The sequence below is a fragment of the Sphingomonas sp. SORGH_AS_0789 genome, from assembly GCF_031453055.1.
Taxonomy (GTDB): domain Bacteria; phylum Pseudomonadota; class Alphaproteobacteria; order Sphingomonadales; family Sphingomonadaceae; genus Sphingomonas.
This window is the reverse complement of sequence record NZ_JAVIYV010000001.1, coordinates 1,497,501-1,555,171: the sequence shown is the minus strand read 5'-3', so window position 1 is coordinate 1,555,171 and position 57,671 is coordinate 1,497,501. Positions and strand designations below refer to the sequence as shown.

Annotated in this window: 42 protein-coding genes, 1 tRNA gene, 2 rRNA genes and 1 pseudogene (2 of these 46 cut by a window edge); 18 read left to right on the top strand and 28 right to left on the bottom strand. The window is 67.9% G+C overall.

All coding sequences use genetic code 11. The annotated features are described in order from the left end of the window. Positions 1–300, top strand: the 3' end of a protein-coding gene (locus tag QE360_RS07240; RefSeq protein WP_309700408.1) for an N-formylglutamate amidohydrolase. 558 nt of this gene lie to the left of the window's left edge; the window shows 300 of its 858 coding nt (coding positions 559–858); the start codon falls outside the window, past its left edge; its stop codon occupies positions 298–300. A gap of 303 nt (positions 301–603) precedes the next feature. Here QE360_RS07240 and QE360_RS07235 read toward each other — a convergent pair whose 3' ends face one another. The 3 genes from QE360_RS07235 to QE360_RS07225 all read right to left on the bottom strand — a co-directional run bounded on the left by QE360_RS07235 (position 604) and on the right by QE360_RS07225 (position 3,420). Next, on the bottom strand, positions 604–1,143 hold the full coding sequence (locus tag QE360_RS07235) for a cytochrome b (RefSeq protein WP_309700406.1): 540 nt from the start codon (positions 1,141–1,143) through the stop codon (positions 604–606). A 3-nt stretch (positions 1,144–1,146) separates the two neighbouring features. Then, positions 1,147–1,920 (bottom strand): SapC family protein, encoded by a 774-nt coding sequence (locus tag QE360_RS07230; protein WP_307101322.1) that lies wholly within the window; start codon positions 1,918–1,920, stop codon positions 1,147–1,149. Between the two features lie 75 nt (positions 1,921–1,995). Beyond that, positions 1,996–3,420 carry an FAD-binding oxidoreductase gene (locus QE360_RS07225; RefSeq protein ID WP_309700404.1) on the bottom strand — a complete coding sequence of 475 codons (1,425 nt, stop codon included), beginning with the start codon at positions 3,418–3,420 and terminating at the stop codon, positions 1,996–1,998. A 66-nt stretch (positions 3,421–3,486) separates the two neighbouring features. Between QE360_RS07225 and QE360_RS07220 the strand changes: the two genes are divergently transcribed. The 3 genes from QE360_RS07220 (at position 3,487) to QE360_RS07210 (ending at position 5,722) form a co-directional block, all read left to right on the top strand. Next, positions 3,487–3,936, top strand: coding sequence for a hypothetical protein (locus tag QE360_RS07220; protein ID WP_309700402.1), 450 nt, complete (start codon positions 3,487–3,489; stop codon positions 3,934–3,936). A 144-nt stretch (positions 3,937–4,080) separates the two neighbouring features. Beyond that, entirely contained in the window at positions 4,081–5,496 is a 1,416-nt protein-coding gene (locus QE360_RS07215; protein ID WP_309700400.1) for a DEAD/DEAH box helicase, read from the top strand. 4 nt (positions 5,497–5,500) lie between these two features. Further along, positions 5,501–5,722, top strand: a complete 222-nt coding sequence (locus QE360_RS07210) for a DUF1289 domain-containing protein (RefSeq protein WP_309690770.1) — start codon at positions 5,501–5,503, stop codon at positions 5,720–5,722. A gap of 158 nt (positions 5,723–5,880) precedes the next feature. Here the strand turns inward: QE360_RS07210 and QE360_RS07205 are convergent, their stop codons facing one another. Further along, on the bottom strand, positions 5,881–6,648 hold the full coding sequence (locus QE360_RS07205; protein WP_309700398.1) for an enoyl-CoA hydratase/isomerase family protein: 768 nt from the start codon (positions 6,646–6,648) through the stop codon (positions 5,881–5,883). A gap of 574 nt (positions 6,649–7,222) precedes the next feature. On the opposite strand from QE360_RS07205, the gene QE360_RS07200 reads away from it, so the two are divergent. Both QE360_RS07200 and QE360_RS07195 read left to right on the top strand, forming a co-directional pair. After that, the gene (locus QE360_RS07200) at positions 7,223–8,650 is read left to right on the top strand and encodes a glucoamylase family protein (RefSeq protein ID WP_309700395.1); all 1,428 of its coding nucleotides are present in this window, start codon (positions 7,223–7,225) and stop codon (positions 8,648–8,650) included. Between the two features lie 28 nt (positions 8,651–8,678). Then, on the top strand, positions 8,679–9,458 hold the full coding sequence (locus tag QE360_RS07195; RefSeq protein ID WP_309700393.1) for an SDR family oxidoreductase: 780 nt from the start codon (positions 8,679–8,681) through the stop codon (positions 9,456–9,458). Positions 9,459–9,464: 6 nt separating this feature from the next. Here QE360_RS07195 and rarD read toward each other — a convergent pair whose 3' ends face one another. From rarD to QE360_RS07165, 6 genes are all read right to left on the bottom strand, one after another. Then, positions 9,465–10,358 carry an EamA family transporter RarD gene (gene rarD, locus QE360_RS07190; protein ID WP_309700390.1) on the bottom strand — a complete coding sequence of 298 codons (894 nt, stop codon included), beginning with the start codon at positions 10,356–10,358 and terminating at the stop codon, positions 9,465–9,467. A 215-nt stretch (positions 10,359–10,573) separates the two neighbouring features. After that, a complete protein-coding gene (locus QE360_RS07185; RefSeq protein ID WP_309700389.1) occupies positions 10,574–11,872 on the bottom strand; it encodes a dihydrolipoamide acetyltransferase family protein in 1,299 nt (432 codons plus the stop codon). A gap of 1 nt (position 11,873) precedes the next feature. Continuing rightward, positions 11,874–12,881 carry an alpha-ketoacid dehydrogenase subunit beta gene (locus QE360_RS07180; protein WP_309704097.1) on the bottom strand — a complete coding sequence of 336 codons (1,008 nt, stop codon included), beginning with the start codon at positions 12,879–12,881 and terminating at the stop codon, positions 11,874–11,876. A gap of 190 nt (positions 12,882–13,071) precedes the next feature. Then, positions 13,072–14,367, bottom strand: coding sequence for a 3-methyl-2-oxobutanoate dehydrogenase (2-methylpropanoyl-transferring) subunit alpha (locus QE360_RS07175; protein WP_309690782.1), 1,296 nt, complete (start codon positions 14,365–14,367; stop codon positions 13,072–13,074). A 223-nt stretch (positions 14,368–14,590) separates the two neighbouring features. Further along, complete coding sequence (locus tag QE360_RS07170) at positions 14,591–16,570, bottom strand: sialate O-acetylesterase (protein WP_309700387.1); 1,980 nt, start codon at positions 16,568–16,570, stop codon at positions 14,591–14,593. 93 nt (positions 16,571–16,663) lie between these two features. Further along, entirely contained in the window at positions 16,664–17,521 is an 858-nt protein-coding gene (locus tag QE360_RS07165; RefSeq protein WP_309700385.1) for an endonuclease/exonuclease/phosphatase family protein, read from the bottom strand. A 187-nt stretch (positions 17,522–17,708) separates the two neighbouring features. Between QE360_RS07165 and QE360_RS07160 the strand changes: the two genes are divergently transcribed. Then, complete coding sequence (locus QE360_RS07160) at positions 17,709–19,823, top strand: TonB-dependent siderophore receptor (RefSeq protein WP_309700383.1); 2,115 nt, start codon at positions 17,709–17,711, stop codon at positions 19,821–19,823. 36 nt (positions 19,824–19,859) lie between these two features. Here the strand turns inward: QE360_RS07160 and QE360_RS07155 are convergent, their stop codons facing one another. Together QE360_RS07155 and QE360_RS07150 are read right to left on the bottom strand one after the other, a co-directional pair. Next, on the bottom strand, positions 19,860–20,543 hold the full coding sequence (locus tag QE360_RS07155) for a Fe2+-dependent dioxygenase (protein ID WP_309700381.1): 684 nt from the start codon (positions 20,541–20,543) through the stop codon (positions 19,860–19,862). A 19-nt stretch (positions 20,544–20,562) separates the two neighbouring features. Further along, entirely contained in the window at positions 20,563–22,950 is a 2,388-nt protein-coding gene (locus QE360_RS07150) for a TonB-dependent siderophore receptor (RefSeq protein ID WP_309700379.1), read from the bottom strand. Positions 22,951–23,160: 210 nt separating this feature from the next. Between QE360_RS07150 and QE360_RS07145 the strand changes: the two genes are divergently transcribed. The 4 genes from QE360_RS07145 to QE360_RS07130 all read left to right on the top strand — a co-directional run bounded on the left by QE360_RS07145 (position 23,161) and on the right by QE360_RS07130 (position 27,036). Next, on the top strand, positions 23,161–24,456 hold the full coding sequence (locus tag QE360_RS07145; RefSeq protein ID WP_309700378.1) for an HD-GYP domain-containing protein: 1,296 nt from the start codon (positions 23,161–23,163) through the stop codon (positions 24,454–24,456). 68 nt (positions 24,457–24,524) lie between these two features. Next, on the top strand, positions 24,525–24,986 hold the full coding sequence (locus QE360_RS07140) for a GNAT family N-acetyltransferase (protein WP_309700376.1): 462 nt from the start codon (positions 24,525–24,527) through the stop codon (positions 24,984–24,986). A 56-nt stretch (positions 24,987–25,042) separates the two neighbouring features. Further along, complete coding sequence (locus QE360_RS07135) at positions 25,043–26,656, top strand: NAD(P)/FAD-dependent oxidoreductase (RefSeq protein ID WP_309700373.1); 1,614 nt, start codon at positions 25,043–25,045, stop codon at positions 26,654–26,656. Beyond that, positions 26,653–27,036, top strand: a complete 384-nt coding sequence (locus tag QE360_RS07130; protein ID WP_309700371.1) for a reverse transcriptase-like protein — start codon at positions 26,653–26,655, stop codon at positions 27,034–27,036. Before QE360_RS07135 ends, QE360_RS07130 begins: the two co-directional genes overlap by 4 nt. Positions 27,037–27,056: 20 nt before the next feature. Here the strand turns inward: QE360_RS07130 and QE360_RS07125 are convergent, their stop codons facing one another. Beyond that, positions 27,057–28,649, bottom strand: a complete 1,593-nt coding sequence (locus QE360_RS07125) for a glycoside hydrolase family 43 protein (RefSeq protein WP_309700369.1) — start codon at positions 28,647–28,649, stop codon at positions 27,057–27,059. Next, on the bottom strand, positions 28,646–29,887 hold the full coding sequence (locus tag QE360_RS07120) for an MFS transporter (protein ID WP_309700367.1): 1,242 nt from the start codon (positions 29,885–29,887) through the stop codon (positions 28,646–28,648). The genes QE360_RS07125 and QE360_RS07120 overlap by 4 nt, the downstream gene beginning before the upstream one ends. Before the next feature lie 134 nt (positions 29,888–30,021). Here QE360_RS07120 and QE360_RS07115 point away from each other — a divergent pair, with 134 nt between their 5' ends. After that, positions 30,022–31,056 carry a LacI family DNA-binding transcriptional regulator gene (locus QE360_RS07115; RefSeq protein ID WP_309700364.1) on the top strand — a complete coding sequence of 345 codons (1,035 nt, stop codon included), beginning with the start codon at positions 30,022–30,024 and terminating at the stop codon, positions 31,054–31,056. 185 nt (positions 31,057–31,241) lie between these two features. Here the strand turns inward: QE360_RS07115 and QE360_RS07110 are convergent, their stop codons facing one another. Both QE360_RS07110 and QE360_RS07105 read right to left on the bottom strand, forming a co-directional pair. After that, positions 31,242–32,243, bottom strand: coding sequence for a glycoside hydrolase family 43 protein (locus tag QE360_RS07110; RefSeq protein WP_309700362.1), 1,002 nt, complete (start codon positions 32,241–32,243; stop codon positions 31,242–31,244). Positions 32,244–32,255: 12 nt separating this feature from the next. Beyond that, complete coding sequence (locus tag QE360_RS07105; protein WP_309700360.1) at positions 32,256–35,249, bottom strand: TonB-dependent receptor domain-containing protein; 2,994 nt, start codon at positions 35,247–35,249, stop codon at positions 32,256–32,258. 149 nt (positions 35,250–35,398) lie between these two features. Here QE360_RS07105 and QE360_RS07100 point away from each other — a divergent pair. Further along, positions 35,399–37,218, top strand: a pseudogene (locus QE360_RS07100) (alpha-L-fucosidase). Positions 37,219–37,352: 134 nt separating this feature from the next. Here QE360_RS07100 and QE360_RS07095 read toward each other — a convergent pair. From QE360_RS07095 to QE360_RS07085, 3 genes are all read right to left on the bottom strand, one after another. Then, positions 37,353–37,514 (bottom strand): hypothetical protein, encoded by a 162-nt coding sequence (locus QE360_RS07095; protein ID WP_307101372.1) that lies wholly within the window; start codon positions 37,512–37,514, stop codon positions 37,353–37,355. Positions 37,515–37,604: 90 nt separating this feature from the next. After that, positions 37,605–38,882: an MFS transporter gene (locus QE360_RS07090; RefSeq protein WP_309700357.1), complete on the bottom strand. Its 1,278-nt coding sequence runs from the start codon at positions 38,880–38,882 to the stop codon at positions 37,605–37,607. 4 nt (positions 38,883–38,886) lie between these two features. Continuing rightward, the gene (locus QE360_RS07085; RefSeq protein WP_309700355.1) at positions 38,887–41,178 is read right to left on the bottom strand and encodes a beta-glucosidase; all 2,292 of its coding nucleotides are present in this window, start codon (positions 41,176–41,178) and stop codon (positions 38,887–38,889) included. Between the two features lie 274 nt (positions 41,179–41,452). On the opposite strand from QE360_RS07085, the gene QE360_RS07080 reads away from it, so the two are divergent. The 3 genes from QE360_RS07080 to QE360_RS07070 all read left to right on the top strand — a co-directional run bounded on the left by QE360_RS07080 (position 41,453) and on the right by QE360_RS07070 (position 47,726). Next, positions 41,453–43,738 carry a TonB-dependent receptor domain-containing protein gene (locus QE360_RS07080; RefSeq protein WP_309700353.1) on the top strand — a complete coding sequence of 762 codons (2,286 nt, stop codon included), beginning with the start codon at positions 41,453–41,455 and terminating at the stop codon, positions 43,736–43,738. Positions 43,739–43,916: 178 nt separating this feature from the next. After that, positions 43,917–46,295 (top strand): TonB-dependent receptor plug domain-containing protein, encoded by a 2,379-nt coding sequence (locus tag QE360_RS07075; protein WP_405052673.1) that lies wholly within the window; start codon positions 43,917–43,919, stop codon positions 46,293–46,295. Between the two features lie 120 nt (positions 46,296–46,415). Continuing rightward, positions 46,416–47,726 carry a chloride channel protein gene (locus QE360_RS07070; protein ID WP_309700351.1) on the top strand — a complete coding sequence of 437 codons (1,311 nt, stop codon included), beginning with the start codon at positions 46,416–46,418 and terminating at the stop codon, positions 47,724–47,726. Positions 47,727–48,003: 277 nt separating this feature from the next. Here the strand turns inward: QE360_RS07070 and QE360_RS07065 are convergent, their stop codons facing one another. From QE360_RS07065 to QE360_RS07055, 3 genes are all read right to left on the bottom strand, one after another. After that, positions 48,004–49,749, bottom strand: a complete 1,746-nt coding sequence (locus QE360_RS07065) for a methyl-accepting chemotaxis protein (protein WP_309700349.1) — start codon at positions 49,747–49,749, stop codon at positions 48,004–48,006. A 262-nt stretch (positions 49,750–50,011) separates the two neighbouring features. Then, the gene (locus QE360_RS07060) at positions 50,012–51,028 is read right to left on the bottom strand and encodes a DUF2332 family protein (protein WP_309700347.1); all 1,017 of its coding nucleotides are present in this window, start codon (positions 51,026–51,028) and stop codon (positions 50,012–50,014) included. 156 nt (positions 51,029–51,184) lie between these two features. Next, entirely contained in the window at positions 51,185–53,677 is a 2,493-nt protein-coding gene (locus tag QE360_RS07055) for a TonB-dependent receptor domain-containing protein (RefSeq protein ID WP_309700345.1), read from the bottom strand. A 166-nt stretch (positions 53,678–53,843) separates the two neighbouring features. Between QE360_RS07055 and QE360_RS07050 the strand changes: the two genes are divergently transcribed. Beyond that, positions 53,844–54,422, top strand: coding sequence for a class I SAM-dependent methyltransferase (locus QE360_RS07050; protein WP_309700343.1), 579 nt, complete (start codon positions 53,844–53,846; stop codon positions 54,420–54,422). Between the two features lie 10 nt (positions 54,423–54,432). Here the strand turns inward: QE360_RS07050 and QE360_RS07045 are convergent, their stop codons facing one another. The 3 genes from QE360_RS07045 to QE360_RS07035 form a co-directional block, all read right to left on the bottom strand. After that, positions 54,433–55,110, bottom strand: coding sequence for a hypothetical protein (locus tag QE360_RS07045; protein ID WP_309700341.1), 678 nt, complete (start codon positions 55,108–55,110; stop codon positions 54,433–54,435). A gap of 100 nt (positions 55,111–55,210) precedes the next feature. Next, positions 55,211–55,522, bottom strand: coding sequence for a hypothetical protein (locus QE360_RS07040; RefSeq protein WP_309700339.1), 312 nt, complete (start codon positions 55,520–55,522; stop codon positions 55,211–55,213). 163 nt (positions 55,523–55,685) lie between these two features. Further along, positions 55,686–56,225, bottom strand: a complete 540-nt coding sequence (locus QE360_RS07035) for a hypothetical protein (protein ID WP_309700337.1) — start codon at positions 56,223–56,225, stop codon at positions 55,686–55,688. Here QE360_RS07035 and QE360_RS07030 point away from each other — a divergent pair. Then, entirely contained in the window at positions 56,224–56,346 is a 123-nt protein-coding gene (locus QE360_RS07030; protein WP_309700335.1) for a hypothetical protein, read from the top strand. The two genes, QE360_RS07035 and QE360_RS07030, sit on opposite strands and share 2 nt — an antisense overlap. 172 nt (positions 56,347–56,518) lie before the next feature. On the opposite strand, the gene QE360_RS07025 is transcribed toward QE360_RS07030, so the two are convergent. The 3 genes from QE360_RS07025 to QE360_RS07015 all read right to left on the bottom strand — a co-directional run. After that, positions 56,519–56,595 (bottom strand) — tRNA-Met (locus QE360_RS07025). A 116-nt stretch (positions 56,596–56,711) separates the two neighbouring features. Next, a 5S ribosomal RNA gene (rrf, locus tag QE360_RS07020) occupies positions 56,712–56,826 on the bottom strand. Between the two features lie 128 nt (positions 56,827–56,954). After that, positions 56,955–57,671: ribosomal RNA gene (locus QE360_RS07015) — 23S ribosomal RNA — on the bottom strand (it continues 2,105 nt past the right edge of the window).

Genomic DNA, 57,671 nt, shown 5'->3' with positions numbered 1-57,671 from the left:
CGGCACGGCACGACCGCCGAGCCCCGCTTCGTCCGCCGGATCGAGGCCGCCGTGCGCGGGCTGGGCGTCGCCGTCACCCGCAACGCGCCCTATGCGGGCGGCCATATCGTCGAGCGACACGGCGATCCCCGCCGCGGCATCCATGCGATCCAGCTGGAGCTGGACCGTTCGCTCTATCTCGATGCCGCGCTGGAATCGCCGGGCGAAGGCTTCGACACCACCGTCGCGCTGGTCCGGGGGGTGATCGCCGCGCTTGGCGCCGAGGCGCTGGGGCAGGTCCTGCCGCTCGCCGCCGAATAAAAAACCACCTCGCGCAAGGGGGAGAGCGCGAGGTGGCCAAGGTTCAGGGAGGAGACACGCTGAAAGCGTGTCATACGACACCGCGAAAGGGGGGACACGATGCCGTACAGGGTATAAATAAGAAGGGGCCTATTTGGTTCAACCCCGCCCCCCGCAATTCGTCATTTTTTCGTAACGGGTCGTGGGATGCGCCGGCCTGACGGAGGGGTGTCCCGTTCTGCGAGGGCGCCGACCGATCTCAGGCGGCCACACCCCTCCACCATGCTTGGCATGGTCTCCCTTCCCTTGCAGGGGAGGAAAAGCTCAGCGCGTGCGGAAGCTCATGCGCGCGAGCAGGCCGTCGCGCAGCAGATAGTGATGGCGCAGCGCCGCCGCGACATGGATCGCCACCAGCGCCAGCATCGCCCACCCCAGAATCTCATGCGCCTCATGCCCCAGCCCGGCGGCAGCCTTGCCGATGGGCAAGGGCGGCACGTTGAACAGCCCGAACCAGCTGACGGGACGCGGGACGTCGCGGCCCGATCCCATCGCCCAGCCGCTCACCGGCATGACGATCATCAGGGCATAGAGGGTCATGTGCAGCGCATGGGCGCTGCCGCGCGCCCAGGCCGGGACCTCGGCGGGCAGCGGCGGCGGGCGATGGCCCAGCCGCCAGAGGATCCGGCCGACGGTCAGCGCCAGCACGGTCAACCCGATCGCCTTGTGCAGCGGGATGGTCCCCGGCAACAGGCTTTCGTGGAGCAGGCCGATCGCCAGATTGGCGACCACCAGGACCGCGATCGCCCAGTGAAAGGCGATCGCGACATGGCTGTACCGCGCCGTCGCGGCGACCGGCCCGCCCATGGCTTAGCCGATCGGCTGAAGCTGCGGCTGGGGCATCTTGCCCAGCTGCATCTGGCGCGAGAAGATGTCGCGCATCAGCGAGAGCGAGAAGAGGTGCGCATAGAGCAGCGGGAGCATCCCCGACTGGCTCATCTTGCGCAGCTGGTCGCCGCGCAGGTCGACCAGCTTCTCTTCATTGACCATCTGGAAACCGCGATAGACGAAGGGCTGCTCCGCGCCGTCGGGCTGGATCGAGACTTCGCCGTCCATCAGCAGGCCCATCTCGACCAGTTCGGCCATGAAATTCTGCGTGCGGGCACCGGCCTGTTCGAACGATTCGTTGAACGCCAGGATGTTCTTGGTCAGCTCGCTGGGCTGGCCGTTGTCGAACAGCGCGTCGCCGTCGTCGAACGCCCCGATGGTCGGCGAGGTCGGGTCGAAGCAGAGCGACAGCTCTTCGGCCTCGGGACGCAGGCGCGCCAGCATGTACGGATAGCGGCGGACATAGGCGGGGACGTAGAAATTCGTCTCGGTCAGACGGCCCTCGTCGCTGACGAAGACGTTGACGCCTTCGTTCAGGCCCATCAGCGCGAGCGGGATCGGCGCCTCGCCAACCGAAAAGACGATCGGCATGAAACGCTGGACCAGCGGGAATTCGTCGACGGTGACGGGGATGGCATGCTGGCCGGCGAGGAAGGGCGCCGTTTCCTGCGGACGGACCTTGTAATTGGCGTGAGCCTCGCTCGAAAGCGGCTCCAGGCCGTTATAGAAAAGCGGAAGGGACGGCGCGCTGGCCATGATAATCTCCAAAAAACGCGTTCACGCGAGCCCCCCGGCCGCGTGTCGTGGCCTCGTGTCTATGGGGCCGGGGCCTTATGCGCAAGCGACGAGCTTGCCCGGATTGAACAGGCCGTGCGGATCGAGCGCCGTCTTGATGGCGCGGATCGCCGCGACCCGTTCGGGCGAGAGGCGGGCGAGTTCGTCGCGCTTCATCTGGCCGATGCCGTGTTCGGCCGAGATGGTGCCGCCCGCCGCCGTCACCAGGTCGTGGACGAAGCGGGTGATGGTCGCGGCCTGTTCGGCATAGAAACGGTCGCGGTCGGTGCCGGGCGCGGCGCGGACATGGAAATGGATATTGCCGTCGCCCAGATGCCCGAAGCCCGAGGCATGGGTGCCGGGGAAGCGCGCGTCGCACGCCGCCGCCGCCTCGACCATGAAGCGCGGCATCGCCTCGACCGGGACCGCGATGTCGTGCTGCACCGCCGGGCCCAGCGCGCGCTCGGCATCGGACAGCGAGTGGCGGAGCAGCCAGAACGCCTCGCCCTGCGCGTCCGATGCGGCGATCACCGCATCGGCGACCACCCCGTCCTCCAGCGCGGCGGCCAGTTGCGCCTCCAGCATCGCGGCCGGATCGGCGGCGGGGTCGCCCGTCACCGCCTCGATCAGCACGTGCCAGGGATGCGGCCCGGCCAGCGGCGCGCGCGCGCCGGGGAGATGCGCGACGGCGGCGGCCAGGCTTTCGGCGGGCAGTATCTCGAAACTCTCGATCATGTCGGTCGCGGCCTGCAACCGGCGCAGCAGCGACAGGCCCGCCGCCGGATCGGACAGCCCGACCCAGGCGGTCGCATGACCCGCGATCGCCGGGGCCAGCCGCAGCGCGGCGGCGGTGACGATGCCCAGCGTCCCCTCCGCGCCGATCAGCAGCTGTCCCAGGTCATAGCCGCGATTGTCCTTCTTCAGCGCGGACAGCCCGTCATAGAGCGACCCGTCGGGCAGCACCGCCTCCACCCCCAGCGTCAGCCCGCGCATCGTCCCGAAGCGCAAGACCTGCGTGCCGCCCGCATTGGTCGAGACGAGCCCCCCCACCGTCGCATTGCCCTTTGCCCCCAGGGTCAGCGGAAAGCGCCATCCTTGCGCCTCGGCGGCGTCGTGCAGCTCGGCCAGGATCACCCCCGCCTCGGCGATCGCCATGCCCGCCTGCGCATCGATGCGGCGGATGCGGTTCATCCGGCGGGTCGACAGAATCAGCGCCGAGCCGTCCCCAGGCGGGGTCGCGCCGCCGACCATCGAGCTGTTACCCCCCTGCGGCACCAGCGGCACCCGGTGTTCGGCCGCGGCGCGCAGCACCGCCTGGACCTGCGCGGTATCGGCGGGGGCCAGGATCGCGGGCGCATGGCCGGAGAATCGCCGCCGCCAGTCGATCTCCCAGGGGGCGATCCGTTCGGGATCGGTGACGATCCCCTTGTCGCCCAGCAGGGGGCGAAGTGCGGCGATCATGGCGGTCTGGCTGGAATTCATGCCCCATCCGCTAAAACAGGTTCAGGAAGTGTTCAACGACCGCTGCTATGAGCGGGTCCCGCTGACATGCTGCGCCGCCCTTGGACACTTGCCGCCGCCACTCTGGCGACGCTGGTAACGCCCGCCTTGCTGGGGGCGGCCGATCCGTCATTTCCGCAAAGGCACTTCGCCCAGGTCATGATCCGCGAGCGGGTCATCGTCCGGGTGCCGCGCACTCCGATGCGGGTGATGACGCCGACCCGGTGGAAGGAGCGCAAGGGCCCCCGCTGCATCCCCGCGCAACAACTGGCGGGCGCGCTGCCCGGCGAGGAGGGGACGGTCGACATCGTCCTGGCGGGCGGCAACCGGGTGCGCGCCCATCTGTCGCGCGCCTGTCGGCAGATCGACTATTACGCCACCTTCTATATCCGCCCCGGTGCCGACGGCCAGATTTGCGCGCGACGCGATCCGATCCGGACGCGGGCGGGCGGCACCTGCGATATCCAGCGCTTCCGCGCCCTGACGCCGGCGCGCTGACCATCGCCGCCCTGTCCGGCAAGCGGGTGATTCACGACCCGAACGCGGCAAAAACTTGACTTTTGCCGTCAAATCCGCAAGCGCCTACCCTTGCTGGGCGAGCGCGGGGCGATTCCCACTCCACGCCATATTCCGGAAAACTGCATGAGCTTTGCCGATCTCGGCCTCTCCGACGAACTCCTGAAGACGGTCCACGATGCCGGCTATACCGAGCCGACACCGATTCAGGCGTCCGCCATCCCCTCCGTCCTGATGATGCGCGACATCATCGGCATCGCACAGACGGGGACGGGCAAGACCGCTTCCTTCGTCCTGCCGATGATCGACATCCTGGCGCATGGGCGCAGCCGCGCGCGCATGCCGCGCAGCCTGATCCTGGAGCCGACGCGCGAACTCGCCGCGCAGGTGGCCGAGAATTTCGAGAAATACGGCGCCAACCACAAGCTCTCCATGGCGCTGCTGATCGGCGGCGTGTCGATGGGCGACCAGATCAAGGCGCTGGAAAAGGGCGTCGACGTGCTGATCGCGACGCCGGGCCGGTTGATGGACCTGTTCCAGCGCGGCAACATCCTGCTGACCGGCTGTTCGATGCTGGTCATCGACGAGGCGGACCGGATGCTCGACATGGGGTTCATCCCCGATATCGAGGAAATCTGCACCAAGCTGCCCAAGCAGCGCCAGACCCTGCTCTTCTCCGCGACGATGCCGCCGCCGATCAAGAAGCTGGCCGACAAGTTCCTGGAAAGCCCCAAGACGATCGAGGTCGCGCGTCCCGCCTCGACCAATATCAACATCGCGCAGTTCGTGGTGCCGGTCGCGCCCCAGTCGTTCGAGAAGCGCAAGCGGCTGCGCCAGCTGCTGGGCCAGGAGGAGGTTCGCACCGCGATCATCTTCTGCAACCGCAAGACGACGGTGCGCGAGCTGAACAAGTCGCTCAAGCAGCACGGCTTCCGCTCGGGCGAGATCCACGGCGACATGGAACAGCCGCAGCGGCTGGCCGAGTTGGAGCTGTTCAAGCGGGGCGAGATCAATATCCTCGTCGCCTCCGACGTCGCGGCGCGCGGGCTGGACATCAAGGGCGTCAGCCATGTGTTCAACTTCGACGCGCCCTGGCATCCGGACGATTATGTCCACCGCATCGGCCGTACGGGTCGCGGCGGCGCGACCGGCACCGCCTATACCTTCGTCGCGCCCGACGATGCCGAGAATCTCGAGAATATCGAGAAGCTGACCGGCCAGACCATCGACCGGCTGGAACTGCCCGCCCCCGCCGAGGAGGAGCGCCCCGGTCGCCGTCCGCGTCGCGAGCGCGGCCAGCGCGCCGCCGAGACGCCGGTCGAGGCCGCCCCCGCCCCCGAGCCGGTCGAAGAGGCGCCGCGCGCCCGCGCGACCCGCGAGCCGGAGCCCCGGCAGGAGCAGCCCCGGTTCCAGGAGGCGCGCCCGCCGCGCGGCGACGAGCGGCGTCGCGACCGCCGCCGCTCCAACGCCGACGAGGCGCCCGATGACGGTGGCTGGAACGGCCCGATCCCGGACTTCCTGAAGGTTTCGTTCGGGATCTGATCCCATGTCGCTCGACATCATCAGCTTCGTCGAACCGGAACCCGCGAGCATCGCCAGCCCCTGCGTGCTGGTCTGCACGATGGACAAGGCGACGGGCTGGTGCCTGGGCTGCGCGCGGACGATCCGCGAAATCTCGAACTGGAGCGCCAAGCCGCCCGAGGAACGCCGCGCGATCCTGGCCGCCCTGCCTGCGCGCAAGGCGGAACTGGCGGCGAAGCAGGGCTGAGGGGCGGCGGGCCGTGCGCCGCGCCCCCTACCCCACCGCCCGTTCAGCCTGAGCGAAGTCGAAGGCCACGCTAAACCGCCGCCCCGCGCTTCTGGCGGCGTGATTCCCTTGGCCTTCGACTTCGCTCAGGCTGAACGGCGGGTCGGAATTGCCGCCCCCTATCGCCCCACGAACCGCCCCGGCCTGCGTTCGCTGACCGCGCGTACCCCTTCGGCGAAATCCTCGGTTCGCATCAGCCTGGCCTGCTCGGCGAGTTCATGGTCGGTCGCCGCCTCGACCAGTGCACGCAGGTCGCCGCGCAGCGTCCGGCGGGTCGATGCCACCGCCAGCGGTGCGCCCGCCGCGATCTCCCGGGCCAGCGCCAGGGCCGTCTCGTCCAGCCGGTCGGGCGGCACCAGCTGGTCGACCAGCCCCCAGCGTTCGGCCTCGTCCCCCCGGATGCGCCGCCCGGTGAGCAGCATCATCGCCGCGCGCTGCCGCCCGATCACGCGCTCCAGCACCGCCGAGATGCCGAAGCCGGGATGCAGCCCCAATGCGACGAAATTGGCCACGAACCGCGCCTCGGGAGTGGCCACCCGGAAATCGGCGACCAGCGCCAGCCCCAGGCCTGCGCCCACCGCCGCCCCCTGCACCGCCGCCACGACCGGCGTGGCGACCCCGAACAGACGCGCCGCCGCGACATAGAAGGGACTGCGCGCGCCCGGCGGCAAAGGCTCCGCCACCGGGTTGGCATTCACCAGGTCGGCCCCGGCGCAGAAGACCCGACCTTCGGATCGAAGAAGGATCGCCCGGATATCGGGATCGCGATCCGCCAAATCGAACGCATCGCCTAATTCGGAAATGGTTCCCAGCCCCAGATGATTATATGGCGGATTCCGTAGCGTCAGGACCGCCACCGCCGCGTCACGCCGAAATTCAACTGTCATGCCGTCCTCTTAGCGCGGTTTCCACGCGAACCGCCAGCACCATACCCGTTGCTCGAAAGACACAGGATCACCGCTTTAACCCAAGGTCCATCGACAAGGGCTTGAGCGGGCGGCCAAGACAGGATTAAGAGCCGTTCATGTCAGAATGACCGGCCGAAAACAGGTCGGCATCAGGCATCGGAAGCTGCAAGGCTTCGTGCCGGGAGAGGATGCCGGGCGGCTCGGTGGCGAGCCGCCCTTTCCCCTTTTTGCGATCATCCCATCGCCGATGCGCCCGCCCGGATCGGGCAGGGCCCGCCCCGTACCGATTCGGCGTCTCGGCCGTCCGGCAAAGTAACCGGTTACATTTTTTTATTCGCATGGCTGGACGGGCATGCCCGCATCGGGCCGCCCGGCCGCCCCCATCATACTGTATCGCCGACATATTTCGCTCGGCACGGCGTCCGGGACGCCGGGGTCGGCCATGCCCCCTCCTGCTCTTCCCCGTGAAGGGTCGTTCCGGCTAGGTTGCGGGCCATAACGACCGGGCCGGGTCCAGAACGGCACGGCACCAGAAAAGAAGCAAGGAGAGACCATGTACGACCGCCGCGGCGTCCTGAATCTGGGCGGGCTGAGCCTCGTCGCCCTGATAACGGGATGTGCCGGGCCGCAGAGCCGGGTGAGCGCGCCGCGCATCATTCCGCAGGTTCAACCCGACCTGATCCGCGATCTGCAGGAACGCACCTTCCGCTTCTTCTGGGAAACGACCGATGCCGAGACCGGCCTCGCCCCCGATCGCTGGCCGACGCCGTCCTTCGCCTCGATCGCGGCGGTGGGCTTTGCGCTGACCGCCTATCCGGTCGGCGTCGTCAATGGCTGGATCACCCGCGAAGAGGCCCGGCTTCGCACGCTGACCACGCTGCAATTCTTCGCCGATGCGCCGCAGGGGCCGGGCGAGACCGGGTTCAGCGGCTATAAGGGCTTCTTCTACCATTTCCTGGGCGTCACCAAGGGACAGCGCTTCGCCCGGTGCGAGCTGTCGACGGTCGACACCGCGCTGCTGATGGGCGGCGTGCTGTTCGCGCAAAGCTGGTTCGACGGCGATCATCCCGACGAGGTCCGCATCCGCGCGCTCGCCGACCGGATCTACGGCGCGGCCGACTGGACCTGGATCACCCCGCGTGCGCCCTTGCTGTCGATGGGCTGGCACCCGGAGACGGGGTTCATCAAGTCCGACTGGGACGCCTATAATGAGGGGATGCTGCTCTATCTGCTGGCGCTGGGCTCCCCCACCCATCCGCTGCCGGAGGGGACGTGGCAGGCCTGGTCCAGCCGGTTCGAGCCGAGCTGGTCGGATCGCTGGGGCCAGCCGCATCTCCATTTCGCGCCGCTGTTCGGCCACCAGTACAGCCATGTCTGGGTCGACTTCAAAGGCATCCGCGACGGCTATATGGCGGGCAAGGGCATCGACTATTTCGAGAACAGCCGCCGGGCCGCCTATGCCCAGCAACGCTATGCCATCGAGAATCCGGGCCGTTGGCGCGGCTATGGCGCGGACATCTGGGGGCTGACCGCGTGCGACGGGCCGGGCGACTTCATCCAGACGATCGACGGCCTGCCGCGCGAATTCTACAGCTATTCGGCGCGCGGGCCGGGCGAGCGCGACGACGGCACGCTGGCGCCCACGGCCGCCGCCGCGTCCATCCCCTTCGCCCCCGACATCGCGATTCCGGCGGTGCAGGCGATGCACGACCGCTATGGCCAGGGCATCTACGGCAAATACGGCTTTCTCGATGCGTTCAACCCGACGCTGACCAACCCGCCCGAGCCGTTGAAACATGGCGAGATCGTCCCCGGCATCGGCTGGGTCGACAAGGATTATCTGGGCATCGACCAGGGCCCGATCGTCGCGATGATCGAGAATCACCGCACCGGCCTGATCTGGAAGACGATGCGACGGAACCCGCACCTGCGGCGCGGATTGCAAAGGGCGGGATTCACCGGCGGCTGGCTGAACGGATAGGGACGGCCGCGCGATTTGGGAGGCGGCCATGACCGACACCATCCTGATTACCGGCGCATCGGCCGGGCTGGGCGCGGATTTTGCGCGCGCGCTGACGAAAAAGCCGGTGACCTTGGTCCTGACCGCCCGGCGCACCGACCGGCTGGCCGCGCTGGCGCAGGAGCTGGGACAGAGACCGGGGGTGGAGATACATGTCGTCTCCGCCGATCTGGGACGGCCGGAGGGAGTGAAGACCTTGCTCGACGGGGTGGCGGATCGCGGCTTGCATATCGATACGCTGATCAACAATGCCGGTTACGGCGCGCTGGGCCCTTTCGCGGACGGCGATCTGGCGACGCAGCTGGGGATGATCGACCTGAATGCCCGTGCGCTGGTCGCGCTGACCCATGCGCTGCTGCCCCCGATGCTGGCGCGCGGGCGGGGTGCGGTGCTGAACGTCGCGTCCACCGCCGCCTTTCAGCCGGGGCCCTATATGGCGGTCTATTATGCCAGCAAGGCGTTCGTGCTGCACTTCTCCGAGGCGCTGCACGAAGAGGTGAAGGGGCGCGGCGTGACCGTCACCGCGCTGTGTCCGGGGCCGACCAGGACCGAGTTCGCCGATGTCGCGGGCATGGCGCAGACGCCGCTGTTCGAACGCTTTGCGGGCACGTCGGACCAGGTGGTGCGCGACGGGCTGGATGCGCTCGGCCGGGGCCAGGCGGTGATGGTGTCGGGGCTGCTCAACCGGCTGACCGCCGCCAGCACGCGGGTGGCGCCGCGCGGGGTGCTGCGGCGCGCGGTCGCGAGATTGCAGAGCGGGCGGCGGTGAGCCGATTTACTCGGCGGTGACAGGCGTCCGGCTCCCCCGCACGCTGTCAAAGGCATAGAGCGCGCACCCCGCCCAGATCAGCGCGAAGGTGACGATGTGCACGGGCTTGAGCGGCTCGCCGAACAGCAGCACCGCCTGCGCGAACTGCAATGTCGGGGCTAGATATTGCAGCAGCCCCAGGGTCGAATAGCGAAGCCGCCGCGCCGCCGCCGCGAACATCAGCAGCGGCGCCGCGGTCACCGCCCCCGCCAGGATCAGCAGCATGTCGAGATGCCGGTCCACCCCGAATGCCGCCGTGCCGGTGGCGCTGGCCTGCACCAGCACCGCCAGCGCGGGCGCGGCCAGCAGCAGCGTCTCGATGGTCAGGCCGCCCAGCGCGTCGATCGCGGCGACCTTGCGGACCAGGCCATAGAATCCGAACGACAATGCCAGCGTCAGCGATATCCAGATCGCCCCGCCCCCGCTGATCGCCAGCACCGCCACGCCCAGCGCGGCGATGCCCACCGCCACCGCCTGTCCCCGCCGGATCCGCTCGCCCAGCAGCACGACGCCCAGCGCGACGTTGATCAGCGGGTTGATGAAATAGCCCAGGCTCGCCTCGAGCACATGGTTGTTCTGGACCGACCAGATATAGACCAGCCAGTTCACGGCGATCAGCGCGGCGCTGGCGCAGAGCAGCAACAGGGTACGCCCGCGCGCCGCCGCCAGGATCGCCCGCCCCCGCCGCGCGACCAGCACGACCAGCGCCAGCAGCAACAGCGACCACAGGATGCGATGGGCCAGCACCTGAAGCGCGGGCACGCCCTTCAACAGCTTCAGATAGAGCGGCAATATGCCCCAGCTGATATAGGCCCCGATGCCGAGCATCAGGCCGGTGCGGGCGTTATGGTCGGTCGTCATGCCGCCCCTGTTCCACGCCGGGGGCGCGGTTGGCAAGGCTTGGTCGGCGCGCGACCCTGGCGTCCGCCCGTCTGCGAGGACCGGGCGGGTGGCCGGTGGATGGGGTCATGCGTGGCCTTCGACTTCGCTCAGGCGGAACGGAGGTGGGGAATAGTTACCCACAGAGGTTCAGCTTGAGCGAAGTCGAAGCGCACGCCCTCACCCCGGATCGACCCTCAATCCGCGAACAGCATCACCGGCGTCTCCAGCAACCGCTTCAATGCCTGGACATAGCTTGCCGCGTCATAGCCATCGACGACGCGGTGATCGCAACTGATCGACAGGTTCATCAGCTTGGCGCGCGCGATCGTCTCGCCGCCGCGTCCGTCGGGGCGGAAGACCGGCCGCTCGACGATACGGTTGGGCCCGATGATCGCCACCTCGGGCCGGTTGATGACCGGCGTCGTCGCGATCCCGCCGAGCGGCCCGAGCGAGGTCAGCGTGATGGTGCCGCCGCCCATGTCGCCCCCGGCAATGCTGCCGGTGCGCGCCGCATCGGCCAGCCGCGCGATCTCCGTCGCCAGCTGCCAGACATTGCGGCTCTCGGCATTTCGGATGACGGGGACCATCAGCCCGGCGGGGGTCTGGGTCGCCATGCCCATATGCACCGCGCCCGCTCGGGTCACGACGCCCGCCTCGTCGTCATAGCGCGCATTCAGCATCGGGAAGTCGGGCAGCGTCTTGCAGATCGCGACGATCAGCAGCGGCAGCAGCGTCAGCTTGGGCCGATTGCCGCGCCCGGCATTCAGCTGCGCACGGGTGTCCTCCAGCGCGGTGACGTCGATTTCCTCGACATAGGTGAAATGCGGGATGGCGCGCTTGGAGGCGGCCATGTTCTCGGCGATGCGGCGACGCATACCGATAACGCGGACTTGCTCGTCGGCGCGGGGGGTGCGGGCGGGGGTATAGCCCTGCCCCGAACCATAACGCAGGAAGGCGTCGAGATCCGAATGGCGCACCCGGTCGCCCTCGGCGGGCTTCACGCTGGCGAGGTCGATACCCAAGTCCTGCGCCCGCGCACGGACAGCTGGAGACGCGAGCACCTTCTTCTGCTCCCTCTCCCCTTGTGGGAGAGGGCCGGGGTGAGGGGGCGGCGCCGCAAGCCGAAACCCCCGTGGCTCCCCCTCACCCCGGCCCTCTCCCACAGGGGGAGAGGGAGTTTGCGCTTCTTCGACGCCGGGGTTCTCGGCTTCGAGCACTGCCTCTTCCGTCGCGGGCGACGCGGCCTCGACCACGTCCGTCTCGATCACCATCAGCGCCGATCCGATCGGCACCTGATCGCCGACCTCGCCCGCCAGCTCGACCACCGTGCCGGACACCGGCGATTCCATCTCGACCGTCGCCTTATCGGTCATCATGTCGGCGACCGACTGGTCCTCCTCGACCCGGTCGCCCAGCTTAACGTGCCAGGCGACGATCTCGGCCTCGGAGATGCCTTCGCCGATATCGGGCAGGCGGAAGGTGAAACGGGCCATGTCAGGCGTCCTTCAACAAGGTCTTGAGCGCCTGGCCGATACGGACCGGGCCGGGGAAATAGGCCCATTCCAGGCTGTGCGGATAAGGCGTGTCGAAGCCGGTCACGCGCGCGATCGGCGCTTCGAGATGATAGAAGCAGCGTTCCTGGACCAGCGCGGACAGCTCCGCGCCGAAGCCCCCCGTCCGCGTCGCCTCGTGCACGATCATGCAGCGGCCGGTCTTCTTCACCGATTCCTCGATCGCCGCGATGTCGAGCGGGATCAGCGTGCGCAGGTCGAGGATGTCGGCATCGACGCCCATCTCCGCGACCACGGCGGCGCAGACATGGACCATCGTGCCATAGCAGAGGATCGTCACCGCCTCGCCTTCGCGCACCGTCGCCGCCTTGCCCAGCGGGATGCGGTAATAGCCGGTCGGCACCGCGCCGCCGGGATGCTTGGACCAATTCTCCGCCGGGCGATCCCAATGGCCGTTGAACGGGCCGTTATAGATGCGCTTCGGCTCGAAGAAGAGGACGGGGTCGTTGTCCTCGATCGCGGCGATCAGCAGGCCCTTGGCGTCATAGGGGGTGGCCGGGATCACCGTCTTGATGCCCGAGACATGGGTGAAGATGCCCTCCGGCGACTGGCTGTGCGTCTGACCGCCGAAGATACCGCCGCCAAAGGGCGATCGCACGGTGATCGGCGCGGTGAACTCCCCCGCCGAGCGATAGCGCAGCCGCGCCGCCTCCGACACGAGCTGGTCGAGCGCGGGGTAGATATAGTCGGCGAACTGGATCTCCGGCACCGGGCGCAGGCCATAGGCGCCCATGCCGACCGCGACGCCGATGATGCCGCATTCGGTGATCGGCGTGTCGAACACGCGGGTCTTGCCATACTTCTTCTGCAGGCCGGCGGTCGCACGAAAGACGCCGCCGAAATAGCCGACATCCTCGCCCATCACGACCACATCCGGATCGCGCGCCATGACCACGTCCATGGCGGAGTTGATCGCCTGGATCATGTTCATGCGGATGGTTTCGCCCGCCTGTTCGAAAGTCTCGGTCATGGTGTCGCTCACTGTCCCTCTCCCTTTGGGAGAGGGAAGGAGGCGCATAGCGCCGGGAGGGTGAGGGTGGGACGTAAGGCGAGGATACCCTCACCCTCCCACTCGGCGGTGCCGAGCGGGCCCCTCCCTCTCCCGATGGGAGAGGGGAAATTCACTTGCGCGCCCATGGCCGTCCGCTCGCTTCTTCCTCGTCGAGCATCTGCTGGCGCTGCTCGCGCAAATGCCAGGGCATCTCCTCGAACACGCCGTCGAACAGGCTGTCGAGCGGCTGGTGCAGGCCGTGGCCGAGAATCCCGTTCGCCTCGGCCGCCTTTTGCGCGGCGCGGACTTCCTCGGCGACCTCGCGGTCCTGGGTTGCGTGGCGCTCCTCGTCCCACTCGCCCAGCGCGATCAGGTGATCCTTCAACCGCCGGATCGGATCGCCCAGCGGCCACGCCGTCGGCTCGCCCGCCGAGCGATATTGCGTGGGGTCGTCCGAGGTCGAATGCCCCTCGGTGCGATAGGTGAAATGCTCGATCAGCGTCGCGCCCTGGTTGGTCCGCGCGCGCTCGGCGGCCCATTGGGTGGCGGCATAGACCGCCAGCGCGTCATTGCCGTCGACCCGCAGGCCCGCAATGCCATAGCCGATCGCGCGCGCAGCAAAGGTCGTCGCCTCCGCGCCCGCGAAACCGGAAAAGCTGGAGATCGCCCATTGGTTGTTGACGACGTTCATCACGACCGGCGCGCGATAGACGGCGGCGAAGGTGCAGGCCGAGTGGAAGTCGCCCTCCGCCGTCGAGCCCTCGCCGCACCACACGGCGGCGATCCGGGTATCGCCCTTGGCGGCCGAGGCCATCGCCCAACCGACGGCCTGCGGATATTGGGTGGTGAGGTTGCCGGAGATCGAGAAGAACCCGGCCTCTTTCGCCGAATACATGATGGGCAGCTGCTTGCCGCCCAGCCGGTCCGCGCTGTTGGAATAGATCTGGTTCATCATGTCGACCAGCGGCCAGTCGCGCGCGATCAACAGCCCCTGCTGGCGATAGGAGGGGAAGCACATATCCTCATAGTCGAGCGCATGGGCGGCGGCGACCGCGACCGCCTCCTCGCCCAGCGCCTTCATGTAGAAGCTGGTCTTGCCTTGGCGCTGTGCGCGGAACATGCGCTCGTCGAAGGCGCGGAGCAGGACCATGTGGCGCAGCATACGGCGCAAGGCATCGGGGGAAAGCCGGGGGTCCCAGGGACCGACCGCGCGGCCCTCGTCATCCAGCACGCGGACCAGCGTATAGGCAAGTTCGTGGAAGCTGTCGGCGGGCGCGGCGGTGTCCGGGCGGCGTTGCGCTCCGGCGGGGGGAACCTCGACACCGGCGAAGTCGACCGCATCGCCCGGCCGGAATTTCGGCTCGGGCACATGCAGTCGCAACGGGGCCAGGTTGGCGCGCGAAATGCCTTCTGGCGGCACGGCCATGCTCTCTCCTCAACGCTTCGCCCGATTCCATCGGGTCGTTGCTATCTTTCAACCCGATGGAATTTTATTTCAAGCGCCTTTTGTGGCGGCTCAACGGGTTGCAGGCAGGACATGGCGAAGGGCCCAGCCACAAACACCGTCATCCCAGCGCAGGCTGGGATCTTCGGCAAGGATCGTCGTCATCCGCAAAAGGCCCCAGCCTGCGCTGGGGCGACGGGTTGCTCTACTGGTCGGTGATCACCGCCTCGAACGGGACCACCGGATGCGGCGCTTCGTCATAGAGATTGACCACCGGCGCGTCGGCCCAGGCATAGCGGACGCGGACATCGCCGGGCCTGGCATCGGCCAGCCGCACCTCCGACCCGTTCACCGTCGCGTTGGCATAGCGACAGGCGGTGGCGCCACACAGCTCGAACCCGATCGGCGCCGCCGCGCTCCAGGCGTGGAGCGCACCCTGCACGCCGGTGAAGCGCAGCACCACCTCGCTTTGCCCCCGCGTCGCCGAGGCGATCATGGGTCCGGAGGCATTGGCGCGGTCGCCCGCCTCCAGATGCGTCTGCGCAAAGACCAGCCGCTTGGCCAGTTCGTTCTTGTCGGCGGGGTGGATGTCGTTGCGCACGCCGATATCGACCGTCGTGGCCAGCGCGCTGTGCGGATCGCGCAGCACCGCCAGACGCTGCGTCTCGCGCAGCGCCGCCCAGCCGCTATCCTCAATCCGGACCGGCGGCGCACCGTAATTGGCGAGCTGCACGATCAGGAAGGGCAGCGCCGGATCGCCGAACTGCCGCCGCCAGCCCGCCATCAGGAGCGCCAGCCGATCGCCATAATCGGCGCGCCCCACATCCGATTCGCCCTGATACCAGGCGACACCCTTCAGCCCGATCGGCCCCAGCGGCGCGATCATGCCGTTATAGAGCGTGCCGATCCCCGCATGGCTTTCCCAGGGGCTGCGCGGATAGCTCTGGTCGTCGCGCTTGTAGACCGAATAGCGCCAGCCGGTGCCGAGCGGAATCGGCGCTCCCCCGGCGGGGGTGAAGCGGATCCGGTCGGCCGGGCCGAACATGCCGCCCGGCCCATAGCCGTCGCCCAGCCCCACGACGATCTCGTTGCGCCCCTTCCGAAGCGCCGCGCGGGGCACGGTGTAGCGGCGCCAGTCGCCCCAGCCGAAGGTCGCGCCCACGACCACCCCGTTGACCCAGACCGTGTCCATCTCGTCGATCCCGGCCAGCTCGACCACGCCGTCGCCGGTCGGGGCCTGGGCCAGATCGAAGCCCTGCCGGAACCAGACCAGCCCGTTATAATCGGCCAGCGCGGGCACGCCCCAATCCTCCCACGGGCTGAATTTGGGCACCGGGGTCCAGTTCAGGCGGTCGGGCGCGTTCCAGGGCTCCTGCCCCGCCCTGGTCCCGCTGGCCTTGCGCCACCACTCGCCCCAGCGGCCGCCGAAGGCGCGGAGCCCGGCGGCATGGTCGCGCGCATAGAGCGCCAGAAGGTCGACATCGGCGGCCAGACCCGGCAGCTTGCGCGCATCGATGCCGGGGATCCACGGAATGATCTTGGTCCCGCCCCAGCTCGAATCGATCGCGCCCATCGGCACCCTGGACTTCGCCGCGAGATCCTTGACCATCAGATAGCAGGCGGCGGAAAAATCGGCGACGCTGGCGGGCGCGGCGGCGGCCCAGACCGGGCGCTTCTCCAGCGCCTCCTCGGGCGACAGGCCGACATGATGCGCGATGTCGAGCAGGCGGATGCGGTCGTCGGCCGCGCCCTTGACCAGCATCTCGCCGTTCAGCGCCTGCTTGGTCGGATATTCCATGTTCGACTGGCCCGAGCACAGCCAGACATCACCGATCAGCAGATCGTCCATCGCATCGGTCGCGCCGTCCTGGCCGGTCGCGGTCAGGGTCAGCGCCGCGCCGCCCGCCGCCATTGCGGGCAGGGTCGCGCGCCAGCGACCCTGGCGGTCGGCGGTGGCATCGGCGCTGTTGCCGCCCAGTGTGACCTTCACCCGCTCGCCCGCGTCCGCCGTCCCCTCGACGATGATCGGGCGGTCGCGTTGCAGGACGGCATGCGCACTCATCGGGGTCAGGATGCGCGGCCGTGCCTCGGCCATGACCGGCCAGGCGATTGCCGCCCCCAGAGCCAGCGCCAGAATCGCCCGCCGCCCGGCGCCAGACCGTGATTGCCCTTCGCGCATCGTCATCCCTCTCCTGTCCCGTCGGGCCGCCGGTTCGCGGCCATCGGATTCCGGCGGGAGCATAGGAACGGGCAAATGATAACGCTATCGCAAAAGACGTTACCGGCCGTGCCTCGCCGCGAAGGACAGGGTGGCGCGGACCGGGAAATGATCCGACGGATAGGTCGCGCCCCGGTGCCAGCGATCGGTCGCGATATGGTCCGCGCGAAAGCCGCGCAGGAACAGATAGTCGATCCTCCGGTCGGGCGTGCCGGTAAAGTCGTGAAAGGTCATCTCCGGCCCTTCGCGCCCGGCGGCGCTGGTCCAGGCATCGGTCATCGCCCCCGCCAGCGTGCGATAGGCGGCGCTGTCGGGCCGGGCGTTCATGTCGCCCGCCAGCACCACCGGCAACCCCTGCGCCAGTGCGGGCAGCCGCGACAGGATCAGCCTAGCGGCACGGTCGCGCGCCTCGGCATCCTCGTCGCGGTGCGGCAGATGCGTGTCGACGAACAGGAAGCGGCGGCGCTCCGCCCCCTTCGTCTCGAACACGCCCCAGTTCGCCATGCGCGGCAGGTCGGTGCCCCAGCTCCGGCTGCCCACCATGTCGGGCGTGTCCGACAGCCAGAAATCGCCATGCCGGATCAGGGTCAGCCGGTCGGGGCGATAGAAGATGCCCATATGCTCGTCGTCATGCCCCCCGCGCCGGTCGCGCCCAAACCAGCGATAGCCGGGCAGCGCGCGGGTCAGGTCGTCGCCCTGCCGCTGGAGCAGTTCCTGCGTCCCGATCAGGTCGGGCGCGGCGCGGCGGATGAGCTCGACCATCACCGGCCGCCGCGCCGCCCAGCGCTCCGCCCCCTCGTCCGAGGCATAGCGGACGTTGAACGTCATGACCTTGAGCGGCTTTGCCCAGCCGCTCAATGGGGCGAACGCTGCGGCCAGCGCCGCCGCATGGGAGATGATTCGCCAGAATCCGGTCATTTCATGATCCTCCATCGCCATGGCCGCCCGGAAGTTGCCCGAGTCCCGACCGTCATGCCCCAGGCGCATGACAGCGCGGCATGTCAGCGGCGTGACAGGTAACGCTATCCCGTCATCACTTCATGATTGAGAGTTATTAGCATTATCGATATGGCGCGCCCGAAATCGATTGATGTGGGGGCTTGTGATGATGTCGAAGGCGATGGGACGCGCCATGCTGCTGGCCGGGGCGATGATGGCCCAGGGCGTTCAGGCGCAGACCGCGTCGGCACTGCGGGGCGGTGGGGCGGTGCGGGACGATGCGACGGACCGCACCGATATCGTCGTCACCGGCCTGCGCGACGCCAATGCCAGCATCACCGGCACCGACGCGTCGCCCGCCCGCTATCCCCAGAGCCTGCGCGTCATCGACCGCGCGCTGATCGACCGGCTGGGCGCGACGCGGCTGGACGACACGATCGACCTGGCGGGCGGGGTCGCGCGGCAGAACGACTTTGGCGGGCTGTGGGACAAATATTCGATCCGTGGCTTTGCGGGGAACGAGAATAGCGGCCCCGACATCCTCATCAACCGGTTCAACAGCAACCTGGGCTTCAACGCGCCGGTCGACACCGCCACGGTCGAGCGGTTCGAATTCCTGAAGGGCGCCGCCGCCGCGCTGTCGGGGCTGGGCGAGCCCGGCGGTTCGCTCAACATCGTCACCAAGACGCCGACCACGACGCTCCAGGGCGAAACCTCGCTCAGCTATGGCAGCTGGAACCGGCTGCGCGCGACCGGCGACATCAGCGGCCCCGTGACCGATACTTTGGCCGCACGACTGATCGGCGTGTCCGAACAGGGCGACAGCTTCCGCCAATTCGTCCACACCGACCGGCTGCTGCTCGCTCCCTCGGTCTCGTTCACCCCGAGCCAGGACCTGCGGTTCCTTTACCAGGCCGAGTTCATGCGCAACCGCGCGCCGATCGATCGCGGCGTGGCGGCGATCAAGGGCAATGCGCGCGCCATGGACCGCGACACCTTCCTGGGCGAGCCCGCCGATGGCCGGATGACCCAGCGCATGCTGTGGCAGCAGGGCAGCGTCTTTGCCGCGCTGTCCGACCGCGTCTCGCTGGAGGCCGGGCTGTCCAGCCGCGACGGCTTCCTGACCGGCTATGCGACCCAGCCCGATTTCGGCGCGCGCGGGGTGCAGGCCGATGGCCGGACGATCGGACGGTCGCGGCGCTTCCACGATTTCCGCTGGCAGGACCTGACCGCGCGGGCCGAGCTGACCGCGAAACTCGACTGGCTGGGCCTGTCGCACGAGCTGCGCATCGGGGCCGACCGGGTGCGCCACGGCATGGATTTCCGCATGGACCAGGCGCGCGGGCGGCCGGGTGCGCCGATCCTGACCATCGACGCCTTCGCCCCCGTCTATGGCCAGCCCCTGCCCGTGCCGACCGCGTTCCAGAACCGCCACCACTCCTTCCGCAGCGAGAGCATCTATGCGCAGGACCTGATCCGCTTCGGCGATTTCACCGCGCTGATCGGCGCGCGCTGGAACAGCTTTCGCGAGACGATGGTGAACCATGTCCGCGGCGATCTGCGGCTGGATACGGTGGATCGCGGCATCACCCCGCGCGCCGCGCTGAGCTGGGCGGCCAGCCCGCGCTTCTCGTTGTTCACCAGCTGGGGCCAGTCGCTGCGCCTGAACCCGTCGGACGGGATCAGCAGCTTCGATGCCGAGCGTAGCGAATCCACCGAGATCGGCGCGAAATATGCGCTGTTCGACGGCGCGCTGACCGGCCAGACCGCGCTGTTCACCATGACCAAGCGCAACGTGCTGAACCCCAATGCCACCGACGTCTTCACCAAGACCCAGATCGGCCGCCAGCGGTCGCGCGGGGTCGAGACGGTGGCCGACCTGCGGCTGGCCAGCGGGCTGACCGGCACGGCGACCTACACCTACACCGACGCCACGGTGCGTAATGACAAGAACACCGCGCTGATCGGCACCACGCTGTCCAACGTCCCGAAGCATCTCGCCGCGCTGGACCTGCATCAGCGGGTGGGGGCGGTGACGGTCGGCGGCGGCGTCACCCATGTCGGCGCGCGCAACGGCGACCCCTTCGCCAGCGGCTATCGCCTGCCCGCCTATACGATCGTGCGCGCCGATGCGACCTGGGCGGTGACGCCGCGCTTCGACGTGCGGCTCGACCTCGAGAATCTGTTCGACGTCTATTATATCAGCAGCAGCTATGCCGATGTGTGGACGATGCCGGGCGCGCCGCGCAATGTGCGGGTGACGCTGCGCGGGCGGTTCTGAAGCCTCGTCGCCCCGGCCCGGACCGGGGCGATCCGCTCAGGCGTCGGCCCAGCGGCGCAGCAGATTGTGATAGACGCCGGTCAGCTCGACCACCGATCGGTCCCCCTGCCCCTTCTCCGCCCCGACCCGCTGGATCGCGCGGTCGAGGTCGAACAGGATGCGCCGCTCGCCATCGTCGCGGACCATCGACTGGATCCACAGGAACGACGCGACGCGGCACCCGCGCGTCACCGGCTCGACTCGGTGGAGGCTGGAGGCGGGGTAGAGCACCGCATCGCCCGCGCCCAGCTTCACCCGCTGTTCGCCGAACAGATCCTCGACCACCAGTTCGCCGCCGTCATAGGCGGAGGGGTCTTCGAGGAACAGCGTCAACGACAGGTCGCTGCGCATGCGGAAATCGCTGCCGCGCTTCAGCCGAACCGCATTGTCGACATGCACGTCGAACGCCTGCCCCCCGGCATAGCGGTTGAACAGCGGCGGATAGACCTTCAGCGGCAGCGCCGCCGCCACGAACAGCGGCGAGCGGCCCAGCGCGTCGAGGACCATCCGCCCCGCCTGGGTGGCGGCGGCGGAGTCCTCGGGCAGTTGCGCGTTGCGCTTGGCGAGCGCGGCCTGCGGGCCGGAGGTGGCGTTGCCGTCCGCCCATTCCCCCGCATCGACGATCGCGCGGACCTGCGCCACGCCAGCAGGATCGAGGACGTTGGGGATGGCGATCAGCATGACGGCAACGCTAGTCCGTTCAGAAGTTGGTGAACAGGCTGAGCGTCGCCTGCCGCCGATCGCCGGGCACCGCCCAGCCGCCGGTGACGACGCCGGTCGTCGCGTTCACATTGTTGCGCACGCCGGTCACATATTTCTCGTCGGTGAAGTTCTGGACGTTGAGCTGGAGCGTCCAGCTCTCGGCCAGCGTATAGGCCAGGAAGGCGCGGTGGATCAGATAATCCTCCGCCCGGTACTGGGTGCGATTGGCCGCGACCGGCGCATTGGTCGCGAAGTCGCCTTGATAGGTCAGGCCGTAACCGACCTCCAGTCCGAAGGGCAGCTTGTAGGTGGTGAACAGGCTGCCCGAATGCTTGGGCGTCTGGATCAGCTGGCTGTTCGCCTGCACATCGACCACGCCCGCCGCCTTGTCGCGGTTGGAAATGCTCTGCAGCACCTTGCCGTCGAGATAGGTATAGTTGGCGAAGATCGTCCAGGCCGGGGTGATCGCCCCCGACAGGCCCAGCGCGACGCCGTCCACCCGGCTACGCCCGTCCAGCACCTGAAGCCCGGCGGGCAGCGCGGGATCGTTGGAGGGGACGCGGTAATTGGTGCGTTCGTTGCGGAAGACGGCGGCGGTCACCTCCAGATGGCGGTCGAACAGCCCGGCCTTCACCCCCGCTTCGTAATTCTTCGCGGTTTCGGGCGCGACGGCGCACGGATTCGCGGCGGTCGCGGTCGAGGGCACGCCGCAGCCCAGCCGCACGGTCGCGGACGAGGGGGTCTTGGCATTGCCATAGCCGGCATAGAGGCTGACATTCTCGACCGGGTGGAACACGCCGCCGACCCGCCAGGAGAATAGCCGCTCGCGGCTGACCTGCGGCTGGGCCTGGAGCGCGGTCAGCGGGATCGTCCCCGGCGGCACCACCGCCAGCGGCAGGGCGCGGAAATTCGCCTCCTGATATTCGTACCGGACGCCGCCGTTCAGCTCGAAGAAGCGGTTCAGCTCCAGCGTGTCGAAGGCATAGACCGCCAGGTTGCGCGTCTCGCTGCGCGACTGGGCGGTCGTGGTCAGGTTGATCGGCCCGGTATAGTCGGTGTTCGGCGCGGCGATGGCGATCAGCGGCAGCGGCGAGACCGCGCTGCCATTGGCGTTGCGCAGCAGCGAGGCGGTGGTGATGCGGTAATTCTCCAGCGTCCCCGACAGGCCGACATTCAGGACATTGTGAAGGCCGCCCTTGGCCCCCGCCTCGTGCCGCACGTCGAACTGGTCGTACAGCATCTGGTTGCGCTGATCGCGCACATAGCCCCGCGGGCCGGACGGCAGATAATAGCCCGGCGGCACATTGGCGGGACAGGCCGCCCCCACGGTCGCGCCCGGCGTCGCGGTGATCGGCTGCCGCCCGGTCGCGGCGAGGCAGAAGGTCCCCTGCGGCGCGGAGGTGACGCTATATTGCGTGACCTGCTGCCAGCGGGTCAGGTTGCGCAGGCTGAGATGCGCATCGACCTGATGCCGGAAGGTCGCGGTGAACCGGTCGACGGTGATGTCCTGCCGGTCGAGATTGGCGGTGCCGAAATAGGCGCTGCGGCTCGCGCCCGGCACGAAGCCGTCGACCAGCCCGTTGTCGAAATAGGGCACGCCGTACATCGGCGTGTTGCGATCCTCCTGATGGACATAGGCCAGCGTCAGGCTGGTCGGGCCGGTCATGCCGATCGTGACCGAGGGCGCGACGCCCCAGCGCTCCATCTTCTCGACGTCGCGGCCGGGTATGTCGTTATGGTGATAGGCCGCGTTCAGCCGCACCGCGACCAAGTCGGAGGCGCGGACATTGCTGTCCACCGCGCCGCGATAATAATTGTCGGTGCCGACCGACCCTTGCATGATCGTCAGCGTCTCGGCCGTGGGCACCTTGGAGACGAGGTTGATCGTGCCGCCGACCGATCCCGATCCGTTGAAGACGCTGTTCGCGCCGTTATAGACCTCGACCTGTTGGAGGTTGAACGGGTCGGTCCGGCTATATTGCGCGCTGTCGCGGACGCCGTCGATCGTGACGTCGTTGCTCGCCGAATAGCCGCGCAGGTTGATCGAATCGCCATAGCCGCCGCCGCCTTCGCCCGCGCCGAAGGTGATGCCCGGAATCGTCTGGAGCACGTCGCGCAGCGTCTGGAGATTCTGTTTCCGGATCGTCTGCTCGCTGACCACGGTGATCGTCTGCGGCGTGTCGAGCAGCGGGGCGGTCGCCTTGGGGCTTTCCAGCACGGCGGCGCCGGTCGCACGCTGTCCGGTCACGACCACGTCGCGCTGCCCGGTGGCGTCCTGCGCATGGGTCGCGGCGGGATCGGCGCGGCGCGCATCCTCGGCGGCGGCGATCCCCGGTGCGGTCGCCAGAAAGCCCACGCAGGACAAGGCGATGAAGGATTGTGACATGATGATTTCCCCTTTGCCCGCGCGCTATTGCTAAAGACTCGCATAGTCAACGCTATTGCAAGTGATTATCGCATTGCGGGCTCGTCGGGTCCGGCGCCAGTCTGACCAAATCGGTCGCTCTTTCGGACCGATGCGGCAGGGCCCGCGCGCGCGGCCGCGCCCCGCCATACCGCAACCAAGCCTTTACCTGCTCTCGGTTAAGCGCGGTCCATGAGTGACGATGGGGACACGAATCGGTATATCCGAATCCGGGGAGATCAGGCGGAATTGGGCATGTTCGTTCATGCCGTGCACTGTTCCTGGATTCACAACCCGTTCTGGCGGCGCAGCTTTCTGCTGATCAGTCCGCAGGACCAGGCGCTGATTCACGAATCGGTGCCGCAGATCACCATCGATCTGGCCAAGGGGCGCGGGCTGAAGGCGATGGCCATGGCCGACAGCCGCGACCGCGACGATCCCGCCCCGCCCGCCGAGCCCCCCGCCGCCGCCGCGCCCGAGCCGGTCGTCGCGATCCGCCCCCGGCGCCGCAAGCCGCCGACCGAGCTGGAGCGCGCCGCCGCCACCGCCGAACGCGCCATCGCCGCCATCACCAGGCTGTTCGCCGAGGCACGGCTGGGCCGCGCCATCCGCACCGCCGACCTGCTGCCCATGGTCGAGGAGATCGCCCATGCGACCAGCCATAATGGTGCCGCGCTGATCGCGGTCACCCGGCTGAAGGACAAGGACCAATATACCTATATCCATTCGGTCGCGGTCGGCACGCTGATGATGGGGCTGGCCCGCCATCTGGGCATGGACGACGACGATGTCCGCGTCGCCGGGCTGGCCGGGATGCTGCACGACATCGGCAAGATGCAGGTCCCCGCCGAGATCGTCGACAAGCCCGGCCGCCTGACCGGCGAGGAGCTGGCGCAGATCCGGCTTCACCCCGGCCTGGGGCATCGCATGCTGCTCGACCTGGAGGATCTCGACCCGCGCATTCTCGACGTGTGCCTCCATCATCACGAGAAGATGGACGGCACCGGCTATCCCGACGGACTGAAGGGCAAGGAGATCAGCCGCTTCGCCCGGCTGGCGGCGGTGTGCGACGTCTATGACGCGGTTACCTCGATCCGGTCCTACAAGCGCGCCTGGTCGCCGCACGAGGCGCTGGCCCAGATGCTGGAATGGGAGGGGCATTTCGACCCTGCGATGCTGCGCGCCTTCATCGCCTGTCTCGGCATCCAACCCTTTGGCGCGCTGGTCCGGCTACACTCCAACCGGCTGGGCATCGTGGTGCGCGAGGGCGAGAGCCCGACCACGCCGATCGTGCGCAGCTTCTTCGACGTGCCCGACCAGCAGACATTGCCCGTCGAGGATGTCGCGACCAGCGGCGACCCGATCATCCGGGCGGAACGCGGCGAATATTGGTTCGGCGAAGGCTGGCCCACCCTGCAGGCCGAGATCATGGCGCAGGTCGCCGTGCCCGAGGCCCCGCGCCATCACCTGACCCGCGCCCGGATGTGAACCCCGGCGCTGGCGATCGCGCCGCCGCCTGATAGGATGGCGTTCCCGCTCACCACGTCGAAGACCCTATGATCATTCGCACCGCCACCCCGGACGATGCCGTGCCGATGAGCCGCGTCCTCCGCGAGATCATCGCCATGACCGGCCGGGTACGCCCGCACGATCCGGCCTTTGCCTTGTCGCATTACATCGCTGGACCCGAGGGGATACGGTGCAGCGTTGCCGTCGATGGCGATGGCGCGGTGCTGGGGTTTCAGTCGCTGAAACGCGCCGTCGCGGGCAATCCCTACGATGTGCCCGAGGGATGGGGCATCATCGGCACGCATATCAGCCCGCGCGCGCATCGTCGCGGCGTCGGCAAGGCATTGTTCGCCGTCAGCCGGGAGGCCGCGATCGCCGCCGGGCTGGGCCGGGTCGATGCGTCGATCGGCGCGGACAATGCCGTTGGCCTTGGCTATTATGAGGCCATGGGTTTTCGCACCTGGCGCGAAGGGAACGGGATCATCCAGAAGATGCTGATCCTCGACTGACGCCCGGCACACGCGGGCAATGGCGGCCCGCCGCGCAATTCTATATGGCGCGGACCATGATCCGCCTCAGTGAATTGAAACTGCCTCTCCATCATGCGGACGAGGCGCTGCCCGCGGCCATTTGCCGCCGGTTGCGCGTGACCCCGCGCGACATGATCCGCTTCACCGTCGCCCGGCGCGGTCATGATGCGCGGGACAAGGGCAATATCCAGCTCGTCTATTCGGTCGACGTGAACTTGAAGAACGAGGCCGCCGTGCTGGAGCGGTTCCGCCGCGACCGCGATGTTCAGCGGACCCCCGACACCCGCTATCACCTGCCGGCCGCGCCGCCGCCGGGTGCGAAGCGCCCCGTCGTCATCGGTGCGGGGCCCTGCGGCCTGTTCGCCGCGCTGGTGCTGGCGCAGGCGGGATACCGGCCGATCGTGCTGGAGCGCGGCAAGGTGGTGCGCGAGCGGACGCAGGACACCTGGGGCCTGTGGCGGCGCAGCGTGCTGAACCCCGAATCCAACGTCCAATATGGCGAAGGCGGGGCGGGCACCTTTTCGGACGGCAAGCTCTACAGCCGGATCAAGGACCCCCGCCACCTGAACCGCAAGGTGCTGACCGAGTTCGTGAAGGCCGGTGCGCCGCCCGAGATCCTGACCGAGGCGCATCCGCATATCGGCACCTTCCGCCTGGTGACGATGGTCGAGAGCATGCGCGCGACCATCGAGGAGCTGGGCGGCGAATATCGCTTCTCCACCCGCGTCGACGGGCTGGACGTCGAGACCGACGGATCGGGCGAGCGGCGGGTGCGCGGGCTGCATCTGAACGGCGGCGGCTATCTGGAGGCGGATCACGTCGTCCTGGCGATCGGGCACAGCGCGCGCGACAGCTTCGCGATGCTCCAGGCGGCGGGTGTCCATGTCGAGGCCAAGCCCTTTTCGATCGGGGTACGCATCGAGCATCCGCAGGGCTGGATCGACCGCGCGCGCTTCGGCCACCAGGCGGGACATCCGATCCTGGGCGCGGCCGAATATCACATCTCGCACCACTGCAAGAACGGGCGCACCGTCTACAGCTTCTGCATGTGCCCCGGCGGCACGGTGGTCGCCGCGACCAGCGAAGAGGGGCGCGTCGCGACCAACGGGATGAGCCAATATTCGCGCAACGAGCGCAACGCCAATTCGGGCTTCGTCGTCGCGATCGATCCGGAGCGCGACTTTCCCGGCGATCCGCTGGCGGGCCTCGCGCTGCAACGCCATTGGGAGGAGCGCGCCTATGTCGCGGGCGGCTCCAACTACAAGGCGCCCGCGCAGCGGGTGGGCGACTTCCTGGCGGGGCGCCCCTCGACCAGCCTGGGATCGGTCACCCCCTCCTATCGCCCCGGCGTCACCCCGACCGACCTGTCGCAATGCCTGCCCGACTTCGTGGTCGAGGCGATGCGCGAGGCGATCCCCGTCTTCGGCCGTCAGATCGCGGGCTATGACCATCCCGACGTGGTGATGACCGGCGTCGAGACGCGCACCTCCTCCCCCGTCCGCTTCACGCGCGGCGAGGATGGGCACAGCCTGAACACCCGCGGGCTGTTCCCGGCGGGCGAAGGCGCGGGCTATGCGGGCGGCATCCTGTCGGCGGCGGTCGACGGGATCAAGACGGCCGAGGCGGTCGCGCGCAGCATCGCGGCGTGAAGATCTTCTTCGACGGCGGGCTGCGTCCCACCGGCCTGGAATGGGCGGTGGTGATGGGCGGCCATGCCCATGTCGCGCGCATGGCCGGACCGGGCGACAGCATGGACGCCGAATGGCTGGCGCTGATCGCCGCGACCCGGCTGGCCCATGATGCGGGGCTGGCCGACGCGCTGCTGCTGGGCGACTCGCTCGCGGTCATCGGGCAGGCGAGCGGGCGCGTCCGGGTCCCGCCCGCCTATCGCGCGCATCACCGGCTCTGGTCCGACCTGCCGCGCCCGCCGGGGCGCTTCCGGCTTCGCCACATAAGGCGGACCCAGAATCTGGCGGGCATCGCGCTCGCCAAACCCTGGCTCTACCCGCAGGCGCAGCGCGGCGGCTGATCCGCCCGGCCTGTTTGCCGTCATTCGTGCGGTTCGGGATCGTCCACATAGCGGAACCATCGGAAATCCGCATGGCGCCCGGTGCCCGCCATGTCCTGGCAGGCCATGCCGACAAAGGTGCCGGTGAAATTGGGCAGCCCCTGCAACGTGGCCTCGTCCGACAACAGGCTGGCGTCGAACGCCTCGGGCAGCCATTGCCACGCGCCCGCCCCCTCGGCCCGGAAGGCGAAGCGCAGCCGCTCATGATCGACCGCGACGCGCAGCTCGATCGGTCCCTCGGGCGCGGGGACCGGCGTGCTCAGCACGCTGCGCCCCTCGCCGATCGGCAGGACCGACAGGACCTGCACCTGCCGCCGCCCGGCATCGTCGGCGGTCAGGTGCAGGTAGAGATATTTGCTGCTGTTGTAATAACAGACCAGCCCTGCCGCCTGCTGGAAATGCTCGGGGGTGAAGTCGACCAGCGTCTGCGCGTCATAGCGGAACGCGGTCTGACGGCGCGCGACCAGCGACTGAATGAAATGGCTGCCGATCGTCTCGCGCCCGTACAGGCGCAGATGGCCCGGCCGTCCGGTCAGGCTGAACAGATGGTCGGGATCGGGCGTGCGCAGCCATTGGAAGGCGGCGGGCAGATCGGGCGAGTCGAACGCGTCATGCGCCTCGATCCGTTCGGGGGCATCGACCACCGGCGGCTCCTCGGCACAGCGCAGCCAGCCATCCGCTCCCCAGGCCATGCGTCGGATCGCCGTCTCGCGCCCCATCACGCAGCGGTCGCTCTGGGGCAGCGGGCGTCCGCAGAGATAGGCCATCCACGTCTCCCCCTCCGCCGTGTCGACCAGATCGCCGTGGCCGGTGCGCTGCAGCGGAGCGTCGGGCCTGTCGCGCATGGTCAGCACGGGGCCGTCGGGATGCGTCTCATAGGGGCCGAACAGGTCGCGCGACCGGGCCATCACCACGGCATGGCCGCGCTCGGTCCCCCCCTCGGCGACGAGCAGATGATACCAGCCGTCGCGCTTGTAGAGATGCGGCCCCTCGGTGAAGCCGAGCGATGTCCCCTCGAAGATGACACGCCGTTCGCCGATCAGGCGGCCGCTGGTCAGGTCCATTTGCTGCACCACGATGCCCGCAAAGCGCTTTCGGTCGGGGCGATGGTCCCACAGCATGTTGAGCAGCCAGCTGCGCCCGTCATCGTCATGGAACAGCGCCGGGTCGAATCCACTGCTGTTCAGATGGACCGCGTCCGTCCAGTCGCCGTCGATCCGCTCGCTCGACACCCAGTAATTGTGGAAATCGCGCAGCGACGCGCCCTTCGCGCCGTCGATGGTGGTGCGGCCATAGCGCTTCACATCGGTGAAGATCAGGTGGAAGCGCCCGTCCTTGTAACTGAGATCGGGCGCCCACACCCCGCAGCCATCGGGATTGCCGCGCATGTCGAGCTGGCCCGCGCGGACCAGCGGCCGTGCGACCAGCGTCCAGTTCGCCAGATCGCGGCTGTGATGGATCTGGACGCCCGGATACCATTCGAAGGTCGAGGTCGCGATATAATAGTCTTCGCCCACCCGGACGATCGACGGATCGGGGTTGAAGCCGCGCAGGATGGGATTGATCGGGGTCATGCGGGTTTGCGCACCAGGGTCCAGAGGAGAGCCGCGCCCGCCAGATCGAGCAGGCCGAGCAGGATGAAAAAGGGCTGATAACCGACCTGGTCGACCAGCGAGCCGAGCGTCAGGGTGAAGAGCAGCACGCCCAGATTGGCCGCCGTCCCCGACACGCCGGTCGCGGTCGCCACCTGATCCTGCGGGAACAGGTCGGAACACAGGGTGATGACCGTCACCGACAGCGTCTGGTGCGCGAAACCGCCCAGACACAGGAGCGCGACGGCGGCGACCGGGCTGGTCACGCTGCCCACGAACATCATGCCGGTCATCAGCACCGCGCCCAGCGTGAAGGCCCCGCGCCGCGCGTCGATCAGGTTGATCCCGCGCCGCTGGAGAAAGGCGACCACGGCCGGCCCGAACAGGCACCCCAGATCGGCGGCGAGGAAGGGCAGCCAGGCGAACAGCGCGATCTGGGTCAGGTCGAAATGCCGCGCCTGGACGAGATAGAGCGGCATCCATAGCGACAGCATCCCCCAGACCGGATCGGCCAGGAAGCGCGCCGCCGCGATCGCCCAGAGGTTGCGGCGGCCAAGCAATTCGCGCAGCGGCGGGCGGCGGCGCTTCCTGGCGAGCGCGGCCTCCTGCCCCTCGACAATCAGCGTGCGCTCGCGCGGCGACAGCATACGGTGCCGGGCGGGCGGCGCGTACCAGAGCAGCCAGGCGACTACCCAGAGCAGCCCCAGCCCGCCCGCCACGAAGAACGCCGCGCGCCAGCTATGATGAAAGACCGCCCAGGCGACGAGCGGCGGGGCGAACACCGCACCGAACGACGCGCCGATCTGATAGAGGCCGCCCGCCAGGCCGCGCTCGCGCGCCGGAAACCATTCGGCGACGAGCTTCATGCCCGCGGGCTGCGCCGATCCCTCGACCAGCCCCAGCGCGCCGCGAAGCCCGGCGAACCCCATCCAGCCGCTCGCAAAGCCGTGCCCGATGGTGATGCACGACCAGACCGCGACGAACAGGGTGAAGCCGATCTTCAACCCGATCAGGTCGAGCAGGTAACCCGCCACCGGCTGGAACATGATGCCGAACTGGAACGCGCCGGTGATCCAGGAATATTGCTGCGCCGAGATATGCTGCTCGGTCATGATCGCGGGCGCGGCGACGCCCAGGATGCTGCGCGTCAGATAGTTGATGACCATCGCCCCGACGAACAGCGCGATGATCGTCCAGCGGATATAGGGAAATCGCGTCACGCCGCGCCTTTCGATTGTATCGGGATTTTCGCCGACGGGACGCATCCCCGGCATTGACCTTCCCCCTTACGGCAAGGCACGGCGATGGAAGACGACCGGGGCGACAGGCCCCGCGACGACAGGATATTGGGCATTTGACGCGTACCCGACAGCGCCCGCGCGGCGTGACGATCATCGATGTGGCCAAGGCGTCGGGCGTGTCGCCGATGACCGTGTCGCGCGTCATCAACGGCGATGCGGGGGTGCGCGACGAGGTGCGCGCGCATGTCCGCGAGATGATCGCCAAGCTGAACTACACCCCCAATCTGATGGCGCGCAGCCTGGTGACGGCGCGCGAGATCCGGATCGGCGTGATCTATTCCAACCCCAGCGCGGCATTCATGAGCGAGCTGCTGGTCGGCGTGTTCGAGGACGCCTCGACCCGCGCGGCGCAGCTGTTCCTGCTGAAGGGCGAAAACGGCAAGCCGCCGTCGCGCGCGGCGATCGAGGGGCTGATCGCGCAGCGGATCGCGGGCGTGCTGCTGGCGCCGCCGCTGGGCGAGTCGGCGGCGGTGCGCGAGATCCTGCGCGAGGCGGGGCTGCCCGTCGCGGTGATCGGCGGCGTCGCGCCCGATGCGGTGTGCGTGGGCATCGACAATAATCGCGCCGCCTATGACATGACCCGCCATCTGATCGGGCTGGGCCACCGGCGGCTGGGCTTCGTGCTGGGCAATCCCGACCAGTCGGCCAGCATCGCGCGGCTTGCGGGCTTTCGGGCGGCGGTCGAGGAAGCGGGCGGGATCGAGACCCAGGTGGTGCAGGGCGATTACAGCTATGCCTCGGGCCTGGTCGCGGGCCAGGCGCTGCTGGACAGCGCGACGCCGCCGACCGCGATCTTCGCCAGCAATGACGACATGGCCGCCGCGATCGTCTCGGTCGCGCATCGGCGGCATCTGGACGTGCCCGGCGACCTGACCGTGGCGGGCTTCGACGACAGCATCGCCGCGACGACGCTCTGGCCGCCGCTGACCACCGTCCACCAGCCGGTCCGCGCGCTGGCGGAGGCGGCGCTCCAGATGCTGATCCAGGAGATTCGCGGCGGCGCGCCGAGAGCCGACGGAGAGCCGCGCGTCACGATCCTCGACCACCGGCTGGTCGAACGCGACTCCACCGCCGCACCGCGTTCCTGACACCCCCATTCCTCCCCTGCGAGGGGAGGTGGCAGGGCGAAGCCCTGACGGAGGGGTGTCACCGCTGGCGATGATCCGTTCCATCAGCGGGGACACCCCTCCACCATGCTGCGCATGGTCCCCCTCCCCTTGCAGGGGAGGAATAGACGGATGGATGCCCCCAATTTGGCGAACGGACTCACCCCCTACCGCCCCGGAGCCGTAACGCCGGCTTCGGTCTGGACCACCGGCTTCATCGTCCCGTCGGGGTTGTAGTAAAGCCGCTCGACCGTCACCGCGCGGCGGCCGATCGATCCGCTCTGGTCGCCGATCGCCAGCGTGGCGTTGTGGAGGAACAGGTACGACTTGCCCTTGAAGTCGGCGATGCCGGGATGGATGGTGAAGCTGTACTTGCCCGATCCGGTCAGGAGCCCACGATAGGTCCAGGGCCCCTTGGGCGACGGCGCGGTGGCATAGGATACATGCTCGTCGCGCTGCGTCGTGCGGTCGAGCGAGGCATAGGTCAGGTAATAGAGCTTGCCGCGCTTGTGCAGCCAGGGCCCCTCCTCGAAATGCGGCGGCGTGATCTCGGTGATCGGGCCGTCGATCTCGATCATGTTGGGCTTCAGCTTCGCGATATAGCATTGCCGGTTGCCCCAGGCGATCCAGGTCGTCCCGTCATCGTCGGTCATCACGGTCGGGTCGATATCTTCCCAGCTATGCGTGCCCTTGGGCGTCATCTCGTTGGTGATCAGCGCGGAGCCCTTGGCATCGACGAACGGGCCGGTCGGCTTGTCCGACACGGCGACCGCGATCGCCTTGCCCGGATGGGTGTCGTCATGCTCGACCGCGGCATAGAACCAGTATTTGCCGTTTTTGTAGATCGTCTGGCTGGCCCAGGCGTCCTTCTTGGCCCATTTGAAATCGCGCACGTTCATGATCGGCCCGTGCGGCGTCCAGTGGCGCATGTCGGTGGTCGAATAGACCAGCCACTCCTTCATGTTGAACATCTCGTCCCGCTGCGCCTCGTCATGCCCGACATAGAGGTACAGCCGGTCGCCGACGACCAGCGGCGCGGGGTCGGCGGTGAAGCGGTCCCGGATGATCGGGTTGCTCCCCGGACGCTCCCGCGACGGCTCGGGCATGGACAGGGCGCTGCCCGGCAGGGCGAGCAGCAGGCACGACGCGATGATCCGCGACAGGGTCATGGCCTGTTTCCTTTAGAAGCTGAACCGCACGCCCGCGCGGAACACCCGCCCGAGAACGTCGTACAGCGCCGGGTTGACGAAATAGGGCGAACGGGCCGGATCGCGGTTGAACACATTGTCGACCTTGAAATAGGCGGTGACCGCCGGGGTCACGTTATAGGTGCCGCCCACGTCGAAATAAAAGGCGCCGGGAATGAAGTTGGTGTCGATCGTCGGCCGGTTGGCGGTCGAGGCCGGACAGCCGGTGGTGCACTCGATATACTGGTTGCCCAGCTTGCCGTCGCTGAACCAGCGTTCCTGCAGCAGCAGCGACCAGTCGTCGGTGGCATAGGTCTGCACCGCCAGCCATTTCCACTTGGGCGTGTTGCCGATGTTCACCCCCGCCGTGTCGTTGGGGATGGTGCCGGGCAGGCCGGTATCGGTGATGAACCGACGGATATTGGTCGCCAGCGCGCGCAACGTCAGGCTGCCCGGCAGGCCCAGCGGACGCTGCCAGCGATAGCTCGCCTCGATGTCGAAACCGTCGGTCAGGATCGATGCCAGGTTGAACGACTGGACGTTGATGAAATTGGGGCCGTTGGGGTTGTTCAGGTTGAACACGCCGCACGTCTCCGGCGCGATGTTCAGGAAGCACAGGTTGACGATGTCCTGCGCGCCCAGGCTGGAGATGACGTCGGTGATCTTGATCTTGTAATAGTCGACCGACAGGCTGAGCCCCGGAATCGCCGCCGAGTTGGAGAAGGCGATGCCCAGCGTGGTGTTGCGCGCGATCTCGGGCGTCAGGTTGACGTTGCCGATGGTGTTCTGAAGCGCCAGCACGTTGACGTTGCGGAAGGGATCGAAAAAGCCCGGCAGCGTCGTCGTGACCGGCGCGGCGAACAGTTCCGACAAATTGGGCGCGCGCACGTCGCGCGAGGTCACGCCGCGGATGCGCAGGCCGTCGACCGGCAGGTCCCAGGTGCCGCCGATCTTCCATGCCCAGACGGTGCCCGAGGTGCTGTAGTCGGTGACGCGCACCGCGCCGTTGATATTGGCCCGGCCGCCCGCATCCGAATTGATGATCGGCAGATCGGCCTCGAGGAACGCCTCCTTGACGCTATAGGCGCCGTTGCCGTTCTTGTAATTGCCCGCATACCAGTTGTTGCCGTCCGCCAGCAGCACCGGGTCGGCTGGATAGGCGCCGTTGGCCGGGGTGTTCGCGAAGCCCGCGCCGTAGGGATCGGCGCGCACGCGGTAGAATTCGTGGCGGAACTCGCCGCCGAACGCCACCGACACCGGCCCCGCCCAGGACGAGAAGGGCGAGCCCGAGAAGTTGAGGCTGATCACGTCCTGAGTCTGGCGCGTCCGCTGATAGGCGCCGTTCTGCGGGATGATATAGCTGAGCGCCTCCGCCGAGGGATTGCCGCCGAAGATGTTGAGCGGCTGGCACCCATTGGCCCGCGCGGTGGCATCGGCGCAGACGATCGCGCCGTTCAGCGTGATGGCGTTGATCGCCTGGTTGAACCGGCGCGACAGCATGATGTTGCTGACATCGACATCGGTATAGTTGGTGCCGTGCTCGTAATAGATGTCGTAGGACCAGTCGGACCCCGCGACCGCCTCGCGTCCCTTGGCGCCCGCGACGAAGCGATATTGGCGACGATCGGTATAGACCTGGCTGTTGCCCAGCGCGGCGTTGCTGGTGCCATATTGGAAATTGGTGATGCCCGCCGTGGTGCAGGCCGCCTTGATCGCCGCCGGGACATAGGGATTGGCGCACTCGATCGTCAGGTTCGGGCGGTTCATGCCGCCGACCGGCTGGTTGTTGGTCTTCACCTGGCCGATATTGACCGTGCCATAGATTTCGCCGTTGGGCGCGAAGTCATAGCCGATACGGCCATAGCTGTTCACCCGCTGGATCTTCGACTGGAGCGAGCGGCCCGCATCGACATTGCCCGACAGGTCGCCGCCCAGGCAGAAGCCGGGGAGACAGCCGCGGACATTGCCCGCCGCGTCGCGCGCGGGCACCCCGCCCGAGCCGTACTGGAACTGGAACGGATTGCCCGCCTGGTCGAAGGCGATGCCCTGGAGCGGCCCGGCGGTGATCAGGCCGTATTTGGTGTAATTATAGGGCTGGGCATAATCGCGGAACAGATATTGCGGCGTCCCGTCGTTCAGGACGTTGCGGTTGATCAGGGTCGACTGGCGGAACCAGTCGCGCCCGCCCGCCAGCGCGGTGCCGAACTCGCCGCCGCCGACGCCGTCCTCATGCGCATATTCGGTGCTGGCGATCAGGTGCAGGCTGTCGTTCAACAGGCTGGTGCCGCCCGCCAGCTGGACCAGCACCTGCTGGTCGTCGCCATAGGTGGTCAGGCCGCCCTGGACATTGCCCTTGATCCCCTTGAACCGGGTATCGGTGATGAAGTTGACGACGCCGCCGACCGCGTCCGAACCATAGGAGGCCGAGGCGCCGCCATTGACCACGTCGACCCGCTTGATCAGCAGCTGCGGGAACAGGCTGATATCGGGTACGCCGGTGACGTTGGCGCCGACGACGCGCTGCCCGTCGAGCAGGGTCAGGGTGCGGATCGCCCCCACGCCGCGCAGCGAGAAGGAGCTGAGCCCCTGCTGCCCGCTCGACGTGCTGAAGGTGTTGACCGAGGTGCCGGTCGAACCCTGGAGCGAGGGCAGCTGCGCGACCGTGGTGAAGATGTTGGGCTGCGCATTCTGCTGGATCTGCTGCTCGCCGATCACCGTGGTCGGGGTCGGCGCGGTGAAGCCGCCGGTGGTGATGCGCGAGCCGGTGACGATGATGTCGCGGGTCTGGGCTTCCCCGGCATCGGCGGGCGGCGAGGCCACATCGCCCTGCCCCGCCTGAGCGTCCTGCCCCGGCTGGACCGTTGCGCCATCCTGCGCCGGCGCGGTCTGGCCCTGGGCCGGCATGGCGATACACAGGGCCAGAACCGCCAGGCTGGCCGGTCCGATGCCGCTCTTGCCCGAACGGCGGGCGCGCGTTCCCGTCATCATCGTCTCCACTCCCTATCTCGTTCCGTTATATCTGGTAACGTTACCAGCATCACTCTTCGCTTTTTCGCTGTCTGTCAACTGTCCGACATTCGGGGATAATCCCGCTTCGGCCCGGTCCAGGGCAGCGGCAGGGACGGACCGCCCCGCTTATGCGCCCGATCGCATGCGATCATCCGACCGGGCGCGCGGCGCGTTTCGGTGGGGGAACCTCACGATACCGCACCGTGCCGGACCGCAACGCCCGCGCCTTGCGCCATGCAAGCCCATGGACGCGTGTGCTTTTGTCAGGCAAGTTCGCGGTTCCGCACCTATGCCTCAGCCTCCAAGGGGAAAAAACGATGCAGTTCGGCCGCCGATCGTTCCTGTCCGCCATGGGAGGCATCGGGGGATCCGCGCTGCTTCCCGGTCGCGCCGGGGCCGCGACGCCCCAGGCGTTTCGGCCCGACTGGTCCTCGCTGGTCGCAGGCTATCGGGCGCCCGACTGGTTTCGCGATGCCAAGTTCGGTTTCTGGGCGCATTGGTCGGCGCAGTGCGTGCCCGAGGCGGGCGACTGGTATGCGCGCGAAATGTATCTGCAGGGCACCCGCGCCTATCGGCATCACCTGGCGCATTACGGCCACCCGGCCGATATCGGCTTCATGCAGATGTATCCGCGCTGGACCGCCGCCAACTGGGAGCCGGCACGGCTGCTCGACCTCTATCAGCGGTCGGGCGCGCGCTATTTCATGGCGCTGGCCAATCACCACGACAATTTCGATTCCTATGCGTCAAGCCATCATCCCTGGAATGCGACGCGCTTCGGCCCCAAGCGCGACATCGTCGGCACCTGGGCGAAGCTGGCGCGCGAGCGGGGCCTGCGCTTCGGCGTGTCCAACCATTCGGGGCATGCCTGGCACTGGTATCAGCCCGCTTATGGCTATGATCCCGAAGGCCCGCGCGCCGGGCAGCGCTATGACGCGGCGCGGCTGACCCGGGCGGACGGGCGCGGGCAATGGTGGGACGGGCTGGACCCGCAACAGCTCTATACCGGCCCGACGATGAAGATGCCCGACGGCTTCCGCTCGATCGCCGAGGCCGATGCGTGGCACGAGAAAAACGACCGGGTCTGGGACGAAAAGCCGCCCGCCGCCAACCCGGCCTTTGTCCGCCAGTGGCGGCTGCGCTGTCGCGAGCTGGTCGACCTCTATCAGCCCGACCTCCTGTACTTCGACAATTTCACGCTGCCGCTGGGCCAGGCGGGGCTCGATATGGCCGCCTATATGTACAACAGCTCGATGCGGCGGAACGGCGGCCGCAACGAGGCGGTGGTGACCGCCAAGAACACGCCGCCGGAGCGGCTTGCGGGGATCGTCGACGATGTCGAGCGCGGCGCGCACCAGTCGATCCAGCCCTATCCCTTCCAGACCGAGACCTGCATCGGCACCACTGGCATTACGACCGCGATCTCTATGCGCGCGACGGGTACAAGACGCCGCGCAAGATCATCCACACGCTGTGCGACGTCATCGCCAAGAACGGCAACATGATGGTGTCGGTGCCGATGCGCGGCGACGGCACGATCGACGAGAAGGAAGAGGCGATCGTCGAGCGGATCGGCGCGTGGATGCGCCGCTATGGCGATGCGATCTACGCCACCCGCCCTTGGCGCCTGCTGGGCGAGGGCCCCACCGCGTCGAAGGGCGGCCAGTTCAACGAAGGCGGGCAGGACTCGCATTATACCCCGCGCGACGTGCGCTATGTGCGCAAGGGGGCGGCGGTCCATGGCTTCACGCTGGGCTGGCCCGAGGATGATGTCGCGCGCTTCCCCGCGCTCGCGCGGACCGGATCGGTGCAGCGGGTGACGATTCCCGGCGATCCGGCGCCGCTGCCCTTCCGCCGCACCGCCGAGGCGCTGGAGGTCGACCTGCCCCCCGCGCTGCGCAACGATATCGGCGTCGCATTGGTGGTGGAGGGGCCGGGGCTGGTGTAATTCCGCCGCAGCTCATCGATTCCTTGGCGCTTTTTAAACCGCCTGACGGTAAGGGGAGCGCGAGGTCGGGCTTCCGCACGGTCCTCGACGCCCCGTTCTGGCTTGTGTCACTACGGATAGGACGGGGCGTCTCCTCAGGTCAGCGAGGATTTCCGCTTCGGCGCATCCTCCCCCTCGGTGCTGGCCTGCCCCTTGTCGAGCGTATCGCTGGGACGGCGGGCATCGCCGTCGCGCTGATGCTCGGTCGACAGATTGGGGCGCGCGGTTTCGGTCGTCGGCTTGATGGCATCGTCCATGGTCGCTCTCCTTTCGGGGGCAATGCGCCGCCGGGGGCCGACGTTCCCCTGCGCGCATCCGCTCGCCCCGCCTGCGACGCGGTCCGGCGCCTATTCCCAGGTCCGCACCCCTAGGATCGCCAATCCCCCGAGGCCGGTCATCAGCGCCAGCACCACCATGACGGTGGTGAAATCCTGTGGCGTGGCGAACGTCCAGGTCAGCGAGGCGCCGATGATCGAGGGCACGGTGTTGGTCAGGTTGAACAGCCCCAGGTCGCGTCCCCGGTGGCGCGGATCGGGCAGCAATTGCAGGATCAGCCCGGCATGGAGCGCGACGAACACCGAGGAGCCGGTCGTATAGACGACGAAGGCGACCGCCGCGATCCGCCAGTCGGCGCCGATTCCCCCCATCCCGATCCAGGCCATGACGACCAGCCCCGCCGTCGCGACCAGCGCGGCCGCCAGCAGGATGCCCTTTCGCCGCCGGGTCCGGTCGGCCAGCGGCCCCAGGATCAGCGCGATCGGCAGGGGGGTAAGGAAGGCGATGGTGAAGAGCTGCCCGATCCAGCGCGGCAGCGCCGCCCACTGTGCGACCGGCAGGATCGCCTCGAAATAATAGAGGAGATAGACCTGGGTGACGATGGCGGCGACCTGGATCGACAGCCGCGACAGCCCCGCGACGACCAGATCGCGACGCGGCGGCAGCGGGCCCGATGCGCCCTTGGCCTCGACCGGGACCATGATCCGCGCGCGCGTCAGCATGAGCGGCAGGATGAGGATCAGGCTCATGCCCAGCAGCACCGCCATCCGGCCATGCTCGCCCAGCATCGTCGAACCGACCAGCAGCGTCGACAGGGCCGAGGCCGCCGGACTGCCCAGCGCGAGCAGCCCGCCCGCCGTGCCGCGCCGGTCGTCGGGTATTTCCTCGGCCATGATCGCCATCATCGGCGCGAGCAGCGCGTTGACCGCCAGCTGGAAGGCCAGGATCGCCGCGATCAGCGCCGCCTGGGTGGTGGCGAGCGCGAACCCGCCATAGCTGGCGGCGATCGCCACGATCCCCATGCCCATCCACATCCGCCTGCCATGACCGGCGCGCTGGGTCCGGTCGCTCAGCCAGCCGAACAGGATATTGGCCAGGCTCGCCGCCGCCGCGCCGCAGATCGCGATCAGCGACAACAGGCCGATCCGCCCCGCGCCGTCGATCGCCTCCACCTTGATCGGCAGCAGCAGGGTCAGCAGCGGCAGATAGGCGATCACCCCGCCCGCATTGGCCAGCGCGAAGAGGCCCAGTGGCAAGGGGCGGTGCGAGGATGGGCGGGCGGACGGGATGGCGCGCGCGGACATGGCCGTCGCACCCTGTCCCCGATCGCGCCGCCGGAGATCGGCCATCCGCTCAGGGCTTCATCGTCTGCGCCTCGACGGTCGTGCTGGTCACGATCGCGCGGTCGGCGGCATCATGCGACAGCGCCACCCGGTAGCGCCCGCCCCTGATCCGCCAGCCGGGCAGGCCGGTGTCGTAATCGGCGACGATGCGCGGCTCGGCGGTCAGGGTGATGCGCCGGGTCTCGCCGGGCTTCAGCGCGACCCGCTGGAACGCGGCCAGCCGCATCGCGTCCCCGCTGCCGTCGCGCGCGACATAGATTTGCGGCACGTCCGACCCGGCGCGCTGGCCGGTGTTCACCACGTCGAAGGTCACGCTGATCGTCCGCCCGCCGGTGACGACCGGGTTGCGATAGGCGAAGCTGGTATAGCTGAGCCCGTGGCCGAAGGGGAAAAGCGGCTTCAGCCCCTTTTTCTCGTACCAGCGATAGCCGACATCGGCGCCCTCGACATATTCGACCGGGAAGCTCTGGAGCGTGATCCCGCCCGCCGCCGCCGGATTGGCCGCCGCCGCCGCTTCGACCTCGCTCAGCTTGTCCAGCCCGACGGGGCGCGGGCGCGGCGGTTGCGAGGCGTCGGCGGGGAAGGTGATCGGCAGGCGACCCGAGGGGTCGACCCGCCCGGTCAGGATCGCGGCCAGCGCCTCGCCGCCCCGCTGGCCGGGATACCAGGCCTGGAGGATAGCGGGCACCTTGGCGATCCAGGGCATCAGCACCGGGCCGCCGGTTTCCATCACCGCCACCGTGCGCGGCTGGACGGCGGCGATCGCGGCGATCAGCGCGTCCTGCTGGTTGGGCAGGCGCAGGTCGGGCACGTCGTCGGCCTCGGTCGTCCACTGGGTGGCGAAGAAGATCGCCATGTCCGCATTCTTGGCCGCCGCCACCGTCGCGTTCAGGTTGCGCCCGTCCTGCCATTCGATCTGGACGCCGGGCAGCGCCTTGCGCAGCGCATGGAGCGGCGAGGAGGCGTGATAGGTGATCCGCGCGAACGAGGCCGAGCCGCCATAGGCGAGCGGAATCTCGACCGGCGCGCCGCCGACCGAGCGGACCTGCGACGAACCGCCGCCTGACAGCACGCCGACATCGGCATTGCCGCCGATCACCACGATCCGCTTCGCAGTGCGGGCGATGGGCAGGAGGTTGCCGTCATTCTTGAGGAGGACGATCCCCGCCTCCGCTGCGCGCTGCGCCACCTCGGCATGGGCGGCATAATCGGGTGTCACCGCCCGCGCGGGCACGGGGGCGTCATAGGCGCCGGTTTCGATCAGCCCGGTCAGATAGCGCGCGACCATGTCATCCAGCCGCGCCTCGCTGACCTGCCCCTTGGCCACCGCCTCGGCCAGCGGCGCACCGAAATAGACCGCCTTGTCGAGTTCCTCGCCCGATTCCTGGTCCAGCCCGGCATTGGCGGCCTTCGCGGTCGAATGCACCGCGCCCCAGTCGCTCATCACCCAGCCGGGATAGGCCCAGTCGCGCTTCAGCACATCGGTCAGCAGGTGCCGGTTCTCGCACGACCAGTCGCCATTGACCTTGTTATAGGCGCACATGACCGATCCGGGCTGGCCCTTCTCGATCGCGATCTGGAAGGCGAGCAGGTCGCTCATCCGCAACGCCGCCTCGCCGATCCGCGCGTCGAGCACGGCGCGGCCGGTCTCCTGCGCGTTCAGCGCATAATGCTTGATCGTCGAGACGATGCGGTTCGACTGGACCCCCGCGATATGCGCGCCGCCCAGCGTCCCCGCGAGCAGCGGGTCTTCGCCCAGATATTCGAAGTTGCGGCCGTTCCACGGATCGCGGGTCAGGTTGACGCCACCCGCCAGCAGCACGTTGAAGCGCTTGTCACGCGCCTCCGCGCCGATCATCGCGCCGCCCGCGCGGGCGATGGCGGGGTCGAAGCTGGCGGCGGTGGCAAGGCCGGAGGGGAGCGCGGTGGCGACATCGCCGACCCGCTGCTCGACCTGGTTGGCGACGCCCAGCGACGCGTCGCTTTCGCGCACCACCGGCACGCCCAGCCGGGGGATGCCGTCGATATGCCCGGCCGAGGGGATCAGTTCCTCGCGCGTCTTGCCCGTCGCCATGGTGGGGAACAGGCCATGGACCAGCAGGATCTTCTCCGCGCGGGTCATCTGCGCGACGATCCGGTCGGCACGGGCGCGGGCCGCGGCGGCGGAGGGCGCGGTCGCCTTCGCGACCGGCTGTGCGCGGTTTTGCGTCCGGGTCTGCGCCGCGCCCTGCGCGCTCATGCCCGTCGCGGCCAGCGTAATCATCGCCAGCCCGCTCGCCATCATGCCCTTCGTCACCGTCATCCTCCCAGTATCGCTTGCTTTGCACCTTCTCTGTTGCATCCATGCCATCCTGTCCAGCGGGCGTTCACAACCCTGCGGAATCAAGGACTAACCTCTCCCAACACCCATCCGCCCCTGCCCGAGCGAGCGTGCCCGGGAGCCCGACGGACAGGGCGGGGGGCTGTCCGATCGACCATCGCCACGGTCACCGCGCCGACCGCCGCTGTGATAATGCGATTGACTCGCATAATCACGATGATTAGCGCGCGAGCGTAACGAAATGGGGGATAAGACGATGATGGTTCGATCGGTGCTGGCCGTGCTTCTTGGCTCGGCCGCGACGCCGCTGTTCGCGCAGGTGGCACCGCCGCCGCAGCCCGATGCGGCGGTGCAGGACAGCAGCAACGACATCGTCGTGCTGGGGGAAAAGGCCGGCCGCACCCTGCAGGAAACCCCCGCCAGCGTCGCCGTCACCACCGCCGAGACGATCCGGAACCAGAATCTGCTCGACGTCTATGACGTGCTCCAGCGCACGCCCAACGTTTCGATCGGCGCCGACCGGACCAGCTTCACGATCCGCGGCATCGACGCTTTCAACGTCTCGGGCGCGGGCGACGGGGCGCTGGCCAGCGTCTATGTCGACGGCGCGGTGCTGCCCCGTGCGGCGCTGAACACCGGGCCGCTCGACCTTTACGACATTGCCCAGGTGGAGGTGTTTCGCGGGCCGCAATCGACCGTGCAGGGGCGCAACGCGCTGGCGGGTGCGGTGATCGTGCGCACCACCGACCCCGGTTACGAATGGAGCGGGCAGGCGCGCGTGATGCTGACCGGCCCCGATGGCCAGCGGCGTGCAGGCGCGGCGATCGGCGGCCCGCTGCTCGGCGACCAGATCGCCTTCCGGCTGGCGGGCGAGGTCGCCCGGACCGACGGGCTGGTCCATAACACCACGCTCCACCGCGACGCCGATGCCCGCCAGTCGGAGACGCTGCGCGGCAAGCTGCTGGTCACCCCCGACGCGCTCCCCGGACTGCGGGTGGTCGCGACCTATCTGCACGATCGCCATGTGCGCGGCGTCTATGCCTATGAGTTCGACGCCCCCTACAAGCCCACCGACCGCATCGTCACCGAGGACGTCGCCACCGATACCCGCGTGGTCAGCGACATCGCCACGCTGGAGGCGCATTATGCGCTGGGCGGCGGGTTCGACCTGACCTCGGTCACCAACTATTCCGACGTCCGCGCCCATTATGTCGCCGATCCCGATCGCAACGCGACCCCCGGCCAGCTCAGCCTGACCCGCGATCCCGCCAAGACGGTCCAGCAGGAACTGCGGCTGGGCATCGACCTGCCCTGGGTCCAGGGGCTGGTCGGCGCCTATTATCTGCGCGAGGACAATCGCAACTATCTGTTCGAGGCGACGCAGGATCTGAACCTGACCCGGCTGGGCGTCGACCGGCAGCTGCTGGCGCTCGGCCTGTCGCAGCCGGTCGTGAACACGGTGCTGGGCCTGTATGGCGGCGTCGTTCCGATCCGCAACCGCCTGACCCAGCCGCGACTGACCCGCAACCTGGCCGGGTTCACCGACCTGACCTTCCCGCTGACCGCGCGGCTGAAACTGCGCGCCGGGCTGCGCTACGACAATGAGCGGCAGCAGCGCGGCGCCACCCAGTCGGTCGTGCTCAACGGCACGCTGCCCGATCCAGCGCGGTTGCCCGTGCCCGCGCTGGCGCCGATCGTCACCCGGCTGAACGCCCTGCTGGTCGCCACCGCCGCCGGGGCGACCAGCGTCGAGCCGATCCGGACCATCACCTATGACGCCTGGCTGCCCAAGCTGGGACTGAGCTGGGACGTCGCGGCCAATATCGGGCTGAGCGCGACGGTGCAGCGCGGCTATCGCGCCGGCGGAGCGGGCATCAACCAGCAGCGCGGCCAGGCCTTCACCTACGCCCCCGAATATACCTGGAACTATGAAGTCGCGCTGCGATCCGACTGGTTCGACCGCAAGCTCAGCTTCAATGCCAATGCCTATTATATCGACTGGCGCGACCAGCAGGTGGCGGTGCGGCTGACCCCCGGCGCGGTGTTCGACACCCAGGTCGTCAATGCGGGCAAGTCGCGCCTCTATGGCTTCGAGGCGGAGCTGCGCGGGCGGCCGACCCGCACGCTCGACCTGTATGTCGGGGTCGGGCACAGCCGGTCGAAGTTCCTCGACTTCACCGTTCCGGTCGGCACGCTCGGACGATCGGCCAGCGGCAATGAATTCGCCAACGCGCCGCACTGGACCGCCTCCGCCGGGGGGACGTGGCACGACGACAGCGGGCTGTTCGCCAATGTGAATGCGACCTACCGCGATGCCTTCTACCAGGACACGGTGAACCAGAGCGTGCGCGACATCCGCCCGCTGACGCTGGTGAATGCCAAGCTGGGGTGGCGGAACCAGCATTTCGGCGCCTATCTGATCGCCAGCAATATCTTCGACCGACAGCAGCCGACGTCCTTCTACACCGATTTCGACGGCCGCGTGCGGGGCACCCTGTCCAATCCCCGCGTCCTGGGGTTGAGTTTCGAGGGGCGGTTCTGACGCCATTCCCTATCGGTCAACCGCCTCTTGTGCAGCGCACAGATTTTCTCCGCCGATCAATCGGACGCATGCGCGCATATAGCCTGCTTCAGGGACAGGGCTGCACAAGGGAGATCGACGCGTGCATCAGCTTCGCAAGGCCGCATTGGCGGGGACATTTCTGGCGAGCCTGACGGCAATGCCGGTCTGGGCGCAGCAGGCCACCCCCGGCCAGCCGTCCGAACCGGCGCAGAGCGCGCCCACCGGTGGCGACGCGGCGACGACCGCCAGCGAGGGCAATGACATCATCGTCACCGGCACGCGCGTCGAGGGGCGCACCCGGCTGGACAGCATTTCGCCGGTCGACGTGCTCAGCGCCTCGAGCCTTCAGCGGCAGGGGACGACCGAACTGGGCGCGGCGCTGTCGGCGGTCGCGCCCTCGATCGACTTTCCGCGTCCCTCCGCCAATGACGGCACCGACTCGATCCGCCCGGCGACGCTGCGCGGTCTGTCGCCCGACCAGACTTTGGTCCTGATCAACGGCATTCGCGGTCACACCTCGGCGCTGCTCAACACCAACGGCACGGTCGGGCGCGGATCGGCGGCGGTCGATCTCAACACCATCCCGACGGTCGCGCTCGACCGGATCGAGGTGCTGCGCGACGGCGCGTCGGCGCAATATGGCTCGGACGCGATCGCGGGCGTGGTCAACCTCCGGCTGCGCCAGGCCCGGTCGGGCGGCGGCGCACAGGTCAATTACGGCTTCTACGACACCCAGGTCGATACCGCGCGCGGCAGCCGCCACGTCACCGGCGAACATGCCGTCACCGCCTCGCTGTGGCAGGGGATCGGCTTTGGCGAGGACGGCTTCATCACCGTCTCGGGCGAGTATCTGAACCGCCAGCCGACCAACCGCGCCGATTTCGACCCGCGCGTCACCCCGACCCGGATCACCGGCCGCTATGGCGACCCGGCGGTCGAGCAATATACCGGCTTCATCAATGCGGGCACCTCGCTGACCGACACATGGAGCCTGTATGGCTGGGTCGGCTATCAGGACCGCGACTCGCGCAGCGCTGCCTTCCCCCGGCTGGCGAGCGCCGCGACGCGCACGGCGGGCTATCCCGACGGCTTCCTGCCGATCATCAACACCAAGTCGCAGGACCTGAATTCGGCGGCGGGCCTCAAGGGCCAGCTGGCCGGGTTCGATGTCGACCTGTCGTTCAGCTATGGCCGCAACAAGATCGCCTTCCGCACGCTCAATTCGGCCAATTACGCCTATGGCGCGGCGACCCCGCGCAATTTCGACGACGGCGCGCTGATCTACGACCAATATGTCGCCGGGCTGGACGTGACGCGCAAGTTCGACGTCTTCCAGTCGCTGAACCTGGCGTTCGGGCTGGAGGGCCGGCGCGAGGGTTACAAGATCGTCGCGGGCGAGCTGGCCTCCTATGGCTATCCGACCAGCGGCGCGGTGGCGGGCGCCTCGCCCGGCGCGCAGGGCTTTGGCGGCTTCTCGCCGCGCAACGAGACCAAGCGCAGCCGCCGCAACGTCAGCGCCTATGTCGATGTCGAGGCGCAGGTGACCGACAAGTTCCTGCTGGGCCTGGCGGGCCGGTTCGAGGATTATTCGGACTTCGGCAGCACGGCGAACGGCAAGATCTCGGCACGGTATGACGTGGCCGACTGGCTCGCCTTCCGCGCCACCGCCTCGACCGGATTCCGCGCGCCGTCGCTGCAACAGCAATATTTCACCCAGATCGCCTCGGTCGTGACCAATGGCGTACCGATCCTGACCGGCACCTTCCCCTCCGTCTCCTCGGTCGGCGCGGCGCTGGGCGGACTGTCGCTGGAGCCGGAAAAGTCGACCAACCTGTCGGCGGGCACGGTGATCCGGTTCGGCGGGTTCGACCTGACGGTCGACGCCTATCGCATCAAGCTGCGCAACCAGCTGGGCCTGTCGGAGAATATCCAGGCGACGTTCAGCCCGCAGGTCGCCGCGCTGCTCGCGCCGTTCAACGTTTCGGCGGCGCGCTTCTTCATCAACGGGCTGGCCTCGACCACACAGGGGATCGACGCGGTCGCGCATTATCGCTGGCGCACGACGCAGGCGGGGGTGTTCGACTTCACCGTCGCGGGCAACATCAACGATGTCGACGTGACCCGCGTGCCGACCTCGACCGCGGTGCTGAACCCCGCGCCGACGCTGTTCGCGCGCAGCCGCATCCTGACGCTGGAACAGGGCACCCCGCGCCAGAAGGTGACGGGCAGCATCGACTGGTCGCTCGACCGGCTGGGCGCGCTGGCGCGCGTCACCTATTATGGAAACGTGATCCAGCCGGGCACCACCGCCGCCGCCGACGTGCCGGTCGGACGCCGCGCGATCACTGATCTGGAGCTGCGCTACACCGCCGATCGCGGCGTGCAGCTGGGCCTGGGCGTCAGCAATCTGTTCGACGTCTATCCGGAGCGCCAGATCGCGGCCAACAACTCGACCGGTGTGCTGGGCTTCCCCTATTATTCGCCCTTCGGGTTCAACGGCCGTTACCTCTATGCCCGTGCGGGCGTGAACTGGTGAGCACGAGCGGGGCAGCGCATCCGCGCGGCCCCGCTGGCCGGATCGCGGAATTCGTCGCTTGCGACCATGATCGCGAGCACCCCCGCTAGCCTTATCCGGCGGGCGGGGTAAGACGGTGGCATGCCCCGATCGAACCCCCTCCGATGGACACCCGCGCGCTACCGCGCGCTGCTCCGCAGCCGTGGCCCGCAATCCGTGCGATTCCGGACGCGACTCGCCATTTTGCTGGGCGCGATCGCGATCGGGCTGGCGGCCACCGTCTTCGCGCTGGCCGCCGATGCGGCGGGGGAGATGTTCGGCCGATTCGCCGCGCGCTATCCCTATGCCCCGCTGGTCGCGACCCCGCTGATCTTTGCCGGACTGGTGTGGATCACCCGCCGCTACGTCCCGCTCGCGCGCGGGTCGGGCATTCCGCAGGTGATCGCCGCGCAGGGCGATCCGGAGGGGGCGACCCATTCGCTGGTGTCGATCCGCACCGTGACCGGCAAGGCGCTGCTGACGCTGGTCGCGGTGCTGGGCGGTGCGTCGGTCGGGCGTGAGGGGCCGACGGTGCAGATCGCCGCCGCCGTGATGGGGCTGAGCCACCGGCTGCTGCGCGTGCCCTTGCGCGGCGCGGTGCTGATCGCGGGCGGCGCGGCGGGCGTGGCGGCGGCGTTCAATACGCCGCTGGCCGGACTGCTCTTCGCGATCGAGGAACTCGCCTCCGCCTATGAGCAGCGCGTGACCCTGCTGGTCATCGCCGCCATCGTGATCGCGGGCATGGTCGCGCAGTCGGTGCAGGGGGATTATGTCTATTTCGGGCTGATCGGCGCGCATATGAGCCTGGCCTCGGCATTGTTCGTGGTGCCGGTCGCCGGGATCGTCGGCGGGCTGGCGGGCGGCGCCTTTTCCCGGTTGATGCTGACGCTGGCCACGGGATCGAATCGGATCACCCGCCAGGCCAAGGCGCAGCCGATCCTGTTCGCCGCGCTGTGCGGGCTGGTCGTGGGGGCGCTGGGCTGTGCGACGGGGCTGACCTGGGGCACCGGTTACGGCGCGGCACGGGCGATGATCGCGGGGCATGACGCGCCGCTCTGGTTCGGCCCGGCCAAGTTCGTCGCGACGCTGGCCACGGCGGTCGCCGGGCTGCCCGGCGGCATCTTCGCCCCATCGCTCGCGGTCGGGGCGGGGATCGGCAACATCCTGCGGTCGGTCTTCACCGATTCGCCGTCATCGGCGATCGTGATCCTGGGCATGGTCGGCTATTTCGCGGGCGTGGTCCGCGCGCCGCTGACCGCCGTCATCATCCTGGCCGAAACCACGAACAGCCGCGGCCTGATGCTGCCGATGTTCGCCACCGCCTATATCGCCGACGGGGTCAGCGCGCTGGTGTGCCGCGAGAAGCTGTATCACGGCCTGTCGCGGACCTTCGCTATGCGTCGCGAGGCCTGATCCCCTCAGGGTGGATCGACGTTCAGTATTGCGTCTTCTTCCCCTGTCCCCTGGACAGGGGAGAGGGTTAGCGGAGCTTGGGTGAGGGGTTGAGCGAGCCGAAAGGCTCGCGCGCTGCGCGCATGCACCCCTCACCCAGCTTCGACTAAGCCTTTGCTGTCGCAAAGGCCAAGTCTGCGCAACCCTCTCCCCTCTGCGAGGGGCGAGGGAAGGGGAAAGGGATCGCTGAATGGCGATCGGCCCTAGGTCACTCCAACCCTCTCAAGGGACGGGCTCGCTACGAGGCCAGCCGCATCGGCGGCACGCGATCGGCATGGCCGGTCGCGGCCGAGGCGACCGGATCGACGTTGAAGCGCATCACCGAGGAGACGAGCGCGCCGCACTCCTTGGCCAGCATCGTCGCCGCCGCCGTCGATTCCTCGACCATCGCGGCATTCTGCTGAGTCACCGAGTCGATCTCGCCGATCGCGATGTTCACTTGGCTCAGGCTGTGCGCCTGCTGTTCGGAGGAGCGCGCGATGACGTCGACCACGGTGCTGACGTCCGACACCTTACCGATGATCCGTTGCAGCGCGTTGCCGGTCTCGTCGACCAGCACGACGCCCGACTTCACATGCTCGATCGCCGACAGGATGCGCGACTTCACGTCCGACGCCGCATCCGCCGAGCGCTGCGCCAGCGCCCGGACTTCGGAGGCGACGACGGCAAAGCCCTTGCCCGCGTCCCCGGCCCGCGCGGCCTCGACCCCGGCGTTCAGCGCCAGGAGATTGGTCTGGAAGGCGATGCCGTCGATCACCGTGATGATGTCGACGATCTCGCGGCTGGCCTGGTCGATGCCGTTCATCGCGGTGATCGACTTGGCGACGATCTGGCCGCCCTTCTCCGCCTCGTCACGCGCCTCGGTCACGGCGCGGTTGGCCTGGCTGGCGTTGAGCGCGCCGTCGCGCACCCCTTGCGTGATCTCGCCCACCGCCGCGGCGGTTTCGCGCAGGCTGGCTGCCTGCTGCTCGCTGCGGGCCGACAGATTGTCCGTCGCCTGCCGGATCTCCTCGATATTGGAGCGGATCGCGCCCGCGCTGCCGCGCACATGGCTGGTCAGCCCGGCGAGATTCTGGACCGCGCGGTTGAAGTCGGCGGCCAGCTGATGGAAGGCGGGCGGCAGGTCGGTCAGACGGACGGTCAGGTCCGCCTCCGAGAGCGACGACAGGCCCGAGCCGATCGCCTGCAACGCCTGTTCGCGCTCGCGGTCGTCGCTGACCTTGGCCTTGGCGGCGTCGCGGAAGACGACCACGGCGCGCGCCATGTCGCCCAGTTCGTCGCCGCGCGCATGGCCGGGCACGTCGACATCGTTATGCCCGCGCGCCAGATCCGCCATCCGCCGGGTCAGCGCAGTGATCGGCCGCGCGATGCTGCGGCTCAGCATCATCTGAAGCGTGACGGCGATGCCGATCAGCATGATGCCGCCCAGCACCAGCGCGACGGTCGCGGTCGTGATCGCGCCTTCCTGCGACGCGGCGTTTTCCTTGATCGCCGCCGTCTCCTGGTCGCGGACCGCGCGCAGCGGCAGGACGATGTCGCTGGTCAGCACCGCCTTGCCCGCATCGCGCACCGCCTGCTGCGCCTCGTCGCGCCGCCCCGCCTTGACCCATTCGGTCAGCCGGTCGCTCCACTGCCGCCGCCACCGGGTCGCCTCGGCGCGCGACTTGGCGACATGGGCCAGCTCGGTCGAGTCGGTCAGCATCGCGGTCAGCTCGCGGCTGGTCGTGTCATATTCCTTGCGCGCTTCCTCATAGGATTTGAGGTAGCTCTTGTCCGCCGTGACAAGGAAACCGCGCAGCTGGCTGTTCTCGCGCAGGATCGACGTCTCCAGCGTCAGCGCCTTGGCATAGACCTCCTGTGCATGGTTGTTGCGTGCCGTCGCGCTCCGGATTTCCCAGATGTTGACGAAGAACACGATCGTCATCACCGCCGCGGACAGGCTGATCACCAGGAACGACACGCCCAGCTTCTTGGGAATGTTCATGTTCGTGAGCATTATGCGACTCTCTCGACAGGGGCGGAGGGCGACATGCGGATCACCATGCCGGGCAGGCCAGAGCCGACGCCGTCTGCCGATGAAGCGGACGGCCACGCGCGACGAGGCTTAGTGATGCCAGCGTCGCCATCATGGAATGAATGCGCATGATCCCCGTCGTTCTTGGAAATTTTCGTTGGAACGACGCCTAGGGGGGATGGCGTTAATTATGAGTGAAACCAGTCCAGTTACGGACCGATCACACCGGGATTCACCCCTCCAGCCAGGTGATCGACGCGCCGTAGGGGTGGCAATGGGCCAGAATATGGTCGCGACCGTCGGGCCAGGAGCGCAAACGCAGTTCGACTCGCTCGCGCCGGGTATCCCATTCGAAGCCGATACAGGCCAATGGCCGCGAGTCGCTCGCCGCCTGCCCCGCGCGCGCCAGCGCCGCCTCGATCGCGGCCCGGTCGCCCGCATCGACATATTGCAGCACCATCGAATGCAGGACGACCCGGTGACGCCGCTCCGCCTGCGGCTCCCGCAACTGAATCGCGAGCCATTCGGCGGCATTCCCCGCCGCGATGCGGGGGGGATATTGCCGCGCCAGCGCCAGCGCATGGCCGAGTCGCTCGCCGCGTTCGGGCTGGTCGGCAAAGACGAAGGAGGCCAGCCGCTCGCAGGCCGCCGGATCGTTCACGTCGAGCGGATGGAGATCGACCCCATGCGCCTCCCGCACGACCACGGCCGCCTGGGGCGGCGGCGCGCCCTGCCAGACCGGCGCGATCCGCACCGGCGACGTCGCCATGCCCGCGCGTACGCCGCCCAGGTCATAAGCATAGCGCGCCAGATTGAGGTTCAGCCCGGCGCTCGCCCCGATCTCCAGCAATTCGAAGTCCAGGCCATGGTCGCGCGCCAGGACCATCAGCGCGGCATGAAGCGCCGCCGCTCGCCCGACCTCATTGGTCTGCGGCACCTGTCGCAGCCAGTCGACGAAGAAGCCGTCATGCGCCGCCAGCGCCAGTGCGACCGCCTCGTCGAAACGGCGATGCTCCCCGGCATAGAGCGCGCTGAGCAGCGGCACCCTGCCCTGCCGGGCGAGCGCGTGAAAGGCGGCGTTGATCCGCATCGCGATCGCCGAGGATGCCGCATTGGCACCCCAGGACCGGATCAGCATCGCGGTCTGCGGCGCATTCTCCAGCTGCCGGTCCACCGCCGCCAGCAGATCGGCGACGAAGGGCGTGCCGATGGCGCGCATCACGAGCGATTGACGGTAAAGCTCGCTCACGGGACCATCCGGCTCCAGGCACATATTGGGCGAACGCTCCGTCTGCATCGCCCGCCTATGCGACCGCGACCGTTAACATATCAATGGTGTTTCGCCGGCGAACCGACGGGTCATAGCGGGGGGCGGCGGCGCATGGCCGCACGCCCCCTCGCCGGTTCAGAAGCCGACCCGCACCGACAGCGAGGTCGTCCGGGCGTTGATGGCACGCGCGCGCACGATGCCGTTGGCCGGGATCACGCCGTCCTCCGCCTCGGTAAAGCCCATCGTGTTGAACAGGTTGTTGCTGTTCAGCGAGACCAGGATGCGGTCGGTGGCGCGGAACTGAACGAAGGCGTTGACCACCGTATAGCCGGGCAGCTTCAGCTGGTTGCTGTCCTGCGCATAGCTGCTGGTCGTGCCGATCACGTTCGCGCCGATCGTGACGCGGTCCAGATCGACCTGCGGCGTCGCCTGGAAGATCAGCCGGGCCTGGCGGCGCGGGGTGTTGCCGACCACGCCGGGGTTCAGCGCATCGCTGACGATCTTGGCATCGGTCCAGGTCGCCCCGCCGGTCATGTTGAACGGGCCGACGCTATACGCCCCGTCCAGCTCCAGGCCATAGGCGCGATATTCGCGGTCGATGAAGACCTGACGCGTCGCCTCGTAATTCTGCTCCTCGGTGCGCGCCCAGAAGCCGGTCAGGTTCACATACATGCCGTTCTTGCGATATTTCAGGCCCAGCTCGGCCTGGCGCACATAGTCGACCGCCGCGTCCTTGTTGATCAGATGGCCATCGGACGTGCTGACCGCCGGGCCGAACAACAGCCGGTCGGCATTGGCACGCGCCCCCCGGCTATAGCGGACGAACATCGCGAACGGCTCCGACACGCGGAAGTTGATCCCCGACGAATAGGACAGATAGTGCCAGCTGTAATCGACCGGCGCCGGGCTGGTCAGCGGGATCACCGCCACGCGCCGCTCGGCCGCCGAGATCACGCCGTCGCCATTCATGTCGCGCGCCGTGGTGCCGACGCGACCGCCGCCCAGATCCGACCCGAAGATCGACCCTTGCGCATTGCCGAAGCCATAGCGGACGCTGGCGCCCAGCGCGAAACGCCCGATCTTGTAGTTCAGCGATCCGAACGGCGCATTGACGTTATAGTCGACGCGGTAGCTGCGGCGACAGCAATTGCCGAAATAGGCCGCGCCAAAGCCGTAATAGCCGTTCTGCGTCTGCGGCACGCCCGCCGCATTGACCACATCGACCAGCGCCGCGCGCCCATCGCCGCGCACGTCCATCAGCGTCGAGGTCCACAGCCAGTCGGTGTCGATCGTCTGGCGCGACTTGTAGAAGCCGGCGGTGGTCGTCAACTCACCCTTGCCGATGGTGTGGACGCGGCTGGCGCGCAGGTCGTTGGTGACATTGTCCAGGCTGTTCAGCTTGGTGTCGAACACCACCACGCGCGCGAGCAGGCCGTTGCCGTTCAGCCCCGACAGGTTGGTGATCGCCTGCCCGCTATTCGGCCCGCTGGCATAGCGCAGCGTTGCCCCCGCGCCGCCCAGCGCCGTCGCGGTTGCCGCCGCGCTATCGACCGCCGAGGGAAAGTTCGAGATGAACCGGCCCGAGACATTGGCATAGCGAAACCGGTCGGTCACGGTCCAACCCGACACGTCGAAGCGCGTCTCGACCCCGAAGGCGTTGACCACCGGATGCTGGCCGTCGCGCTTGTCGTCGACCACCGAGTTGTTCTGCCCGTCCAGCGTCACGTTGCTGGTGTCGTAGCGCGACAGCAGCGCGTCGCGGGCGATGTCGAATCCCGGCACATTCTCGTATCGCGGATTGGCGTTGGTGCCGGTCACGCGCACCGGATTGGGCAGATAGGCCGCCGACCGGTCGTTCAGGAACTTGCCGTAGAAGCGGATATAGCCGCCGCTGAACTCCTTGGTGACGTTCAGCTTGATCTGGCCGCCCTTGGTGCCGTCATAGCCGACCCGGCGCGGCCCTTCGCCCTGATGATAGAAGCCGCCGATATGGAAGCGCAGCGTGTCGGAGAGCTTGGCCCCGTAATCGAAGTCGAGCCGATATTCGCCATAGTCGAGACCCGCCGTCGCCATGATCGCGCCGCCCGGCACCTCGCCGGTCTTGGAGATCATGTTGATGACCCCGCCCGGCGAGTTGGACGAGAAGGTCGAGGCCGAACCGCCGCGAATGGCATCGACCGACGACACGTTCATATCGGCGCGCAGGAAGATGTCGGCATTGCCGAAGGTGATGTCGCCGAACTCCAGCACCGGCAGGCCGTCCTCCTGCAATTGCAGGAACTTGGCGCCGCCCGACGCGATCGGCAGGCCGCGGATCGAGATATTGGCATTGCCGTCGCCGCCCGAGCTTTCCGATCGGATGCCGGGGATGTTGCGGAAAATCTCGGCGGTCGAACGCGGCGCCGCCTTCAGGATCTCGGCCGCGCCGAGCGAGCTGGTCGAGATGGCGCTGTCCAGACGATCGCGCCCACGCGCCACGGCGGTGACGACCACATCCTTGTTGAGCGTATCGGCCCGCGCGGCCTTGTCGTCCGCAGGCTTGTCGGTCGGCGCCGCCTGCCCCTGAGCCTGAGCCGGTACCAGCAACGCGAACGGAATGGCCGAAATGAGCAGCCGTTGAAGACGCATAATATCCCTCTCCCCTGTTGATTGGGGAGTTCGTTACCGGACAAGCCTTTGCAAACGATTAAATATGTCGCGCCGGATATATCGGTCGTTGCCTGATCCTGTATGCGGGATCGGCCGGTGGGATGCCGTGCCATGGACCGGTTCGAGCGGGCGGGAGGGCGAAAGCATGACGGACAGTTCCGCCGGTTGGGAGGCCGTCGCCGATCGCTTCGTCGCGTTGCGCTCCGGCATCGGAACATCGCCGGTCAGCGGCTGGGCGGAGCGGCATATCGCGCCGGGCGCCACGATTCTCGACATCGGGTGCGGCCACGGCATGCCGATCGCCCAGGCCCTGGTCGACAAGGGGTATCGCGTGGCGGGCGTCGACGCCTCTCCCAGGCTCGCAGCCGCCTTCGCCCGGCGCTTTCCAGACATGGTCATCGCGTGCGAACCGGCGCAGACCAGTCATTTTTTCAACCGCCGTCATCCCGGGATCATCGCCATCGGCTTTCTCTTCCTGCTGGACGCAGCGGAGCAACCGAACATGCTGCGCCGGATGGCACGGGCACTGGAACCGGGCGGCAGGCTATTGGTCAGCGTCCCGCGCGAGGCGTGCGTGTGGCGCGATACGCTGACCGGGCTGGAGTCCGCCTCACTGGGTGCCGCGACCTATGAGGCGGTTCTGGATGAATCCGGCGTACAGCCCGTGGGATGGCTTGGGGACGAAGGGGGCAATGCCTATCTCGACGCAGCCGGGCCGGTCTGATCCATCCTATTTAGGAAGCGGTGACGGCCTGTACGCGCAGACGCGGGAAAACCTGCTCCAGCGGCTTGGTGTCGGGCAGGATATAGACATAGCCGCCCTTCTTCTGGAATTGCGGGCGCAACTGGCGGGCGTAAAAGGTCTTGGGTACGTTGATGCAGCCAAAGGTGATGCGATTATCCTCCGGTGTCGGCGACAGCATCCGCTCGCGCCGCTTTTCCCTGGCGCCCGCATCCGACGGGATCGGATGGAGCGCGACCGAGGTCGCATAATCGACCCACAGGACGCGCTGGCCCGCCACCGGCAGTCCGAACTTGGCGAGGAATCGCCCGGCGGGGGTCGTCTTCTCGGCAGGGCCCAGATCGGCGAGCTTCTTGCCGCCGACGCCGGGGCTGGCCTCGTCCCCGGTCGCGATGCCGACCAGCACCGGCACCGAGGCGAGCAGCTTGCCCTTCGCATCGAACAGGAACATCGCCGCCTGCGCCTTGTCGACCACCGCCCAGGGCAGCCCGCGATTGTCGCCCGATGCGGCGACCCAGGCCATGACCCGCGTCGCGCCGTCGGACGGCAGGATGACCGGATCGGCGGCAGCGGCCTTGGCAGGCTTGGCAGGCTTTGGCGGATGCGCGGCGCCCGCCGCGACGGGGGTGATCATCATCAGCGCGGCCAGGGCGCGCAGGATCGGCTTCATCGGTGCGGCATACTCGAAAAAGATCGGCCTCCCCATAAGGAAGGCCGATCGAGGAAAGGGGACAGGGTGGATCGGGGACTCGACACCGCCCCCAGGGTCATCAATGGCGCGGTCGGCGTGCGGGCTTCTGCTCCTGCACGGTCAACCGCTGTTCGACGCCATCGACGCGGCCATTCAGCTGATCCAGCCGCTGACCGTTATTCTGGGCCTGCCCGGCGGCGGCCTGGGCCTCCGCAAGCGCCGACTTGGCGGTGCCGTCGGTTTCCTGCAGCTTGGCCTCCAGCGTATCGACGCGCTGGCTCACCGGCGCGATCTGTTCGCGAACGAAGGACTTTGTCGCACAGCCGCCAAGGCTGACCGCACCGGCCAGCACCACAACGGCCATTAGGGATTTCGACGCGAAAGCAGACATTACATTTCTTCCAGTCATTAACCAACTGGAACAATCAAGCCGTGTCGCGTTCGACTTGCAATCCGTCATCTGTTCGACTGTGCCTGTTCTTCGCCCAGCCGATTATTGCCCACCGCATATCGCGAACTTGGGGCGTTCCGTCGCACGTCCAGTGCGAGAGGGCTCACTTCTTGCGCTTCGCCTTGGCCGACGGAGCGAAGGGATCGACAGGAATATCATCGGCTCGAACATCGGGCCTGTCCGTTCCCTTGGCCTGCGCGCGCTGCTCCGCGACGCAGCGGCGCAGCGCGGTGACGGCGGCGCCGCTGCCAGCCAGGTCCAGCCGCTCGACCGGCACCTGGCCACGCGTGATCTCCAGCAGCCGGGACGTCGCGAAATAGGTCGGGAATTGCGGCTCGAAGCTGGTGACGAACCCCTGCTTGCCGTCCGACGCGATCCCGACGGCGAAATGCTTGGGATAGCTGCCGCCCGACAGACGGAAATCGAGCTTCAACTCAACCTTGGGCTTGATCGACCAATGCGCGTTCAACACCGACAGGCGGTTCGCCCCGTCCGGGTCAAGCCCGAGCAACAGGGTCGTCCCACCGGTGCGGTCATAGCTGCGCGTGATGAAACACCCCTCGCCATCCTTCCCGACCGCGACGGTCCATCCGGCGACATCCCGTGTCGACGGCTCGCGGGCATTTGCGGGGAGAGCAACCATGTTGACCGTCACAAGGACCGCCATCGTCCAGATGGACGGAGACACCGGGCCACGGGAGAAAAAGGGTGCAACCATAGCCGTCGTCATTACCAACCGGGGCTATCTGCTGCAAACCAAGTGATCGGCTCACGCAACGCTGTTGCGGCTGGTATTCTCTGCACTCGCCGTGACGATCTATCCCGATGAACCGGGGGGTCCCGCAGCGGAGGTAGCGGCCAGCGTAGCGTCGCTGATGGCGTATGCCCTAAACGACAACGCCGCCCGTGAGGGCGGCGTATCGAGTTCTATAGCGGTGGTTGCGGGGGCAGGATTTGAACCTGCGGCCTTCAGGTTATGAGCCTGACGAGCTACCGGGCTGCTCCACCCCGCGATTGAGCTGAGCCGCACGGCGGCACGCTTCATGCGTGGTGTCGTGGGGCTGAGCGCCCCGGGCTGAGTGCCCGAGGAAACAAGTGAATGGGTTTTTGTGTATACGCGGACTATAATGCCTGGCGACGCCCTACTCTTCCACTGCTTGAGCAGTAGTACCATTGGCGCAGTCGGGTTTCACGGCCGAGTTCGGGATGGGATCGGGTGGGACACCGACGCTATGGCCACCAGGCAATAGAGTCCGCGAATACTGACCCCGCTTTGTGGGCGGGGTGATGGGTATAAAATCGATGCACCTGGCTTGATAATGACCGCACCCTTTTGCCGTCAGCCCAGGGCTGATGGTGGGGGTGTGGAGCTCTCAAGCGCGAATAGGACAATTAGTATCGGTTAGCTCCATGCGTTACCGCACTTCCACATCCGATCTATCGAGGTCGTGGTCTTCGACCGTCCTGAGAAATCTTATCTTGAGGGAGGCTTCCCGCTTAGATGCTTTCAGCGGTTATCCCGTCCGTACATAGCTACCCTGCTGCGCCGTTGGCACGACGACAGGTACACCAGAGGTACGTTCAACCCGGTCCTCTCGTACTAGGGTCAACTCCTCTCAAATTTCGACGCCCACGGCAGATAGGGACCAAACTGTCTCGCGACGTTCTGAACCCAGCTCACGTACCACTTTAATTGGCGAACAGCCAAACCCTTGGGACCTGCTCCAGCCCCAGGATGTGATGAGCCGACATCGAGGTGCCAAACAACCCCGTCGATATGAGCTCTTGGGGGTTATCAGCCTGTTATCCCCGGCGTACCTTTTATCCGTTGAGCGATGGCCCTTCCACGAGGGACCACCGGATCACTATGACCGACTTTCGTCTCTGCTCGACTTGTCAGTCTCGCAGTCAGGCTGGCTTATGCCATTGCACTCTAACAGCCGGTTTCCAACCGGCCTGAGCCAACCTTCGCGCGCCTCCGTTACTCTTTAGGAGGCGACCGCCCCAGTCAAACTACCCGCCACAGAGGGTCCCTGTACCGGTTTCACGGTACGAGGTTAGACATTAAACAACAACAGGGTGGTATTTC

Bases quoted from the DNA above. Each gene is read 5' to 3' on its own strand.
- QE360_RS07235 (WP_309700406.1), bottom strand. From the start codon at position 1,143: ATGGGCGGGCCGGTCGCCGCGACGGCGCGGTACAGCCATGTCGCGATC.
- QE360_RS07230 (WP_307101322.1), bottom strand. From the start codon at position 1,920: ATGGCCAGCGCGCCGTCCCTTCCGCTTTTCTATAACGGCCTGGAGCCG.
- QE360_RS07225 (WP_309700404.1), bottom strand. From the start codon at position 3,420: ATGAATTCCAGCCAGACCGCCATGATCGCCGCACTTCGCCCCCTGCTG.
- QE360_RS07220 (WP_309700402.1), top strand. From the start codon at position 3,487: ATGCTGCGCCGCCCTTGGACACTTGCCGCCGCCACTCTGGCGACGCTG.
- QE360_RS07215 (WP_309700400.1), top strand. From the start codon at position 4,081: ATGAGCTTTGCCGATCTCGGCCTCTCCGACGAACTCCTGAAGACGGTC.
- QE360_RS07210 (WP_309690770.1), top strand. From the start codon at position 5,501: ATGTCGCTCGACATCATCAGCTTCGTCGAACCGGAACCCGCGAGCATC.
- QE360_RS07205 (WP_309700398.1), bottom strand. From the start codon at position 6,648: ATGACAGTTGAATTTCGGCGTGACGCGGCGGTGGCGGTCCTGACGCTA.
- QE360_RS07200 (WP_309700395.1), top strand. From the start codon at position 7,223: ATGTACGACCGCCGCGGCGTCCTGAATCTGGGCGGGCTGAGCCTCGTC.
- QE360_RS07195 (WP_309700393.1), top strand. From the start codon at position 8,679: ATGACCGACACCATCCTGATTACCGGCGCATCGGCCGGGCTGGGCGCG.
- rarD (WP_309700390.1), bottom strand. From the start codon at position 10,358: ATGACGACCGACCATAACGCCCGCACCGGCCTGATGCTCGGCATCGGG.
- QE360_RS07185 (WP_309700389.1), bottom strand. From the start codon at position 11,872: ATGGCCCGTTTCACCTTCCGCCTGCCCGATATCGGCGAAGGCATCTCC.
- QE360_RS07180 (WP_309704097.1), bottom strand. From the start codon at position 12,881: ATGAACATGATCCAGGCGATCAACTCCGCCATGGACGTGGTCATGGCG.
- QE360_RS07175 (WP_309690782.1), bottom strand. From the start codon at position 14,367: ATGGCCGTGCCGCCAGAAGGCATTTCGCGCGCCAACCTGGCCCCGTTG.
- QE360_RS07170 (WP_309700387.1), bottom strand. From the start codon at position 16,570: ATGACGATGCGCGAAGGGCAATCACGGTCTGGCGCCGGGCGGCGGGCG.
- QE360_RS07165 (WP_309700385.1), bottom strand. From the start codon at position 17,521: ATGACCGGATTCTGGCGAATCATCTCCCATGCGGCGGCGCTGGCCGCA.
- QE360_RS07160 (WP_309700383.1), top strand. From the start codon at position 17,709: ATGATGTCGAAGGCGATGGGACGCGCCATGCTGCTGGCCGGGGCGATG.
- QE360_RS07155 (WP_309700381.1), bottom strand. From the start codon at position 20,543: ATGCTGATCGCCATCCCCAACGTCCTCGATCCTGCTGGCGTGGCGCAG.
- QE360_RS07150 (WP_309700379.1), bottom strand. From the start codon at position 22,950: ATGTCACAATCCTTCATCGCCTTGTCCTGCGTGGGCTTTCTGGCGACC.
- QE360_RS07145 (WP_309700378.1), top strand. From the start codon at position 23,161: ATGAGTGACGATGGGGACACGAATCGGTATATCCGAATCCGGGGAGAT.
- QE360_RS07140 (WP_309700376.1), top strand. From the start codon at position 24,525: ATGATCATTCGCACCGCCACCCCGGACGATGCCGTGCCGATGAGCCGC.
- QE360_RS07135 (WP_309700373.1), top strand. From the start codon at position 25,043: ATGATCCGCCTCAGTGAATTGAAACTGCCTCTCCATCATGCGGACGAG.
- QE360_RS07125 (WP_309700369.1), bottom strand. From the start codon at position 28,649: ATGACCCCGATCAATCCCATCCTGCGCGGCTTCAACCCCGATCCGTCG.
- QE360_RS07110 (WP_309700362.1), bottom strand. From the start codon at position 32,243: ATGACCCTGTCGCGGATCATCGCGTCGTGCCTGCTGCTCGCCCTGCCG.
- QE360_RS07105 (WP_309700360.1), bottom strand. From the start codon at position 35,249: ATGATGACGGGAACGCGCGCCCGCCGTTCGGGCAAGAGCGGCATCGGA.
- QE360_RS07095 (WP_307101372.1), bottom strand. From the start codon at position 37,514: ATGGACGATGCCATCAAGCCGACGACCGAAACCGCGCGCCCCAATCTG.
- QE360_RS07090 (WP_309700357.1), bottom strand. From the start codon at position 38,882: ATGGCCGATCTCCGGCGGCGCGATCGGGGACAGGGTGCGACGGCCATG.
- QE360_RS07085 (WP_309700355.1), bottom strand. From the start codon at position 41,178: ATGACGGTGACGAAGGGCATGATGGCGAGCGGGCTGGCGATGATTACG.
- QE360_RS07080 (WP_309700353.1), top strand. From the start codon at position 41,453: ATGATGGTTCGATCGGTGCTGGCCGTGCTTCTTGGCTCGGCCGCGACG.
- QE360_RS07075 (WP_405052673.1), top strand. From the start codon at position 43,917: ATGCCGGTCTGGGCGCAGCAGGCCACCCCCGGCCAGCCGTCCGAACCG.
- QE360_RS07070 (WP_309700351.1), top strand. From the start codon at position 46,416: ATGCCCCGATCGAACCCCCTCCGATGGACACCCGCGCGCTACCGCGCG.
- QE360_RS07065 (WP_309700349.1), bottom strand. From the start codon at position 49,749: ATGAACATTCCCAAGAAGCTGGGCGTGTCGTTCCTGGTGATCAGCCTG.
- QE360_RS07055 (WP_309700345.1), bottom strand. From the start codon at position 53,677: ATGCGTCTTCAACGGCTGCTCATTTCGGCCATTCCGTTCGCGTTGCTG.
- QE360_RS07050 (WP_309700343.1), top strand. From the start codon at position 53,844: ATGACGGACAGTTCCGCCGGTTGGGAGGCCGTCGCCGATCGCTTCGTC.
- QE360_RS07045 (WP_309700341.1), bottom strand. From the start codon at position 55,110: ATGAAGCCGATCCTGCGCGCCCTGGCCGCGCTGATGATGATCACCCCC.
- QE360_RS07040 (WP_309700339.1), bottom strand. From the start codon at position 55,522: ATGTCTGCTTTCGCGTCGAAATCCCTAATGGCCGTTGTGGTGCTGGCC.
- QE360_RS07030 (WP_309700335.1), top strand. From the start codon at position 56,224: ATGTTGACCGTCACAAGGACCGCCATCGTCCAGATGGACGGAGACACC.
- QE360_RS07035 (WP_309700337.1), bottom strand. From the start codon at position 56,225: ATGGTTGCTCTCCCCGCAAATGCCCGCGAGCCGTCGACACGGGATGTC.